This window comes from Paenibacillus sp. 2TAB19, from assembly GCF_052115185.1.
Lineage (GTDB): Bacteria > Bacillota > Bacilli > Paenibacillales > Paenibacillaceae > Pristimantibacillus.
In genome coordinates this window covers 1-57,671 of sequence record NZ_JBFRGE010000015.1, presented here as the reverse complement: position 1 = coordinate 57,671, position 57,671 = coordinate 1, and the positions used below count along the sequence as shown (strand labels likewise).

Below are 57,671 nucleotides of genomic sequence, written 5' to 3'. Positions count from 1 at the left end.
CATGCGAAGTGGGGGAAACAGGACTACTTGGGCTTAAGCCACATTCCGACGTTCGATGAGCATAGCGGTGATTTCAACGCTCTCTCCGGCTATAAGCCGGACTTGATCCTGCTCATGGATCGCTATGAACAACAGCAATATTCGGAGTGCCGCCGTATATCCACTACGTGCATCCTACGCGAGCAAAGCGACAATTGGCGGAAGGTGCTGCGTACCGTCGCCGACTATTTCGGACGGACGGACCTCGCTGACGATGCAATCGCGAATTATGATTCCAAAGCCCGGAGCGCGAGCCATACGCTTAGTCAGGCCATGAAAGGAGAAACGGTCGCTTTCTTGCGTATCTCGGCGGATCACATTATTCAATATACGGAACAAGGACACGGCTTTGTTTCTACTGTTCTCTACGGCGATGTTGGCTTGCGTTCGCATTCCGCTGTAGGCGTAGCTTCTAAAGCGAATGCGCCGGGCATGTTCAATCTCTCTAGAGAGGACCTAGGCGCGTTAAACGCTGACCATCTATTTATTACTTTCGATAAGTGGCACAGCCAGGCAGAAGGCGCGGAGAGAGAACTGTTGGAGCAACCAGAGTGGCGCGAGCTGCCCGCCGTACGCAACAACCGTGTTTACGAGGTTGATTTTCTGACCTGGATGAACAATGGCATTATTTCCAATGGCAAAAAGATTGATGATATATTACGAGCATTAGCGTAACTTCTCTTTCGCTTGCGACTGATAGCTCCGCTCCCCTCATTTTGTACAAAGCAACAGTCGATTTTGTCCATTGTTTTTGTAGTGCAGCCAAAGCTACAATTGTGTTGATAATGATTATCATAGCATGGACGTTTCTGGAGCCGGCTGGAGGAGGACATCAATTGACTGAGCAGCTTGAATTGTACGATGTGACGATTATCGGCGGTGGCCCTGCGGGGATGTATACTGCTTTTTATAGCGGCATGAGAGACTTGAAAACGAAGCTGATCGAGGCAAAGGAAGAGCTCGGGGGGCGTATGCTCATCTATCCCGAGAAAATGATTTGGGATGTCGGCGGCGTAACTCCGATTCTATGCGAGAAGCTAATCGATCAATTGGCGCAGCAGGCGAAGACATTTGACCCTACGCTCGTATTCGGACAGCATATTATTGGATTAGAGAAGCAAGACGATGGTACGTATATTTTGGAAGCAGCAACGGGTGAGAGGCACTGGACGCGTACGATCATTCTGGCTATCGGTCGGGGCATTCTGCGGATGGCGAAGCTGGAGCTGGAAGGGGCTGAACGCTATGAGGTGTCCAATCTTCACTATACGGTGCAGGAGCTGGAGCCTTTCAGAGGGAAACGCGTGCTTATTTCAGGCGGAGGAAATTCCGCGGTCGATTGGGCGAATGAACTGGAGCCGATCGCTGCTCAGGTGACGGTCGTGCATAGGCGCGATCACTTCGGCGGACATGAGAAAAACATCGTTCGGATGAAGGAGTCGTCTGTTGATGTGCTCACACCTTATGAAGTAACCCAGCTATATAGCGGTAACGGAAAGACGATTGAACGTGTGACGATCATTCATATCGAATCGGGGGAGTCGCGTCAGGTGGAGGTTGACGAGGTTATTGTCAACCACGGGCTGAAGTCTGATTTTAGCGGCATTAAGGATTGGGGGCTTCATATGGACGATTGGAACGTATTCGTCAGTCCGAGGCTCGAGACGAACCTGCCGGGCATCTTCGGAGCGGGCGACTTCGCCAATTACGAAAGCAAGCTCAATCTCATTGCAGGAGCGTTCACCGATGCGGCGTTAGCGCTTAACAGCGCCAAGCGGTATATGGATCCCGAAGCGCCAAGGATGGCATATGTATCGTCGCATAATGAGAGATTTAAAGAAAAGAACAAAGCATTAGGCGTATCCGATGAATAGCTGGGGTTGCTATCAATACGCTATCAATATCATGGAATTATAGCAGCCTAATTATGAAAGGCAGGGACAAGGGCGGACGACGAATCTATTCTACCTTCATATAGTGTATAAGAGATTACACAGGAGGTGGAAAGGTGTCCGTTACTAAATCGATTGCCAAGTTGAGGGGGTTGAAGAAGCGAAGCAAGAGATGTAAGCATAAGAAGAAACATCATTGCTCTACTAGATTGCCCTTCGAAGAAGTGAACAGACTCATAGACGTATTGAGATCAATTGAACGAATCCTCCCGAGTGCGCTAAGTGAGAGCAGTCTAGCTAGCAACCGTACATTGCGCGTGCAAATGATACGAATAGAAGACTGGTTGAAACGCAACCGTCTATGCAACACTTCACTGCTATTAAAGCTGGTTAGAGAGATTATCCGATTGCTGGATGAGATCGAAACGTCGATTTTGGATAAATCCATTCAAGTCCAAATCGTTATTAATCAGTTGTTCTTGACTGTTGAAAATATTACGATGACGACCGTGCAAATGAATACGATTATTAACGTAATCAACAATATCAACACGATTATTAATGAGAACGGGCCTCCAGGCCCTCCGGGACCTCAAGGGCCAGCAGGACCCCAAGGACCACAGGGCATACAAGGGATTCAAGGGATTCAAGGACCTGCGGGGACCTTCTCACCGGTCTATGCGAGTGTTTTCGATACGGGTGCCCAGCATTTGGTGCCAGGTGATCTTGTGAGATTCAATCAATTCGATCAGGCAGGCTCCATAGCCGTGGGAGGCATAACGGCGACAGCGACTTCGATTACGGTTCCTATTGCCGGGGATTACTCACTGAGTTGGCAAGTATCATTCCTGCCTATCCCGGGGCAGACCCACTGTGCTTTCGGCTTGTTCGTGAACAATAATTTAGTTCCTTCTACGACCTCCGGCCTTGCTGCTTTCCAAGATCAACAGATTACAAGCATAGGAGCTTCCGTCATCGTAAGATTGGCCGCGGGCGACGTTCTGCAAGTTCGGCCTTTGTTCCCAACGGGTACCATCCAGCCGGCAATTGAGCTTAGTCCAACTATTATTTATCCGAATTTGATTAACCAACTGATCACAAGCGCTTCCGCCAGCATCATTTGGCTTGGCAGCGTATAAGAAAGAGAAGCCGCTTCCCTCTGCATGAGGCGAAGCGGCTTTATTGTTGGTAGGAGGGGGAGAAGAAACGGCCTAGAATGTGTTAAACTATAATTTGTATAGCAAGCCTCATTCAAGTATGAGATATGGAGGTGCGACGATGAATCCAATCCATCCAGGGACGGTTCAAAGCGCAATCGATAAACTTAAGGATCAAGATTTGTATCTTCACTTGGAGATGACGTCCGGCGCTTATGCGAGTCACTTCGATAGCTCTAGGCATCCGGCGGCCAACTTCATCAGCAATGCGGTTATCCGATATTCCCACGGATCGATCGCCGGCAGCGGGCCTTATCGCGTAGGATTGAAGACAGAAGGCGGTTGGATCTATTCCGAAGGGCTTACTCATTATGAAGAAAGCGATACGGAGCGGCTTATTATGGCAGGGCATGACGGCCAAGGCAAGCTGGTTGTGGCGTTGCAGCTCAGCCGTACGCCGTTCTAAAGGGAGAGGTGAAGTGAACAATGAAGCATGATCGCATTCTCATTGTATTCCCGCATCCGGACGACGAGGCTTACTCGACGTCGGGCACGCTGGCTAAGTATATTCACGAAGGCGCGCAGGTTACGTATGCGTGCTTGACGCTCGGCGAGATGGGGAGGAATATGGGCGTACCTCCCTTTGCCAATCGGGTGACGCTTCCGGCCGTACGCAAGCTGGAGCTTGAAGAATCGTGCAGAGTCATCGGCATTCAAGATGTGCGCTTACTAGGGTTTCACGACAAGATGGTCGAGTTCGAGCCGCATGCAAAGCTGGACGCGCCGATTGCCGCCATTATCGAGGAGCTGCACCCGTCACTCGTGATTACCTTCTACCCTGGCTATAGCGTTCATCCTGATCATGATGCTTGCGGCGAAGCCGTCGTTCGTATCATAGGGGCAATGCCCAAGGAGAAGCGGCCGGTCGTGTACGGCATCGCTTTTTCCAAGAACCATCAAGAAGCGATTGGAAGTCCCGATGTCTTTGAAGACGTTAAACCTTTCTTGAAAGCCAAGCTGGCCTCGATCTCCGCGCATCGCTCGCAGTTTCCGCCGCCAGAAGGGACTGGCGACAAGAAGCTAAGCTATAAGGAGCTGGAGGAGCGGTTCGGCACGGAGCGCTTCTGGACCTATCGGTTCAACTAATTCGTTATAAAGGAAGGCCGACCCGCAGCATATGCGGATCGGCCTTCCTTGTTATCATTTATTCGGATTTTGCTTCTTTAGCCGCCTGCTCTTCATAGAACCAAAGCGGATCTTCGTTGTCAACTTCGCCATTGTAGTTGATCAGCAGTTCATCTCCGGCTTTAACTTCGGTAAAGGCGTAGAAATCTACGGTGAGATTATCGAAATTAAGGTCGTAGTGCGTGTTAGGCGTATAGGAGTGATTGAATAACATTCCATAGCCTAGAAGCAAGGCGGAGTGGTTCTCGCCGAACTCGAATGCATAATCGGCGAAAATCGTTTTCTCTAAGTGTACATGTTCCTCGTTCGGATAAGGAAGTGCGGGTGCTTGATGAAAAACGACTCCCTGGGGGATATCGACTGTTGCGAATACGCCTCTATTCAATTCTCCGTTACTGAGCTGTGATGTCTTTACTTCAATCATTGTAGTCACCTGCGCGTTCTATAGTATAAGGGCAGCCTTTGACTAGCCCCACTTGCATTATATCGGTATAATCCAAATATAACAAAGGAATCGTCCGAAATACAATGCGGACGGCATGCACCGGGGGAGGAACATCGTTGTTCGACGTTGTCATTATAGGCGCAGGGGTTAGCGGAATATTCGCCGCTCATGCGCTCGCTGCAGCAAACAAGCATGTATTAATGATCGATAAAGGAAAACGGCTCAACGAACGGAATTGTCCGCTCGATAAGGGTGAAGCTTGCAACTGCACCGCCTGCGCGAAGTACGTCGGCTTCGGAGGCTTAGGCAAGTCGGAAGGGAAGTACAACTACACGAACGACTTTGGAGGAGACCTCGAGGCGAAAGTAGGGTATGACCATGCTTTGCAGCTTATGAACGAGGTTGACGATATATTATGCAGTTGTGGAGCAGGACAAGCGGCCACGTATAGCACCGTAAATCCTTCGCTCGCAAGGAGAGCAAGCGAAGCGGGCTTCGATGTGCTTGCAACGAAGACGAGACATCTAGGGTCAGCGCTTTCCAATGAGGTGCTGCAGGCGATGTTCGAGGATTTGGAGCGTTGCATCTCCTTCCTTTTTGAGACGGAGGTCAGTCTGATTCGCCAGCATGCAGATGGCTTCGAGCTAACGATTGCTGGCCGAGATCCAATAATCACGAAGAAACTCATTATTTCGACGGGAAGAAGCGGAACGGAATGGTGGTCCGGTCAATGCAAAGCATTAGGCATCTCCCAGCAGCTTGCAAGGCTTGATATCGGCCTAAGATTCGAAATGTCCGGAGGACAGCTAGACGCGATTCTTCAAGATCAGTTCGAAACGAAGCTGCGATACGAGTGKGAGGGGCTATCCGCTACGACCTACTGCATGAATCCAAGCGGCAGAGTCATACGGAAATTCCAAGACGGCCTCGTCATGGCTGACGGCCAAAATTATCGGGAGCAGGGCGAGGGGACGGCGAATTTGAATTTTACTTTGTTCGTGCCGAGTTACTTCTCTACGCTTGAAGAAGCCGATAACCTCGCGCGTCAGATTATTGGCGTGATCAATCGCGGGGGAGACCGCATCGTCGCTCAGCGGTTGGGCGATTTGCAGCAAAGGCGGGGAACGTCGGAATCCAGCGGTGCCAGCAACCGCATCAAGCCGACGTTGAAGGCGGATTGGGGCAATCTCATTGAAGAGCTGCCGGATAGCTATATACGGATATCGCTTGCTTTCATTGAAGCACTGGAGCGGCTGCTCGGAACAACTGTCGATGAGGATACGATTGTGTATGGCGTCGATGCCAAGTTCTACGCGCCTATGCTGGACACGACGGAGGACTTTGAATCCCTTATCGCCAATCTGTATGTGACAGGCGATTGCTCGGGTATCACGCATTCATTATCGCAGGCCGCCGCGAGCGGCTTGCATACGGGCAAGCGACTAGCGCTTGCCTAACCGCAAAGCTAGAATGAGCGAGTATAAATATAACCGAAATGTGGAGGGTTTATGATGAGCGAGCTAAATAATCCGAACGACATCAGTGAGGTTACCGTTGAGTGCAGCATATGGGTTGATGCTTCTAAGGAGCGTGCGTGGGGAGCCGTGACGGAAGGGGAGCAATTGACGAATTGGTATTCTCCCGGCTCGCCGTGGGATGTGCCGGATCTGCAGGAAGGTGCAGCGGTTTACTTCCGCCATTCACCGAATGAGTATCATACGGGAGCCGATGTTGTCACGCTTAAGGCTGTTATCGTGGCCGCGGAGCCGCTGAAGAGGTTCGCGCTCCGGTGGGAGTTCGAATCGGAAGGACCCGCGATGATCACTTCCTTCCTGCTTGAAGAGGAGAATGGCGGAACAACCGTTACGATAACAGAGACGGGCTACGAGACAGAGGAGCAGGCAATGCCGACCCAGGAGGGCTACACGATGTCGCTTATGAATCTCAAGGCGCATCTTGAAGGAAACAGCTTGCCCTATTAAGCTTAAACGATTAGGTTAAGCTTCACCGCCCAATGAGCCGAGCGCAGCAGCTTCTGCTTCATACGGGGGCTCGCGTGCAGGATGTGGCCCGCGAGGTCGGCTATCAGGACGAGTTTTATTTTAACCGCAAATTCAAGCAATCGTTCGGCATATCGCCAGGCCGTTACTCCCAAAGCAGACGGAATGAGCATAAGCTGTTCGCTACGCAATATTTGGGCCATTTGTTAGCGCTCGGTATACGTCCGGTTGGCGCGACGAGCAACATTATGGTGCATTCTTTCCTGCAGCAGCTTGTAACGGGAATCGAGTCCGTTGAGCAGCCGACGACAGTCGAGCGTGTGCTGAGTCTGAGGCCGGACCTCATTATTGGCTGCGAGGACAGCGATAAAGAGACGCTCTCGGAGATTGCTCCAGTCATCGTCATGCCTTATGGGGAGAGAACGCCGATCGAACAGTTCCACCAGCTGGCTGACTTGCTGGATAAGCGCAAGGAAGCCGCCCAATGGGTCTCGCGTTACGAATCGAAAGCGCTACGGCTTAGAAAAACATTAGCCGGCGTCATTGGACCGAGCGAGACGGTATCGGTCATCGAGGTATGGGCCGAAGGCATCGTTGTGTATGGCAATCGCTGGGGCAGAGGCGGGTACAATCTGTATAACGCATTAGAGCTTAAAGCGCCTGAAGCTGTCATGCGCCATCTGATTGATCGGGATTCGTACCGCTTCATTCCGCTTGCGGAGCTGCCGTTATATGCAGGGGATCATATTTTCCTAACCGTGTACGAAGCGGGGGACGGGGTTCGAAAAGCCATGGAGATGAAGCAGAGCCGCATATGGGCGGAGCTTCCGGCTGTTATACAAGGCAACGTATATGAGGTTGACATTAAACGATTCGGGGCAGGCGGCCCTATTTCGTTAAGCAGCCAGCTAGATATCCAAGTTTAGCACTTGCTGTCGGGCGGAGGCGGGCCGGACGGTCGCGCGGGACGATATAGCAAAGACTTTTCCGAGGTCAGAGACCCGGGAAAAGTCCTTTTTTTTCTACGGCGAAGTAGATTTGTTCATTGTAACGGACACTGGGAACCTTAATAAGCTGAATATAAGAGAAAAGGGATGCTTACGGACTGAGGTGGCCCTATCCTTAGCTAGAGAGGCTTAAAGAGCCATTATTGGCGATATAAGCGTCACTTCTGTCCGTAACAAACGAAAACAGACAATTTGTATCCCGTTAAGGTCATCTGAGTCCGTTAGGGAGAAGTGGACCTCGGCAGCACGGTATTAGTAGTAAGGCCAGCCGCTGGAATCCCAGTACAGATCGCTGATGAGCAGCTTCGGAGCGCCATTCTCCGCTACGCTGTACGCGTGACGGGCGATGACGTTCGTGCCGTTGACGTCTTGGCCGCCTGGTCCGACCCAAGCGCTGTTGCCGCTGTCGATGACGCTTGCCCCGCCGTTTTTCATATCGACGCCGTTCTTATCATAATAAGGTCCAAGCACGCTCGTTGAGCGTCCGACGGCTACCTTGTAGGTGCTGCTCGTGCCGTTGCAGCATACGCCGATCGATACGAATAAGTAATAATAGCCGGTACTGCTGTTGTAGACGAGGCTTGCGCCTTCGATACCGCCGGATTTGGTTGCGATACGGTAAGCGTTGCCCGTTGGCTTCATCGTTGTTTTGCTGATGGCCGTAATGTAGATGCCGTTGCTCCAGGAGCCGAACACCATCCATAGGTTGCCGCTTGCGTCTTGCATGATGTTAGGGTCGATTGCGTTGTAGTTAGTGGAGTTGTTGGAGCTGATGACGACGCCTTGGTCTGTCCATACACCGCCGGAGATGGAGGTTGTTGTCGTTAGGCCGATCGCGGAAACTTTGGAGCCGAAAGTGGAGATGGAGTAGTACAGGTAGTACTTGCCGTTATAGTAGAAGATATCTGGCGCCCATACATCAAGCCCTGTATGGTTCGGAACGTAGGTGCTCCACCACGAAGGTCTTGATGTGTAGATCGGCAGGGAGCGGTTGTATGTCGTACCGTTCGTCGAATAGAGTACTTGAAGTCCGGAGCCGGTACTGAATACCCAATGCGTGCTGCCTTCCTTGATATAGGCGGGGTCGTGTACATTCGTATCCCCCGTCAAATTCCATGTCGCGGCATATACCGGAAATACGGATGAGAATACAAGCATGGCAGACAGCAGAAGCAACGTAACAATCCTCTTTCTTGATTTGAACATCTTCGATACGCTCCTTTAACCCATTTTTTTGGTCATAACGTCACTTCTCGGGCGCTTGCGATCACCTCCTATTTGTAGTTTGACAACGCTTACATTCAATTGAAAAGTGATGATGCTCAAAGAAGAAAGAGGCTGATTATGCGTGGAGTTAGAAATTGAATCCATAATGTTTATATACTCATTAACTAATTAATGTATTTGCTACAAATAGAAACTACAGCAATTATTAGCAATAGTCAATCTTAAATTTACGTCATAATTCGACGTTTGAGCGATAGGCTGAGCTGCCAGATGCTCCTGACTCTTTTGGTTAATTTAATCAAAAGAGCAGGGGCTTTTTAGTTCATTCACACAAACGCCGCTTTACAACATTGGGAAGGTAATGTTAGTTTTTATAACATAACGTGAAAGGTGTTGATCTTGATGTTACTATCCGATCTGCTCAAAACGCCCGTTTTAATTGCCGCCGACGTCATTGCCGGGCATGAAGGACTTACGATTCACGACGTGCAGTCCATCAATATTATGGACGCGCCCGACATTGTCACCTTTTTGAAAAAGGGCGATTTGCTTTTAACGAACGGTTACCTGCTCAAGGACAGACCCGACGCCCTCATCGATTTCATTACAAGCATGCACCGCAAGGGCTGCGCCGGTCTTGCAATCAAGACGAAACGGTTCTCCATGAGCATTCCGCAGGAGGTGCTGGACGAGGCGAATCGGCTTCACTTTCCGATTATTGAGCTATCGTTGATCGAATCGACGCTCGGCGAAATATTTCAGCAATCGATCAGCATCATACTTGAGAACAAAAACGAGGAGCTGCATTATGCTCTGACCATCCATAAGCAGTTCGCCGATATGATCATGCAGGGCGATGGACTGGGGCGCATTGTCGATGCGCTCGCCGATATATTGGCTTCGCCCGTGCTGCTGCTGAACGTCAAGCTTCAGCCGCTCGCGAGGTCATCCGGGCTCTATGAACCGGCCCTTCAGGAGCTGCCTGAGCTAGCCGCGGCGGCGATCGCTAGTTTTCCAGCCTCGGAGTCGGCGCTATCCGTATGTTTTCCGCATATTCGGGCTGAAGGCTTCCGGCACGCCGAGCTATTCCCCATTCACACTTACCGGCATGAGGGCTATCTGCTCTCCTTCCATAACGACCATACGATATCCGGCCTATCCGCGCTTGCGTTCGAGCAAGCGGCTCATGTCATCGGGCTGGAGCTGACGAAGAAGCACGCGGTTAAGGAGCGTTCTCGCCGTTACAAAAATGAATTTTTCTCGGATTTGATCGAAGGCCATCTCGGCACGGAGCAAGAGGTGCTGCATCGCGGCGGCAAATACGGATTGACGGCCGACGGCAAGGCATTTCTGATAGTAGCTAAGCTGGACGAACAGCCCGAGTGGTCGATAACAAGCGCAAGCAGGTCCTCGGAGGAGAGACTCAGCGTGGAACGCGATGCCCAGTACGAAGCCATTAAGCGTGAGTTGGCTAAGCTTGGCATACCATTCGTTATGTTCACGAAAAACGACCTGTTCGGTATCGTTGTCCAGCATTCCGTTCCTGACTGGAACGAGACGGCGTTTGCCAGAGGGCTGGAGGCGGCCGCGGAGCGCATGTGGGATGCGGACCAGCTTAGCTTCTCGTTTGGAATCGGTAATCCGTTCACAAACGTACTCGATTTGGGCTTGTCCTACAAGGAGGCAATTAAGGCTCTTAGCTCAGGCAGGCAAATGAACCGGAAAAGATTCGCGCAGTCGTATCATGCAATGGATATAGGGCGGCTGCTGCGGCTGCTGCCGTACGACGAACTGGAGCGGTTTTACGAGGAGGCGTTTAAGGACCTGATCCGCAAGGATGACAAAGAGAAGAACGAAATGCTGCGCACGCTGAAAATATTTTACGAGAATCAGTGCCAAATCAACGATACGGCCAAGGCGTTGTTCGTTCATCGCAACACGGTCATCTATCGCATTGAGAAGGCGGAAAGACTGATCGGCCGTTCGCTTAAGGATTGGCAGGTGAGCTTCCGGTTTCAGGTTGCTTTTGCGATCGAGCCGTTATTAAAGAACGAAAAATATAGTTAAAACAACTAAATTAACATTTGATTTCTGTTTGTTATAACTAATGACATTCGAGAGCCGAATCGATAAGATAGGTTTATGTTCGATATGTCAGATAACCTAACACAACATAAACGCGAATGCAGCATTGGAGAGGGGCTGAGATGATGGGAGTAACGGAGACGATTGACCGAAGTGAAGCGTTAAGGGCATATGGCAGGGGCGATGCGGGGCAGTCGGCGATTAGCGTGCAACAGGTAACCAAGTCGTTCATGAACGCGGAGGGAGATGCCATTCCTGTTCTTAGCGGCATTACGATGGATATTCGAAAACAAGAGTTCGTCAGTATCGTCGGACCGAGCGGTTGCGGGAAAAGCACGATATTCAATATTATAGCGGGTTTGATCGAGCCCAGCTCAGGCAAGATCGTAGTCGGCGGTGAGGAGATCGGACGCTCGACGGGCCATGTCGGATATATGATGCAGCGCGACCTGCTTCTTCCTTGGCGGACGATACTGGACAACGTGACGCTTGGATTGGAAGTCAAAGGGTTATCGAAGAAGGAACGTTACGACACGGCAATGGCTTATCTTGAACGTTATGGTCTTGATTCCTTCGCCAAAGCTTATCCGTCGACGCTGTCCGGCGGTATGAGGCAGCGGGTGGCGCTGATTCGTACGCTTGTAACGCAACCTGACATTATTTTGCTCGATGAGCCGTTCTCGGCGCTCGACTATCAAACTCGGCTTGTGCTCGAAGACGAGATTCTATCGATATTGAAAAACGAGGGCAAGACTGGCGTTCTCATCACGCATGATATCGAAGAAGCGATATCGGTATCCGATCGGGTCTTCGTTATGAGCAAGCGGCCGACTTTTGTGAAGAAAACGTACGAGGTCGGGCTTGCGGCAAGCCACGGATCGGCGATGAAAGCGCGGACGGACGCGGCATTCAAGCAATACTTTGAAGAGATATGGTCAGAGCTCGATATACAGATGGGGAGGATAAGCTGATGTCTAATGCATCTCAGAGAGTGAATCTGAATGCGGCGGGAGCTCTGCCGGCAGCCAAGCGCCGCCGATTAAAGCCCCATAAGGTCGCTTCATTGAAGCAATGGATCACGACGATGCTGTGGCGCTTCGCCATTATCGGCGCCGTATTAGCGGGATGGGAGACGCTCGTAAGGCTCGAAGCGGTAAATGCGTTTCTGCTGGGCTCGCCTAGCGCAATCGCCAAGTCGGCTGGTGCGATGCTGCAGTCCGGACAGTTATTGACGGATGCCTACGCTACGGTGAAAGCGACGGTTATCGGCTTCATCATCGGGAGCATCGCCGGCTCGCTCGCGGGCTTGCTGCTTTGGTTCTCTAAGACGGTATCGCGGGTCATCGATCCATTCGTCGTAGCCTTGAACGGCGTTCCGAAGATTGCGTTGGCGCCGATGATTATTATTTGGTTTGGCTCGGGTATATTTTCGAAAATCGTGCTTGCTTCGGTAGCGACCTTCATCGTAGCGCTGTTGTCGGCTTACCAAGCTACACATCAAATCGATGACTCGCAAGTTAATCTGATGAAGTCGTTCGGAGCGAGCAAACTGCAAATATTCCGGAAAATTATTATGCCCTCCTCGTTGCCTTGGATTATATCGGCATTTCGCATCAACATCGGACTGGCTCTCGTATCCGTCGTTGGCGGCGAGTTCATTTCTTCGGACAAAGGGCTTGGGCATATGATCTTCGTCGAGGGCAATCTGTTCAATCTGCCGGCCGTATGGGTTGGCGTGTTCACTCTGATGCTTGTCGCGACATTCCTCTATACCTGCGTGAGCGTTCTTGAGAAGCGGCTGTTGCCTTGGAACGATAATAAGCAGCAAACTCAGAAATCAGCATCGGTTTAACTGCTGAAAGCATCATCCCGTCTATGCTCACATCAGCCTATTCACAAAAGGAKACGATCAACGATGAAAAAAACGGCACTCAAACTTATGGGCATTACATTAATAAGCGCATTATTCCTGTCGGCTTGCGGCGGCGGCAAAGCAGATAACGTTAACGCTGGCACTGGGACGACGACGGCACCACCCGAAACGGCCAAAGACGTGATTATGGTGTCCGAGGTGTATCATAACTTGCTGTACCTGCCGCTCTACGTAGCGAAGGAAAAAGGTTTCCTAGCTGACAACGGCATCGAGTTGTCCTCCATTACGGCAGCGGGAAGCGGTCCGGCTGCATTGGCTTCGGTGCTGTCCGGAGAATCGGCATTCTCGTTCCACGGCCCAGAGCATGTTGCCTTCGCAAGAGCGAAGGGCGGAGATGCCCAGTCGCTAAGCATTGTATCGGGAAGCGCGCCGGTATGGGCAGTGGCCAAGGCGGGTTCAAGCATTAAGGAACCGAAGGACTTTATTGGCAAAACGATCGTCACAGGCATAGCGCCGACAAGCTCGAACAGCCTGCTTCGCAAGCTGTTCGCCGACAATGGGATCGACTTGAAGAACGATGTCACGATTACCGAGGTGCAGAACGGCTCCGAGCTTGGCACGCTGCTTGCCGGCAAAGCGGATATTGCGGTCGTCTACGAGCCGCAGCTTGATCAAGGGCTTACCCAAGGATTGGAGATCGTCTACGATTTTACGAAGGATTATCCGGACTTTGCGTTCGCTACGATTAATACGTCTAAGAAGGTCATTGAGGAAAATCCGGATTTGGTCAAACGAATGGTCAAATCGATTGAAACGGCATTGGATTTCATTCATGCAGATGCAGCGGGAACGAAAGAAATCGCCAAGAAGGAATTTCCGAACCTGGACGGCGCTGTCGTGGAGCAGGCTGTACAACGCATGATCGACAGCAAGGTATATCCGCAGGATGGATTGCTTACGGAGGCGGCATTCCAAAACGCTGTTGATATGCAGAAGTTTATCGGCAATTTGAAGGTCGATATCGCCTATGGCGACATGGTGGATACGAGCTTTATGCCATAACCGCACAAGCATAGAAAGGAGCCCTGATCGTCATGGGTGTACAGCAGGAAGCGGAATATAAAGCCTTTCTAGAATTGGAAAGGAGCAGGTATAGAAGCGGTCTCGTAACGGGCGAGGAGAAGGAAAGCTTTCTAGAAGAGCTAAAGCTTCTCCGCTCCTTCCGGATGGACGACCAGGTTGCGCCTTATACGACCTATAGGGGAGGTGCGGGCCGATGATATCGACACAGCTGTACGAGCTAACATTGGCGGAAGCCGCAGCTTCCATTAGAGCTAAGAATGTGTCGCCCGTTGAGTTAACCGAAGCGTATTTGTCCCGCATAGAAGCGGTAGACGGTAAAGTACAAGCTTGGGTTACGGTAGCGGCCGACCATGCGATGCAAGCGGCGAAGGAGGCGGAGCGCCAGCTCATGTTGGGTCGCTATCTTGGTCAGCTGCATGGCATTCCATACGGCGCGAAGGATATTATTCGCACGGCGAGCATAAGAACATCCGGCGGCTCGCAGGTGGACGGCGATTACGTGCCGGGTACGAATGCAGCCGTTATCGATCGGCTCGGCAACGCAGGCGCCGTCTTGCTCGGTAAGACGACGACAACCGAATATGCTTATCAAGGAGGGGAGCCGCCGACGCGGAACCCATGGAACTTGAAGCATACCCCGGGAGGCTCCAGCTCGGGCTCGGCTGCCGCCGTTTCGGCCGGCATGGCCGCCTTCACGCTCGGCACGCAGACGTTCGGATCATTGATCCGGCCCGCTGCGTACAACGGACTAACGTGCATGAAGCCGACTTTCGGCCGCATCAGCAGGTACGGCGTGTTCACGGCAAGCTGGAGCCTCGATCATATCGGCGCCTTTACAAGAACGGTCGAGGATACGGCAATTACGCTTGAAGTGCTGGCAGGTGGAGATGGACGCGATCCTTCCACGTTGCAGGGAGAATCTCCGCGCTTCACTGGAGCGATTGGGAGAGACGTAAGAGGACTGGTGGTCGGCTTGCCGGATACGTTCTTCGAGGCAGAGGAACCGGTTATCGGCGAAGCAGTCGCACAAGCTGTCGAGGTACTGAAGGGGAGGGGCATCCGGTTCAAGCAGGTTAAGCTGCCGGGATGCATGAAGGAGGCTATCGCCGCGCACCGAATGACGATGCGCGCCGAAGGGGCAGCCTATCATATGGAATCGTACAAAACAAGAGCCGATTATTACGGCCCGTCGATGCGAGAACAGTTGGAGCTGGGCTTCGAGCTAAGCGCAGTCGATTACTTGCATGCTCAGCGTGTCCGAAGCGTGTTCCGCAACGAAATGATGAGTCTATTCGGCGAGATCGACGCCTTGCTTACGCCATCGACGCCAACGCTGGCATTGCCCGGCTATAAGACGGGTAGTCCGATGTTCAACGGGCCGTTCACGAATGCGGGATTGCCTGCGATGACGGTGCCGATCGGCATCGACTCTTCTAGGCAACTGCCAATCGGCATGCAGCTGGCAGGTCCGCTAATGGGTGAAGAGACGCTGCTTGCGATCGGGCATCAATACCAACAAGCAACCTCATGGCATCTTCAGAGCGCCCCGATAGGACTGTAGACGGGGTTCATAACAAGGAGGAAATAAAATATGACGACGATCATTACATCGGACAAGGCGCCAAAATTCCCGCTGCCATTCTCGCATGCGGTGCGCGCAGGTGACCTTGTCTACGTGGCTGGACAGGTCGGTGTTAATCCGCAGACGCTAGAGCCGCTCGGGGACATACGGCAGCAGACAACGCAATGCATACGGAACATTGAAGCGATATTGCAGGAGGCGGGGTTAACGCTGGATCATATCGTCAAGGTGACGACGCATTTGGCAAGAACCGAAGACCAAGATGCTTATAATGCGGTATACGAGGATATGATAGCGGCGCCGCATCCCGCCCGAATCACGGTATTCAGCGGTCTTGGACCCTATTTAATAGAGATGGAAGTATTGGCATACGCGCCTTCGAAGCGCGGTGAATAACAAGCGCAAGGATAGGGATGGAACCTTGATCAAGGGTCTGCATCCCTATTGCTCATTTAGGTAAAAAGCCATCTGCCATAATCGGCAGCGGAATGATAGAGTAATCATTAATTGGGTTTATATTAATTAAGGTTTAATAAATAATCATAGAGTTAAGCAGCATATCGTACTAACATTAACTTGGCTTAATAAAGTCTTGACAACTTATTAACCAAGTATTAACATATGGTGCAAATAAGAGGGACATTATGTTGACGGCAATAACGATATTTAATGTTATTAAATATTATCTGAATAATCAGAATATTTAGAACAAGGCAACTCGTCGATAGGAGGATTCCATTGAGTGATACGTTGCTAGCCATTGAAAATCTCACTACCTCATTCCGCATTGCCGACGAATATTATGCAGCCGTTGACGACGTGTCGCTTACGATCGGCAAAAACGAGATCGTTGCTATAGTCGGAGAATCCGGCTCAGGCAAGAGTGCTCTCGCTTTCTCTATCATGGGACTGCATACGAGAGCGAGGATTGACGGCAGCATTAAGTATAAGGGGCAAGATATCGCCCAATTGCCCCCGGCCAAGCTGAATCGGCTTCGAGGCAAGGCGTTCGGGATGATCTTCCAGGATCCGCTGTCCGCACTCAATCCGCTTATGATCATAGGCGCTCAGATCGAAGAAGCGCTGTTGCTCCATCAACCGAAGCTCTCCCGGAACGAACGGCGAATAAAGGTAATGGAGCTGTTAAGGAGAGTCGGGATACCTAGACCCGAACATACCTACGGACAGTTTCCTCATGAGCTGTCGGGCGGAATGAGGCAGAGGGTGGTTATTGCCATAGCGGTCGCCAATGAACCCCAGTTGCTCATCGCCGACGAGCCCACGACTGCGCTTGACGTTACGATTCAATTGCAAATCCTCGAATTAATCAAGAAGCTGAAGAATGAAAGCGAAGCCGGCATTTTATTAATTACGCATGATCTTGGCGTCGTCGCCGAGATGGCCGATCGCGTGGCCGTTATGTATGCTGGCCAAATCGTCGAAATCGCAGATATCTACACACTCCTATCCGGGGCCAAGCACCCCTACACCAGGTCTTTACTCCAATCGATTCCTACTTCCAAAGAAGCGCAATCCAGACTGCATGTCATTCAAGGCATCGTGCCTTCCCTGCAAAATCTTCCGCGGCAAGGCTGCCGCTTCCGCTCACGCATTCCGTGGATCGATGCATCCGCGCATGAAGACGATCCAACCATGCACGAAATTGCTCCCGGGCATTACGTCAGATGCACCTGCCATAAGTCGTTTCACTTCCCTAATCAGAAGGAGGCGAACGATACGCATGTCCTTTCTTGAAGTGAAAGATCTTAAAGTACATTTTCCGAGCCGTGGCGGCATTCTTAACAAGCGGATTCCGCTTGTGCGGGCCGTCGATGGGATTAACCTAACGATCGAGCAAGGTCAAACCTACGGGCTCGTCGGTGAATCCGGCTCCGGCAAGACGACGACCGGCAGGGCGATCATCGGGCTTAATCCGATCACGTCGGGCAACGTGTTGTTCGAGGGTTATGATCTGGCGAAAGGCGGCCGGAGAAGCCATATCGATGTTCGCCGAGATATTCAAATGATTTTCCAAGATCCGTATTCGTCCTTGAATCCGAAGAAACGGGTGCTTGATATTATTGCCGAGCCGCTGCGAAACTTCGAGAGGCTGTCGCCGAAGGAAGAGAAGCTCCGCGTCGAGCAATTGCTGGAGCAGGTCGGCATGAGCCCGGAGATGATCTACAAATATCCGCATGAGTTCTCGGGCGGCCAGCGGCAGCGGATCGGCATTGCGAGAGCGGTTGCTCTGAAACCAAAGCTTGTTATTGCCGATGAGCCGGTGTCGGCGCTCGATGTGTCGGTGCAGGCTCAAGTGCTGAACTTCATGAAGGATATTCAGCAGGAAATGAAGCTCACTTATTTGCTCATTAGCCATGATCTCGGCATTATTCGTCATATGTGCAATCATATCGGCATTATGTACAAGGGCCGTTACGTCGAGCAGGGAACGACGGCCGATATTTTCGACAACCCGCAGCATATTTATACGAAACGTCTTATTACGGCTATTCCGAACATTGATCCTACGCAACGAGACAAGCAGCATATTTATCGCGAGGCGGTTAGGGAGGAATACGAGAAAGCGTACGACACCTATTTTGACCATGAGGGACTTGCCTTGCCCTTGCAGCCGATTACGCAAACACATCTAGCGGCGTTGCCTGAGAGAGGTTGAGAGCGATGTGGAGGACAGTTGCGCGAAGAATGATTATTATGGTTCCCCAAATCATCTTGCTGAGCATTCTCGTATTTTTAATGGCCAAGGCGATGCCGGGGGACGCTTTGACGGGGTTGATCGATCCGAGCATTGATCCGGCGGCGATGGAGGCGCAGAGAGAGAGGCTCGGGCTTAATAATCCTTGGCAGGTTCAATACTGGGATTGGATTACGAAAGCGTTCCAAGGCGATTTTGGCCAATCGTTCCGCTTCAAGATGCCCGTCTCCGATCTGATTGGGCAGCGGATGATGAATACGATTTGGCTATCGATTGTCACGCTGATTCTAACTTATTTGATCGCGATTCCGCTTGGCATTACGAGCGGCCGCTATAACGATACATGGGCGGATCGCTTCATAACGGGTTATACGTACTTGGGCTTCGCAGCGCCGCTATTCATATTCGCCTTGTTAATGCTATGGGTATTCGGGTTTCATTTCGGATGGTTTCCGACCGGCGGGAGCGTCGAGCCAGGCATGAAGCCGGGGACGCTGGAATACGTGCTGAGCAAGTTCTATCATTTGCTGCTGCCGGCCTTGTCTATGGCGCTTATTACGACGGTCACGACGGTACAGCTGCTGCGGAGCGAGATTATCGACACGAAGCAGAAGGACTTCATTGTAACGGCAAGAGCGAAGGGCGCGTCGGAGTCGCGCGTGTATAACCGGCATATATTGCGAAATTCATTATTGCCTATCGCCGCATTCTTCGGATACGAGATTACGGGACTGATCGGCGGCACCGTATTCATAGAGAGCATCTACAGCTATCCGGGCATGGGGGAGTTGTTCCTCAGCTCGATCTCGCTGCGCGACTTCAGCGTCGTTACCGCGCTTGTGCTGCTGTACGGGGCTGCGTCGATCATCGGTGCATTACTATCTGACATCACATTAAGTGTCGTTGATCCGCGCATTCGGATCAAATAACAGCCAACGTGCATAGGGGTGGGCCTTTTGAGGAAGACATACGCCAATATATCGCATGCAAGCTTGGAGAACAGAAGCCCCTCGAGCTGGAATATTGTGTGGCGCGAGCTCGTTCGGGACCGAATGGCGTTCGTATCGCTGCTCTTCCTAGTGCTGGTGATCACGCTTGTCTATGGGATTTCATTCGTGCTTGATCAAGAGCAGATCGTATCCATCGATCTGTTCGCGCTTAAGAAGCCGCCCTCGGCCGAGCATTGGCTAGGTACCGATTACGGCGGGCGCGATGTATTCGGCCAGCTCATTATCGGCACTCGCAATTCGTTGTCGATCGGCATTATCGTGACGCTGCTCACGGGGTTAATCGGTGTACTGATTGGTCTTATATCCGGTTACTTCGGCGGCACTGTCGATAACATTTTCATGCGCTTCGTCGATTTTTTCATGATTCTGCCCACGCTTATGATCGTTATTGCGTTCGTAACGGCAGTGCCCAAGTACAGCATTATTTCCTTCTCGCTTATTATGACCGCTTTTCTATGGATGGGTATTGCAAGGCTCATACGCTCCAAGGCGCTGCAGGAGAGAGAGCTGGATTACGTGCAAGCGTCCAAAACGCTTGGCTCCTCTCCTATGAAAATTATGATTACGCAAGTGCTGCCCAACTTAAGCTCGATCATCATCGTGACGATGACCCTTAACTTGGCAGCCAATATCGGACTCGAATCCGGCTTGTCATTCCTCGGTTTCGGATTTCCCGAGAGTACGCCGAGTCTCGGAACGCTCGTTAGCTATGCGCGAGATCCGCAGACGCTGGAGTCGAGATGGTGGATATGGTTACCCGCATCGTTCCTCATATTGGTTCTGATGTTGTGTATAAATAACGTCGGTCAAGCGCTTAAGCGGGCGACGGACGCAAGACAAAGAAAAGGATGACGAGGAGGAGAAATTGTTATGAAGAAGAGGTTACGATCTACAAGGTTGGCATTGCTTCCGATGCTGCTCGCGCTGTTGGTATTTGTTGCAGCCTGTTCATCCGGCAACGGGAACGAGAAGAACGAGCCGCTACCTTCGGATAGCAGCAACAAGCCGTCCCCTACGGAGGAAGTGAAGGAAGCAACGCCGGAGCCCGATGACGGTCTATACTCCATAGAGGATTTCAGCAACGTGAAGAAAAACGAAGGCACGGCGATCGAGAACGGCTCGCTGACATTCGGCCTTGTATCCGATACGCCGTTCGAAGGCACTCTTAATCCGGTCTTTTACTCGGGTGATCCCGATTCGCAAGTGCTTGCTTGGTTCGATGAGTCGATGCTGACTTGGGACGAAAGCTACGTCTTCACGAACGACGGCGCAGCCACGTACGAGGTGTCGGAGGATGGCCGTACATTCACGTTCACGATCCGCGACAACGTGAATTGGCATGACGGCAAGCCGGTAACGGCTGGGGATTGGGAGTTCGCGCATCTCGTCATCGGCGATCCGAAGTACGACGGACCCCGCTACGATTCCACGTTTACGAATATTGTCGGCATGAACGAGTATCACGAAGGCAAGGCTGATAAGATTTCCGGCATCGAAGTCATTAACGACAAGCAGCTCAAGATTACTTATATCGAATCAACACCGTCCTTGCTGACGGGCGGGATATGGACGTCTCCGCTGCCTAAGCATATTTTCCAAAGCATTCCTGTCGATAAGATGTCCGCTTCGCCTGAGGTGCGCGAGAAGCCGATCGGCTTCGGTCCGTACAAGGTGGAAAGCATCGTTCCAGGCGAATCGGTCGTGTATACGAAAAACGCGGACTACTGGCGCGGCGAACCTGGACTCGAGAAGGTTACGCTTAAAGTCATTAATCCAACGACAATCGTACAGCAACTCGAGAGCGGCGGCGTAGATCTCGTCGACTCGTTCCCTGTTGATCAATACCCTGACAATGCAGGCATGTCGAATGTAGAGTTCCTTGGCAATGTTGACCGCGCCTATACGTATATCGGCTTCAAGCTTGGCACATGGGACGCGGAGGGCGGCAAGGTTGTGCCTAACCCGAAAGCGAAGATGGCTGATATTAATCTCCGCAAGGCGATGTGGCATGCGGTCGACAACGATCAGGTCGGCAAGCAGTTCTACCACGGCTTGCGCTGGAACGCAACAACGCTTATTCCGCCGTCGCATCCGGAGTATCATGATTCGTCGAATGCGGGCTTAGCGTACGATGTGGATTTGGCTAACAAAATATTGGACGATGCCGGTTATAAGAAAAACGGCGATTTCCGCACGAATCCAGACGGAAGCGAATTGGTCATTAACTTCATCTCCATGACTGGCGGCGACATTGCTGAGCCGCTTGCGCAATATTATGTGCAATCGTGGAAGGCAATCGGGCTTAATGTGAACCTGGAGATGGTCGAGTTCAACACGTTCTATGACCGTGTCGGCGCTAACGGCGAGGACGATCCGAAGGTAGACGTCTACCAAGGCGCATGGGCGGTTGGCATCGACGTCGATCCTTCAGGCTTGTACGGACGCGAAGCGATCTACAACTTCCCTCGTTATGCGAGCGACAAGCAGGATGAACTGCTTAAGAAGGGCTTGTCGAAGGAAGCGTTCGACGTCAAAGTACGCCAAGACATTTATAAAGAGTGGCAGAAATTAATGGTAGAAGAAATTCCGGTATTCCCGACGCTGTACAGATCGGTGCTCGTGCCTGTCAACAAACGTGTACTCAACTATGCGATCGGCGACGGAACGGATTTGTATTTGTACCAGGTCGCAGTATCCCAGGATAAACCGTTTGTTGCCGAGTAATAAGCCGTTATAAAAGAACGCCGGCCTGCTCCGTTCGTGGAGAGGCCGGCGTTTTGTTCTCTTGCAAGAAATAACAGGAATATATACCGTTAATATGGCTCTTCCTGCTAGTATTCAAGAAATAGACGGATATTCTCCCGTTATTATCGCCGCTTATCCATGGAACAGGTGATATCGGCGTAATTAGCAGGAGGAATTCCAGTTATTTCATTCTACTTGGCTTTTTCAGAATGAATAACGGGAGGAATTCCCTCTATTTCATAACAACTTGGCAATCGGTTATAGAGGAATGCGATATTCAGAATACTCCTCGATGATATGCTCGCCCTGCTGGTAGATCCAGCGGAAGGTGAATTCGTTGCCCGTATAGCCAGTACGGCTTCTAATATCCGGCAGGATGATGCTCTCGAAGTTAGCGACAATCGTCTGTTCGATTTCCTTCAGCCGCTCCGTGTTGGCGATGCTTTGCTGCTCCGCTTCTTCATCGGATGAAGCGGTTTGGCTATAGTAAGCAACCGTGACTTCATGGTCGCTGAGTTCTTCGGGCAGCGGATGTCCTGATCCGCGGAAGATTTCTCTTACCGTGTCCAGCCAGTCTTGATGCAGGCGAATCGTTATGTTGTATTTCATCGTTAATCTCCTTTCGGCTATAAAGGTCAGGCACTTGTAATGTTTTATTATTTTAACATAATCATCAGGGTATCGCAGAGATTAGCGTGAAACAAATGAGGGAAATGCGCCGTCTGATAGTTTGAGGTGATWGGATTGAACAAGAAGCTAACGGCGGTCATTGTTGCTGTAGCCGTATTATTTTGCATAGGGGTAGTGAAGCCGGCAAAAGTATTCGCTTGCTCGTGCGCAATGGCGCAATCCGCAGAGGAGCAAGTAAAGGATGAATTGGAGCGGAGCAGCGCGGTTTTCGCAGGTAAAGTACTAACCGTGACGCAGCCGCCAGAAAAGGAAATAATGTCATCCGCCGATCCAGTAGAGGTGCAGTTCGAGGTATCCGAGGTATGGAAGGGCGACGTGCAGGAGCGAACGGTCGTGTATACGGCGCTTAGTTCGGCGAGCTGCGGCATTGAGAATTTCGTAGCAGGTGCGGAATACATCGTGTCCGCTTATGAAAGCGAGTCCGCGCTTCATACGACCATATGCAATATGACGAAACCGATATCCGCGGCAGGCGAGGAGCTCAAGGCACTTGGAGAAGGAAAGCAGCCACAGCCGATTGCGATGAACGTTAAGAAGGAAAAGAACGAAGCAACCGAGATACCGTTAAGTGCGGATGGCGCAGCACCGCCAGATACGGCGGCAGATGACGATGCAGCTTCTGCTCGTACGAGTTCAGGTTCAATCAACTATATGTTAATAGCTGCTTCGGTACTGCTCATTGCCGCGGTAATGATTATGTGGGTGAGAAGGAATCGCAAGCAATAAGGATAGGTTGGGGGATAGTCCGGGATACCGGGCTATTTTTTTTATATTATTACAGTCCTATGTTTAGTTGCCAAAATAGCAAGTTGTAAGCTATCATAGTCAAGTTGTGCTTAAAAAGATAGAGGTGCAATAACGAGTACTTATGTATCAGATAACAGAGAAAAGAGAGAAGCAAACGGATATGGATATGCAGATGAATCATACTGTCCAGCAGGGGACAAAACCTGCGGGATCAATCATGGCCGCAGTGTTATCGCTAACCCTCGGCACCTTCGCGTTCGGAATGACCGAGTTTGTTATTATGGGCTTGTTGACCAATGTTGCGCAGGACTTGAATATTTCGATCGCCAGCGCCGGTCAACTGATTACCGGTTATGCGCTGGGCGTGGCAATCGGCGGTCCGATTATGACCGTGTTTACACTTCGCATGCCGCGCAAGCAGCTGCTCTGCGCCTTGCTCGTTATTTTCATTGCCGGCAACGCGCTTGCGGCGCTCGCGCCTAGCTACTCGGTGCTTATGCTGGCAAGAGTGCTTACGTCGCTTGCTCATGGCACGTTCTTCGGCGTCAGCTCGGTAATCGCAGCTGGACTCGTAAGCCCGGAGAAGCGGGCCAGCGCTATCGCGTTGATGTACATGGGGCTTACGGTCGCCAATATTATTGGCGTTCCGCTCGGCACTTATATCGGTCAGCAATTCGGTTGGCATTCGACCTTCGGCATCGTATCCGTTCTTGGATTCCTAGTCGTGGCGGGAATTCTGCTGTTCGTGCCGAAAGTGCCGCATAACCGCAAAGTAAGCATCGGCAAGGAATTGAGGATATTCGGGAATAAGCAGGTGCTGCTTGCTTTCTTCGTAACGGTATTCGGGTTCGGCGGCGTATTCACGGCATTCACTTATATCGATCCGCTGCTGCAGGAAATTACCGGCTTCAGTGAACAATATGTCACGGGGATCCTTATTTTATTCGGGATCGGGATGACGGTCGGTAATTTGGTTGGCGGCAAGCTGGCCGATTGGCGGTTAATGCCGGCTTTGATGGCCTGTCTCGGGTTTCTAGCCGTCATGCTGTTTATCTTCTTCTTCGCGGTGGACAACAAGGCGATGTCGGTCATTACGATATTTATATGGGGCATAGCTTCGTTTCTGATCGTACCCGGCTTGCAAATGCGCATTATGGATATGGCGAAGGACGCTCCGACGATGGCATCTACGGCTAACCAATCGGCCTTCAACCTCGGCAATGCTGGAGGAGCCATTATAGGCGGTCTTGCCGTGAACGGGATTGGACTTCAACATGTGCCGTGGATCGCGGCGATCGTGACGATAGGCGGGCTTGCCCTAACGGCGATCAGCTACAGCTTGGAACGGAAGCAAAATAGCAAGACGGCTTAGCTTTAGCGGCTGAAAAAAGAGAACAGGACAAACAGCTCATATGCGCTGCTTCGTTCTGTTCTTTTGCTATGTCCTTACAAGGTACTACACATAGTTGGTACTATTCGCGCTGGGAGGGCACTGGTATATTCATAGCAAATAGAGCGCAGGAGGCAAGAGCCGGCGCACTTCATCCTATGAATGAGAAGAGGCGAGCGCCGTGGAACAATGCCAGGGTCCGAATAAAGATATTTATGTGCTGTTGACGAATACGGGTACGCTGTTCACAAGGCTCATTAAGGCTTTTACCGGCGCTCCCTATAATCATGCATCGTTAGCGTTCGACTCGGAGCTTAACGAAGTATACAGCTTCGGACGCAAGAAGCCGAACAGTCCGCTGCTGGCGGGTTTTGTTAAAGAGAACGTGTACGATGGCGTTTATCGCAGTCATCCAGGGACAAGCTGCACGCTGCTCCGCTTGCGCGTGACTGATAAGCAGTATTCACAGATAAAGCAATTTGTGTCTAGTATTGCTCAGAATAAGGATGATTACCATTATAATCTGCTTGGTGTTATCAGTATTTTGCTAAAGGTTGATTATAATCCCCAGTATGCGTATTTCTGCTCGCAATTCGTGGCTGAAGCGTTGAATAGAGGCGGTCTCGAGCTATGGGAGCGTCCATCCAGGACAGTGATGCCTGATGACTTCCGTCAGCACATCGATATGGAGGCTGTCTACGAGGGCCTATTGTACGACTATCCGTTGCTTGATGAGCATAAAGTCCGCTGGGCGGTTGCGAATCGGATCAAGACGGCTAAGGCTGCTACAGTTGCTATGGAATAATCTGCTCGATAAAAAGAGGGTTTTTATGCCATTTGTCGAAATTCATCGAATGAATTTCTATTTGGAGAAAGCAAACCCACTATCGTACTTAAGAGCAGGAGAGGGAAAACAGCATGATTAACTGGTTTCGCAGAAAGCTGATTGGCCGGATTTTGGTCGTAATGGCGGCAGTTATTGTACTCATCGTTGCAGGCAATAGCGCCATTCAACTGCACAACACAGGCACGGCTGTAGAAGGTGCGATTAGTACCTACAACATGAATATCGCACAAAATTACGTGACGCAGATTGATGTCGACAGCTACGCCGATTTTATCCAGGATCCACAGGAAAATGAACGGTATTGGAAGCTACGTGAAGAGCTTGATCGATTCCGTCTGTCCATTGGCGCACGTTACGTCTATTTCGTGAAGGTGGAGGCGGATAAGGATCCGCTGCTGCTTATAGACGGAAGACCGAAGGGTGATCCGCTTGCATCGCCAATTAATGAAGTGACCGATATGCCGGCATCGGCTATTAAGCTTGTGCTGGATGGACAAGCTGCCAGCTCTGATCTTATCGACAATCCTGAATACGGGACATACATATCTGCATTCGTACCCATGCTGGCTGCAGACGGTACGTTCATCGGAGCGCTTGGCATCGATACCGATGCTTCCGTTCTGCATCAGCTTACGAACGAAGTAACGAAGGACAGCATACCGTTATATGCGGCCATGCTGCTCCTTGCTCTAGCTGCGCTTGGCGTCATTATGTGGTTCATCGCGAGAACGCTTCGGCCGCTTCAGACGATTACGGCGAGCGCGAACAAGATGGCGACGGGCGATCTTGCGGAAGCGAATCGGATGCTGCTGGCGCATCCCGTGAAGTCAATCGATGAGATTGGCAGCGCGTACGAGGCGATGCTGCATATGTCGGGTCATCTGAACGATAAGATCGGCGACATCGTTTCCAAAATCGCACACACATCGGATGTTGTCGCCTATTCTTCCGAGACCTTCTCCAGCCATGCGGACCAAATCTTAACGATGGGCGAGAGTGTGAGCGGATCCATTCGCCATATTCACGAAGGCGCTTATGCCCAAACGCAGAGCGCGCAGGACAATGCCGTCGCCATGGAGGAAATGACACAAGGTATAATTCGTATATCGGAGTCGTCGGCAACCGTATCGGATGCCGCGGTACAAGCACTGCATACGGCGCAATCCGGTCAGACGACCATTAATGAAATGAACAGGCAAATGCTTAGCATATCCGAGACGGCGCAAGAGACTTTGACTATTGCGAAATCTCTACAGCATTACACGAGCGAGATCGAGGGCTCGTTAGGCGCAATTAGTGAATTCGCCAATCAGACGAAGCTGCTCGCGCTTAACGCATCGATCGAGGCAGCGAGAGCAGGCGAGCATGGGCGCGGCTTTACCGTTGTTGCGGCGGAAGTCAGGAAGCTTGCCGAGGCATCGGATGTAACGGTGCGGCAAGTGACGGCGCTGCTCGGCAATATCAGCAAGGAGACGGGGCGAATCAGTGAACAGATGGATCTAGCTGCCTCGGAGATTGGGGCGGGGGCGCGCTTGTCGCAGGAGGCGGAGCAGGCCTTCATTCATGCCGTCTCGGCATTCCAGCTCGTGACCGATCAAATTATGGAAGTTTCTTCGACGGTAGAGCAAATGTCGGCAGGCTCGGAAGAGGTGGCGGCTACCGTAAGCACTATGGCCAGTGTGGCTGGAGGCGTATCGGAGCAGACCAAGCAAATTCAAGAGCTGACGGAGCTGCAGCTGGAAATGATTAAGAAGGTATATGACGATTCCATCGAGCTGAAAAGCAATACTTCGCGCATGAGAGAGGCGATCTCACAAGTAAAAGTATAGTCGGGCTATTAGCGCGTGAGTCTTGCTGGAAGACTCTGTTCTTGCCTACTGAGGCAAGTCGCGCTATGCTGAGAGGGATACTAGATTGTAGATGCTTTTCTCACTACATACGTTAGGAATAGATAACCTATGACGATTGGTTTTTTTGATTCGGGTATTGGCGGGTTAACGGTCTTATCGGAGGCGCTGCGGCGCCTTCCCGCCAACGATTATTTGTATATGGCCGATACGCTTCACGTTCCTTACGGCACGAAGCCGATGGAAGAGGTAAGAACCTATATTGTTGATGCGATCGAGTCGATGGTAGCTGTAGGAATTGATGCTCTTGTCATTGCATGCAACACAGCGACAAGCATAGCGGTGGCGGAGCTTCGCGAGAAATATTCATTCCCCATCGTAGGAATGGAGCCGGCTGTTAAGCCTGCGGTTGAGATGAACCGGGCTACTGGCAAGCGGGTACTCGTATTCGCGACGCCGCTCACGCTGCAAATGCCTAAATATTATGCGCTCGTATCCCGTGTGGACGAAGAGGGCATTGTCGATTCTTTGCCGCTGCCTGAGCTCGTCGGCTATTGCGAAAGCTTGCAGTTCGATACGGAACTGATGCGTGAGTATTTCCGTGGCAAGCTGGCAGGTTACGATTTGAACCAATACGGCATTATCGTGCTGGGCTGCACGCATTATCCGTTCTACCGCTCTATCCTAAGACATGTGCTTCCGCCTCATATTCAGATCGTGGACGGCAATGTAGGGACGATTAAGCGGCTAACGGCGCTAATGAATCGGTTCGGCATAGCGGAGAGACATGGAAACGGCAGCGTAAGATTCATGTGTACTGGCGGAGAGGAAGCATACCTCGACAAAATGCATTCCGCTTTAAACTTCTATCAGGAGCAGTACATGACGACTGATCTGTAAAAGAAAATAGGCCGAGCGAAGCGGACTCAAGCGTCCTTGCTTCACTCGGCCTATTTTATTATTGAAATATAAGAATGTATAAAATTTGTTGCTTATACTGTGCTTATATTTCACCGCGAAACGGTAGCTGTTGCCACGAAGGACGGCACAGAACCGAGCTGCGCAATAACGCAGCTAACGGTTCGTGCGTAGCGCTAGCCGTTTACGCTTGATCCAGCCCATTCACCTGCAGCACAACCGGACAATGATCACTGCCCATAATGTGGCAATCAATCTGTGCATCCACAAGCTGTGGAGCAAGTCTTGTTGAAGCAAGGAAATAGTCGATGCGCCAGCCCACATTCCGCTCCCGTACTTTCGGCATATAGGACCACCAGCTGTAGACGTCGCCAAGGTCGGGGTAGAAATGTCTGAACGTATCAACGAAGCCGCTGCCTAGCAGCGTCGTCATCTTGCCGCGTTCCTCGGCTGTAAAGCCGGAGTTGCCCATATTCGGCTTCGGATGCTTCAGATCAATCTCTTGATGGGCAACGTTCAAGTCGCCGCATACGATGACGGGCTTCAACTCGTCAAGCTGCTTCAAGTAGGAGCGGAAGCGCTCCTCCCACTCTAACCTGTAATCAAGCCTAGACAAGTCCCGTCTTGCATTAGGCGTATATACATTAACTAAGTAGAAATGCTCGAACTCAAGCGTAATGACGCGACCTTCGAATTCCTCGTTCTCTTCCAGTCCGTAGCGGACGGAGATCGGCTTCAGCTTGGAAAATATCGCTGTTCCCGAGTAGCCCTTCTTCTCGGCATAGTTCCAAAACTGGTGATAGTGCTCGCCGATCTCCAGTTTAATTTGCCCCTCTTGCAGCTTCGTTTCTTGAATGCAGAACAGATCTGCATCCGTTTCGTTGAAGTAATCGATGAATCCTTTGCCTACGCAAGCCCGCAGGCCGTTAACATTCCAAGATATTAGTTTCATTATGAGTGCGCTCCTTACCGTGCGATTGTAGCTTTGTCTAGTGTAACATAAGTCACGCTGAAATCGCTTTAGTCTAGCAGACACTTGTAGTATGATGAAGCTAACAGAATAGGTTCGGAATAGGAGGATTGTCGTATGGAGCAGAGCAAGACCGCCTTGGAATTGGATACGGATCGAATCGTCCAGGAGCATCGCCGGTTTTTCCATAGTGGAACTACGAGGAGCGTTGCCTTTCGGCTGGAGCAGCTGGGGCGTCTGAAGGATGCGATCGTTCGAAATGAGAAGCTGCTATTCGATGCGTTGTATAAGGATCTTCRCAAAAGCGAGATGGAAGCCTACGCGACAGAGATTGGCTTAGTTCTCGATAGTATCCGCTATACGATGAACAATCTGAAGAGCTGGGCGAAGCCTCAGAAGGTGAAGACGCCTCTGTTTCTCATGCCGTCCACGAGCCGGATATTAAGTGAGCCCTACGGTACGGTTTTGATTATAAGCCCTTATAACTATCCGGTATACTTGTGCATCGAACCAATGATCGGAGCCATTGCCGCAGGCAACTGCGTCGTGCTTAAGCCGTCAGAGATGACACCGAACGTATCGGCGGCGCTTCGACATATCATTACCGAGACATTCGATGAATCGTATGTGCGCATCGTCGAGGGGGAGCGCGAGGTTACGAGCGCTTTGCTGGCGGCGTCCTTCGATTATATTTTTTTCACGGGCAGCGTGCCTGTCGGCAAAATCGTCATGGAAGCGGCCGCTAAGCAGTTGATTCCGGTAACGCTTGAGCTGGGCGGCAAAAGCCCGGTTATCGTTGATTCATCGGCTAATCTGAATGTTGCGGCCAAACGTATTGTTTGGGGCAAGCTGCTTAACGCGGGGCAGACCTGCATTGCGCCCGATTATGTGCTCGTCCATGAGAATGTTAAAGATACGCTTGTTATGAAAATGAAAGAAACGATCGCCGCATTCTATGGCGCGAATCCGGGATTAAGCCCTGACTTTGGGCGCATCGTGAACGAACGGCATTTTCACCGCTTGGCTGCAATAATCGATCAGGATCGTGCGAATATCCTTGCGGGCGGTGGTGTAGACAAGGCTGATCTTTATATCGAACCTACTCTGCTGGCGGCAAAGTCATGGGACGATGCGGCGATGTCGGAAGAAATCTTCGGACCGATCCTGCCTATATTGCCTTTCAGGCAGCTGGAAGAAGCGATCACGCAAATTATTGACCGTCCGAAGCCGCTTTCGCTTTATCTATTCACGGAGAGCAAAGCGGTGGAGCGCGAGGTGCTTGAGCGCGTATCGTTCGGCGGCGGCTGCGTGAACGACACGGTAATGCATGTATCGAGCGCCTATATGCCGTTCGGAGGCATCGGTCATTCGGGCATCGGCGGTTATCACGGCAAGTATAGCTTCGACTTGTTCTCGCATAAAAAAAGCATTTTGAAGAAAAGCACGAGGATCAGCATTGAACTGCCTTACCCGCCCTATAAAGATAAGATGAAATGGCTGCGTAAGCTGCTGAAATAGATTGAATTCGTTTAGAAGCCGGAATGATCTCGTTAAGAGCATTCCGGCTTTATTGCTGCTTGCGTTGAGCTTATATTATACTAATTGGTAATAATGGAAATGAGGAGAGAGTCGCAATTGGAGGAGAGGCTTGGATTCAGCAGCTTGAATGCTCGGCAATTGCAAGATCGAATCTATCGATATAACGGGGGATACTTGGGAGGCTGAGGACTTGAGGCAGGAGGTCCTGCTTAAGCTCTACAAGGCCGTGGAGAACCAGCCATCTCGCGAGATTACGAATGCATATATGTATCGAATCGCCCTTAACGCATGGCGGGATAAGAAGCGTAAGCAGGATAGAAGCGGAAGCGGGCCGGAGCGGACGAAGGCTGAGCAAGCCGAATACGGGCGACTGGACTTCGAGGCATTGGTTGATGCGTTTCGAAGAAGGGATGCGAAGGCGATATGCCGTTGTTATCGGGGTCTAGTACAGCAGCAAGCTTTCGTCAGCAATGTTCAGCTTGTTGGCGGMAAAATGTTGTTTCACTTTACTGATCCTGACGGAAACCGGTTTATGGTGACGGGATAATGGTTATAGAGATTTTTTTGGTGCTCTGTTTGGTTTTTGAATCGGCATACGTTTATTTCATGTAGGTCTAACCATAATAGGGATATAAGAGGAGCGATAGCGATGGCGGTTAAAGAGCTTGGAGGCGTGTTCGTACATGTAACGAATCTGGAGAGATCGATTCCGTTTTATGAGGCGCTTGGTCTGAGGCTGAGGGGCATTGAGGACTGGAATCCAGGTAGAGGCGCGACTTTCTTCATCAGCCCGGAGCATGACGGCTGGCCGCTTCTGACCTTGGTAGAGTCCGAGCAAGTACAGGTGCTGAAGCATCCGCCGTTCAATCTGAACTCGGTGAATGTGAAGGAGATGCATGGCGAGCTGATCGCTAAGGGAATCAAAGTATCCGAGCTTGAAGAGTGGACATCCCCGTGGAATCATCATAGTCTATTCGATGCGTTCGATCCGGACGGCCATATGATCTGTCTTATTGAAGTTACGCCGATCGAACAGAAGCAGCATGCGCTAATCGAATAAGCGGAGGGTTATTGATATGAATATGAATTATTATAATACGTTCATAACGGTGGCAGCGGATTGCCCTGTAGAGACGGGCATCATCCCGCCTGACAAGAAGGACGGCCGAACAAAGCCCAGCCTGGAGTACGAGCTGGCAGCAGGGCAGCCTTATCAATATACGCAAGAGGAGCTGCTCTTTGAAGTGTATGTGCGGCATAAGCAGATAGCGGGTGAGGAGCTGGAGGAACGACGTCAGGAGTTATGGGATAATTTTTTCGGCAAATCGCAGGCTTGTCTGCGTGCATCCATGCTGCCGAAGAAGTACGGCTGGGGCATTCATTTCGACGGTACCGGCAGGCTGGCGCTTATTCCGAAGGAGTCGGAGGCGTATCAGCAATACATCGAGAATGAGAACGGCGAACTGAAGGTCGTAGCGGCGATGCGGAGCAGCAAAGGGAAGTAAGCTGAGCGGGCAACCGATGAATAGTGGAACATATGGGGAAGCAACTGTGCCGTTAACGGCATAACGTCGAACTATTGGCGGTCGGTAGTCGGAAATAGAGCAAATAACGGCATAACGTCGAACTAAATCGCATAATGGGCTACTATAACCCCAAAACCACCTCATTAGCTTCAAGAAATCGAACTAATGAGGTGGTTTTATTGTTCTGAATATATATAACGGCCCAAATGCAATTGCAGCTATCATAAGCTGGGCGAGCAGGCCTTATGTTTTCTCCTTGCCATGCCGGATGAACAGCCATACGCCGAAGAGAATGAAGACGCCGGCAGCGAGCTGATACGCCGACAACGATTCTTTCAACAGCCACCAAGCGAGCAGCGAGGAGATGACCGGTTCGCCGAGTACAGCCATGGATACAGCTGCGGCGTTCATATATTTGAGCAGCCAGTTGAATAGATAGTGACCGAATAGGGTTGGTACAATGGCCAGCAGCAGGAACAAACCCCACTCGCGTCCGCTGTAACCGGTAAATGGGTTGCCTAACACGACATTGTACAAAGCAAGCGACGTCGCGGCAAGAAAGAAGACAGCGAAGTTATAGGCGAAGGCGCTTATTTCATTCCGCAGCTGCTTGCCGGCGAGCATATGGACAGCAACCGCAGCAGCGCCAAGCATGGATAATACATCGCCAAGCAAGGCGTTGCCCGAGAGGCTGAAGTCGCCTGCTCCAATCAGAATCGAGCCGATTAAAGCGATCCCGAGTCCCCAAAGCATCATTCGATTCGCCTTCGTACGGAAGAGCCAGTACGAGCCGAGCATCACGAGCAACGGCTCAAGGGTCAGCAAGACGGTGGAGCTTGCAACGGTTGTGAGGCGAAGCGAAGCCATCCATAACAGGAAATGAGCGCCAAGCATGACGCCAGATAAGGCGAGCAAGCGCCATTGCCGAGCGCTAAGCCGCATGAATTCATGCCTATACTTCCAAACGAATGGGAGCATGAGCAGATTGGTCAAGTACAGCCGGTACATCGCGATGACCGCGACGTCCGCCTCTGACCACCGAACGAATATGGATGAGAACGATATGGCAATAATACCAACGATATAAAGCAGATCATAGATGGCGTTGCGCGATTTTGATTGAGATAGTGTGATGTCAGTCATGATAGTCGATTCTCCGATGCTATTGCTAGTGCAGCACTTGTTCTATTAAAGCCCATTACACATTTTGGCTTGCCTTTGGTTGCTTCGCCTTCTCCACCTCAGCGGCAAAATACTGCTGAAGCTCCGCGACTTTCTTCTCATCTGTCAGCACGATCTTGTCCTTAAGAAAATGCTCCATGAGCACTTCCCATTCCGTAGGCGCCTTGCGCTGAATCATCGAGCGGATCGCGTTCTTTACAAGCCGGCGTTCCTTAGCGTTCGTGTGCATATCCTTGTATTGTTGCTTCAGATCCATATCCAAATGGGCAATAATTTTGCGAAGCACCTCGCCAGTCATTCTTGCGTCATCAAGCGCGCGGTGGGCAGAGCCTTCAGCCGTAATCTCCAGCTCTTGAAGCGCCGTCTCTACACTGACGTCGTTCGTTACATTTCGGAAGCGCAAGTAGCCTTTAAGCAGGTCGTAATAATAGAGGCTTGTCCAAAAACTGTCATCGAGCTTATGCATCCGATTATCAAGCACGATTCGCTTCATATCTTCTCCGCCCCAAGTGAACAGCAGCAAATCCTCGCTTTCCTTCAGCCAGTCGTTGAATCGGGTTATGACGGCTTTGAAGCCCTCGGCCGTGTCGATGTCCTCTTGCGGAATGCCGGTCTTCTTCTTAATGAAGCTATTTAATTTGGAGAAGTAGACAGGCTTAATAAGCGATGAGAATTCATCCTTGAACTGCAGGTTCTCATCTAGACGTACCGCGCCGATCTCGATCACTTCCATAGGAAGCTCGCTCGCGAATTTGCGGCCGTTAAATTCAATGTCCAATATAATGTAATCCAAAGTATGTGTCCCCCGTTCTATGCTCGTGATTCCCATTTTAACAGAAAAGGTCGMTGTACAGTAATATTGAAATTATGGGCAAGAAGATAGGCTCTAAGTAGTAGAAATTTCCCCCTGCAAAAGAGGATCGTACACCGAGTGGTTATGCGCTGCAGGTTTATAATGAAGGCGTAGGCAACTTATCCATTATCCATCAATGACGGGGTGAATTATCGATGAACATTTCGATCGGCGGCTATTCATTCAACAACACGTATTTGGAAGGCAAGATGGATGTATTCGGTTATTTGGAGACGGTCAAATATCGCTACGGCTTGGACGCGGCGGATTTGTGGAACGGCTTCTTCATCGATCGCAAGAGCAAACCGATTATGAAACTCGCGGACGAGAGCTATATTCGCAAAATAAAAGAGGCTTTGGACGAGCGTGAGCTGCGGCTCGTTAACTTCGCCGTAGACGGGGCCCATTTATGGGATCCTGATCCCCATATGCGCGAACTGCTGCATAACAATGCGCTAACGCATTTGCGTGCAGCCATCATTATGGGCGCGGAGACGGTACGTATTGATACAGGCGGCAGTTACACGGAATGGGAAACGATGAGCGAAGAACAATTCGACTATACGGTTTTGCGCTATAAGGAGTTTTCTCAAGTAGCAGCAGACAATGGTTTCAAGATTGGTCCGGAAAATCATATGGGCGCGTCGCTTCTCCCGCGCGAAATGAAACGGATCGCGGAAGCGGTCGACCATCCGGCGTTCGGATTTCTCGTTCATCTTGGCCGCTGGAAGGCCGATCAAGCGGAAGGCGACCGGTTGGTAGCGCCATGGGCTTACCACACTCATTTCGATGCGGCGACTGCCGTAAGAGAAGATGCTATTGAGACGATTCGAATGATGGAAGCATCGGGTTACGCCGGATATTGGGGAATTGAACAAAATGCGCCGGGTAATCAGTATGCGGAAATCGAGCGCTTGATCGGGCTCGTGAAGAAGCTTCTGGCAGAAGCGTAGAATACAGCTGTGGAGGGTGAATAAGGATGACAAACATACGTATCGGTATTATCGGCGTAGGCCAAATCGGCAAGCAACATATTGAGAAGTATAGCCATATACCGGGTGCGGAGCTCGTTGCGGTCTGTGACGTTAATCTGACAGAGGCAAACCGAGTAGCCGAGCATTACGGCATTCCGCATGCTTATTCAGATTTCCTTGAGCTGCTGCAACGTGACGACATAGATGCAGTAGATGTATGTCTGCATAACAACTTCCATGCCCCTGTCACGATAGCGGCGCTGGAAGCCGGCAAGCATGTGTATTGCGAGAAGCCGATCGCAGGAACATATGCGGACGGCAAGGCGATGGTCGATGCGGCTGAAGCAAGCGGCAAGCAGCTGCATATTCAACTATTCACGTTGTATCAGAAGGAGACGAAAGCTGCTAAGACACTGATTGACGGCGGCATGCTTGGCAAGCTGTACCATGCGCGGTCGACTGGTTTCCGCAGGAGAAACCGTCCCTATGTGGACGGTTACGGCACGCCTTATTTTACTCGCAAGGAGACGGCAGCAGGAGGCGCGTTGTTCGATATGGGCGTATATCATATCGCGCAAATTCTATATCTTCTCGGCAATCCTGCGGTAGAGAGGGTTACGGGCAAGCTTTATCAGGAAACCGATATGCTAGAGGAGCGGAGAGAGAAAAGCGGGTTCGACGTCGAAGAGCTCGGTACGGGTTTCGTACGGTTCGCTGACGGTTTGACGCTGGATATTATCGAGGCTTGGGCCGTGCATATGGGCGATTTCGAGGGCAGCAGCATCGCCGGCTCTAAGGGCGGCGTCCGCTTGCCAAGCGAACAAGCAGGCGGGGGGACAAGACCGTTTACCTTTCATAACACGGTGTGCGATATGGATATGGACAGTACGATTGACCTGGATATGATGGACGTGCGCTGGCATCGCATTCGCGACAATGAGGATGCTTACGATTCGTCGCAGGCGCATTGGATTGCCGCGCTGCAAGGCAGAGTTCCTTTGCTGCCGACTGCTGATATTGCGCTGCGCACGATGCTTATCAGCGAAGGCATCTATTTGTCGGATCAGCTAGGTCGGGAAGTAACGGCGGAGGAAGTGATCGCATCTTCCAGGTCAACCGCCGTTCCATTATAAAGAATGGGTACGAAGGTTAAGCAATCCTACAGCGTGATTAAAGGATTCAACTTTTTCATATACGGCGCTCTAACGATCTATAGTACTTACTTCGCGCTATATTTGAAGTCCATAGGCTTGTCAACGCTTGAGATCGGAGCTCTAATGGCGGGAGGCCCCATCGTATCGCTTGTTGCCAATCCGTTCTGGGGATATGTCAGCGACCGCTTCCGGAACTTGCGTCTAACGTTAATCTTGATGTTAGTAGGCAGCATGATTATCATGCAATTCGTATTTCTATCCGAATCGTATACGTTTATTTATACGTCGATGCTGTTTTTCTTCTTTTTCCAAATGCCGTTGTTTTCGCAAAGCAACACCTTGATATTGAACAGTATTGAGGGCACCAATCAAAGCTTCGGGGCTTTCCGATTATGGGGGTCACTCGGATGGGGCGTTATGGCGTTAGCGGCGGGGCCGGTCATCGGTCAGATTGGGATTGAACGTCTATGGATTATATACACCGTTATGATGCTGTTCTCGCTGGTCTTCGCCTTCGCCCTGCCGCGAGGCGAGGCGAAGAACTCGGCTGCCAGAGCGGGCAAAGTAAATTATCGCTCCTTATTCGCAAGCCGGGCCTTCTTCATCTTCCTAATCGTCGGATTAGTGCTCTCGATTCCGAACTCGGTGAATACGACATTCGTCGCCTTATATATTAAGGAATTGGGCGGAGGAGAAAGCCTAGTCGGTTGGTCGGCCTTTCTATCGTCAATCTTCGAGATTCCGATCTTCCTGCTGCTGKACAGGTATTTGAAGCGTAACGTACGCTCGATGCTGCTTTGTCTCGTTGTTATTAGCTGTCTGTTCGCATTAAGATGGTTCTTGATGGCGGGAGCGGCTAGTGCGATGCAGGTTATCTTCATTCAAATGCTGCACTGCGTCACGTTCGGCGGCTTCTATTATATCGGGACGCAATTGACGGTATTATTGGTACCTGCCGAACTGCGTTCGTCAGGCCAAGCGGTATACGCGCTCACTTGGGGAGGGTTGTCGGGTATGGCAGCCGGCTTCATCGGTGGCCTGATGTTCGAGCAATCGGGAGCGCAGGCGATGTATTTCATCTGCGGCGCATTATCTGTACTTGGTATTATCGGGTTCTCCTTGCTGTATGCTTTTGTGCGAAGACTGCAAGAGAATGCGAAGAGCGGATCGGCAACTGCCGAAGCATAGAGGAAATATGAATAATCCCGATTCTTATAGGCTGCTTAGCTGCCGTAGGAGCGGGATTTTTTTTTATTTCCTAAATAAATCCAAAAGTATTGTCGATGGATATATAAAGAGATTTTATAGCGAAAGCATTGGAAGGAGATCGACTATGGAAAGAATATCGGGTCAGTCGGTAGGAAGATCGTCATATCGGGCAGCAAGCGGAAATGATCACAAGAGTGTTGCGGATAAACGGATATCAGACTTGATGAAGCAATCGAAGCAATTAAGCGAGCAAATTGATTCCGTTAATCTAAACAAAAACCTGGATAGTAAAATACGAATGGAGCGGGTCAATGCGCTTCAGGAGCAAATGCAGCAGATTGAAGCGCAGATCAGCCAAATTCGAGCGGAGCAAATAAGCAAGCAACAGGAGAAAGACGAAGAAAAAGCGTCAAATCAAACAACCGCTAGCGATCAGAGCGATATGGATGTTGTCATCAAAATAAGTATCAACTTCGACCAAGTAAAGGCGATGGACAAAACCAAAGGTCAAATGGAACGGGATTCGGATACGCTCAAAAACAGCATTCGCTCCGACCGTCATTTACTGGAGATAAATACGACTGCCGATGCGGCAAGCAAGTCCGYGATGAAACAGAACCTAGAGGAAACCGTCGTTAAGGCCAAACAGGAAACGATCAATAAAATAGAAAACAATCTAGATAAATTAAACGGTAAAATCGATGACGCCTACGAGGATATCAGAAACACGGTAGAGCAAGCCCGAGAGGAAGACAATAAGGCAGAGGAAGCAGATGCTTCGGAAGAAGTGGAAAACGAAACGAAGATAGAAGAGGAAGAGGTCGCCAAAGATTTGACCTATGAAGAACTAGTTGCCGAGGAAGAGAAGAAGGAAGAGCGCAGATCGGGACGATCCATCGATATAAGAGTGTGAAAAGAAGCGGACGTCGTTTTGTTGACGGTGTCCGCTTTTATTTCGGTTAACGAGACTTTCTCATTCGTGTAATGGCTATTAGGATCGTGCCCAACAGAATGAAGAGTGATACGGGCAACATCCAAATGCCTAGTCCGGATGATAGTCCAGCCGCATTCTGAATGGTAGACCATTGGATGTAACCGAACAAGACTACTATTTCGAGCTTGATCCAACTTAGGAGCATTAGGGATAGACGGTACTGGGCTACAGCGTTCTGCTCCGTAATTTGCACAATGTAGTTGAAATGATGGGGAATGCGCCGTAGTAGCGTGAGTCCGGCATAGAGGATGAGAGCTATAGTTGGTAGAATGAAGAGCGTTGCGCGCCCTCCCCAGCCGTCAGCTACCCCACGCGCGTTGTAGTGAATGGGGATAGTAGCGGGTAAATCGCTCCATTTAAAGATGAGAAAGACATAGGATAAGAGAATCAATGCGAAGCATATCCAGTCATGCAGACGTTCTATAGTCATTTTGGAAATTGATAGAATAGGCTTCTTCTCCATAGAAATTCCTCCGTTTCTACAAGATAGCATTCTAAAGGAATTATATGCTAAATACGGATATGAAGGGAACAAGTAGGAAGTTAAAGTAATGTCAATGCCTATTAAATTATTCTCTTCGTCATAATACGACAACTTTCAACATGGACTCTTTGATATATTTATCAACAGGTGTTCTATTACTTAAAGACTAGCTAGTCGATAACAGATTAATAGRGAAGTAGAACTAGATAATATTTTATCCATTTGGAAGAGGAGACCCAAGGTATGAAACAAATTCGTTTTTGGTTAACCGCATTATTAGTAGTTGTTTTAGTTTTACCGGCATCAATGGCGTTTGCTGCTGCATCTAACGGTGGAGAGAAAGAATTGTCCTCCATTAATTCGAGTGTATCAAATGAACAGATCAATCTGCCGAACACAAAATTTATAGAAGGTATTCAGTCTAAGGCGTTAAATAACGATCAATCAGTACTTGATTTTGTTAATTCCAACGCTAGTGTACAAGGTCTGGCTGCTAACGAGAAGCAATTTAGTATAGAAAGTAAGGTTACTGATAATTTAGGCCAAGAGCATTATATGCTCCAGCAGTCTTATAACGGAATTCCTATTTACGGGCGTTATTTACAGGTAAACCTGAATAATGACCAAGAAGTTTACGCTATACAGGATAAGTCGGATAACGGGCTAAACCTCTCAGGTTTTAATACGGTTGCTAAGCTTTCCGAATCAGAAGCTATACAGTCGTTTAAGGAAAAGTTGGAGATTGAACTTAATGGAGATATTAAACTTGAGGAGAAGATAGGAAAATACCAATTCCCCTCACCAACGGCAGAAATATTAATTTATCCGTTTAACGGTAAAACCTATTTGGTTTACGAAGTAAATCTTGTTTTTATGTTTCCAAGCGCAGGTAACTGGGTAGGGTATGTGGATGCACATACGGGTCAATTGATAGACCAGTTTAATAAAATTCAAAATGCTACAGGAACTGGTGTCGGTAATGACGGGAAAACAAAAAATTTAAATACTACGTTATACGACAGCCAATATATTCTTTGGGATCAAACACATAAAGGTGGAATCAGCACATTCGAGTTTTCATATTTTAGTGGCAATAGATTTTATTACGATGACTTATATAGTTATAGCAATTATTTTGACGATGCTGATGCGGTTGATGCTCACTATAATGCTGATGTTGTATATGATTTTTACAAAGAGCACTACAATCGAGATAGTATAGATGGAAAAGGGATGGAAGTAATCTCATTCGTTCATATGCCCGAGTATGATGGCTCTTTCTATGGTCAACCACTAGATAATGCTTACTGGAATGGAAGCGCGATGTTCTACGGGGACGGTACCGGCAAGGCTAATGGAGGGTTCGATTGTCTATCCTGTGGACTTGACGTTGTTGCGCATGAGTTGACTCATGGAGTAACTGAGAAAACAGTTGGGCTTGTATACCGTAGTCAATCAGGTGCGTTGAACGAATCCATATCAGATATTATGGCGAGCGTTATCGATAATGATGATTGGCTAATGGGAGAAGATACAGGATACACGCTCAGAAGTTTAGCTAATCCCGCTCTATATGGAGATCCAGCGCATATGGATAATTATCGAGATTGGCCAGTAACAGAGGAGGGTGATTGGGGAGGTGTGCACACAAATAGTGGCATTCCGAACAAGGCGGCCTACAATATGGCGACTAAGTTTAGCACACTTGGCTATGATGGTAGAGCACTATTAGGCAAATTAACATATGCTGTACTTTCCAACAAGTATCTGATGAAGACTTCGGGATTTAGCGATGCAAGAAATGCTTATCTACTTGCAGTAGGTAGCGTAACTGGATATACAACTGAACAAAAGACTGCTATTAAACAAGCGGTTTCTCAAGGTTGGGCAGAGGTTGGTATTGGTGTTCCGATTTCTGATTTGGTTGTTACTTCTAAGAACGCTAATAGTGTGCAGTTTGCTTGGACAGGAGCGATAGCGGCTACTAATGTCCAGATTGAGCAATCGTTTAGTAAGACATCTGGTTATTCACCTTCAAATATTGTTGTTGATCCGGATGGAAATACTGCTACTATTAACGAACTTACAACAGGGAAAACTTACTATTTTAGAATCAATGTTACGGGTGGTGCTAACAAGGGACTATCAAACGTAGTAACTGTAGGTTTAGTACCGGGGAAAGTTAACTCCTTTGCATTGGATTCAAAAACATACGATACAGCGACTTTTAATTGGAATCTAACAGATCGTCCCGAAAGTATTCAGATTGAACAATCGGTTAACGGGACAACATGGACTCCGTCTATTATATCTGCCCCTATTACTATGGAGTCAACATCTAGCACGGTTCTAGATTTAGTGACAGGTACTACCTATAAGTTCCGATTGAAAGTAAGCGGATCAGCTTATAGCGGAACAACAGTATCAACTATTCTAAGTGTACCGATAACACCAGTTGCATTATCTGGTTTGTTGCAAGACGGGGCTGCAACGGGCAGCAGTGTGAAGTTGAAGTGGACAGCTGCTGTAGGCGCTACCGGAATTATTGTGCAGCAGTCGAACAATGCCGGCAAAACATGGACAACGGCAAAGACGGCAACGATTGGCGTTAACGATAGCTCCACGACAGTTAACGAGCTATTGTCGGGAACGGAATATAAATTCCGCCTGAATGTCACTAGCGGACGCAATGCAGGAACTTCTAACGAAATCACGGCAACGACTGCTTCTGAACCGCTTAAAGGGCTGGCTTCGGGAACAGTTACATCCAGTACGATTACACTTAACTGGCCACTTGCTGTTAGAGCAACAGGACTAGTCATTGAACAATCGGAAGCAGGGGAGAACAACTGGAAGCTTGCCAACACGGGAACTGTTAAAGTGACCGCAGTCAGTGTTGTAGTAAAGGGGTTGTTGCCAAATACATCGTACGACTTCCGCATGAAAGTTACTGGCGGTGCAAATGCCGGGGATTCCAATCTAGCGACTGGGAAGACTTCGGCAGTTAAGCTAACGAGCTTCTCAAACGATAAGACTGTTGCAACCACTGCGACTACTGCGAGGTTTAAATGGACGGCTGCAGCAGGGGCGACTGGTTATAGCGTTCAACAATCAACTGACGGTATCAACTGGTCGACATCGATAACCAGCGGATTAACGTCCAGTTCGACTGGGGTAACGGTTACTGGCCTTACGCCAAATAAATCATATCAATTCCTTCTGCGCACTGCAGGCGGGCAGAACGAAGGCGATTCGAATATTGTAACGGTGAAGACGCTGCCTAGCCCGATCCAAAATATTACGGCAAATCCGACTGGTGAATATGTGACGCTAAATTGGTCTGCTGCAAAAGAAGCAACGAAGGTTGTCGTACAACAGTCGTTGAATGGAACGTCATGGACAACTGCAGTCACTTTGTCTCCAGTTGCGGCGAACGCTAATCAAGCACAGGTGACGAAGCTGCTTCCTGGGACACAATATTATTTCCGAGTTGTCGTTACTGGGGGTCAAAATGAAGGCAACTCTGCCTCTGCACCTGCAACGACTAACATTGTTCCTGTATCGAGTCTTGCTGTAAGCAGCACAACGATTAATACGGTTAACTTGTCGTGGACTGCAGCTTACAAGGCAACAGGCCTTATCGTGATGCAATCGGTGGATGGCGGCGAGACATGGACGAACGCATTGACTTCCTCCAAAGTAGCAGCATCTGCCAAGTCTGCAACGGTGAAGGATTTGGTGCCGAATAAACAGTATCAATTCAAAATCGTAGTAACAGGCGGAGGCAATGTAGGCGATTCGAATTCAGCGACAGGTGTTACGAAATCTATTCCGATCAAGGCTTTTGCCAGCACGGGTAAAACAGGAATAACCGCGACAACAGCCGACTTCAAATGGCCACAGGCAATAGGTGCCGATGCATTGAGCATTCAAGTGTCGTTGGATGGTAAAGTGTGGACATCCATTGAGGCAACTCCGGTTGTGGATGAAAGTGCGGTAACTGCACAAGTGGCTAACCTGCGCCCGAATACGAAGTATTACTTCCAACTGAACGTGGTTGGCGGGCAAAATCAAGGTATTTCGAACGTCGTGAACGTAACGACACTACCGCAACCGATCTCTGATTTGGAGGTCATCGAGGATTCGGAAACGAGCAGTAAAGTATCGTTACAATGGACCGCAGCAGTCAAAGCTACAAAATTGCTTGTGCAACAATCCAATAACAACGGCAAGACGTGGACGACAGCCAACGTAGGCACGCTTGCATTGAACGCAAGCAGCGCAGTGGTTAACGGACTTGCAGCCGATACAGCGTATCAATTCCGTATCATTGTAACTGGCGGAGAAAATGTGGGTACTTCTGCTATTGCAGAAGGATCAACAATCAAAGCTCCGGTAGACTCCTTAGCCGTAAGCGCGACTACAACGAGCAGCGTATCGCTTGTATGGACGCCGGCAGCTAATGCAACAAGTGTCGTGCTTCAGTATAAAGAATCTGAGGGCGGCGGTGAATGGTTGAATGCCAGCGCTAAGCTGACGGCATCATCCAAATCGGCAACGGTAAGTGGATTAAAAGTAAATACGACATATGAATTCCAGCTTGTCGTAGTAGGCGGAGGCAATGAGGGAACATCCGACTTGCTCGTAACCAATACGAAGTCTATTCCTCTCACAAGCCTAGCTTATAAGAGCAAAACTACAAATAGCGTAACTCTTGGCTGGAAAGCTGCATTGAATGCTGATAGCGTATCGATATGGTACTCAATTGATGGAGTAGAGTGGAATCAGATCGAAGTAGACGCTGGGGACTCTTCTGTAACGGTAACAGATTTGGAAACGTATGTGAGCTATAAGTTTAAGCTCGTCGTTGTTGGCGGTACTAATGAAGGAACTTCCAACATCGTAACGGTGAAGACGAACCGCTAGATATGAAATCGTAGTACTAGCAAGGGCTGCTCTGAAGGTCTGTAATAGACCTTAGGAAGCAGCCCTTCTTTTTGATGCCTGACGGTCATCGGCCTATCGTTTCGTCTTGCGGCTATTCAACCATAGAGGGATACGGAATACTAGATTAATGAGCAGGACGACGAAGACGAGAACGGCGGCTGCTTTCTGCGCAATTTCTTGCGCGTCGGATACGATCGCTTCCGACTGTACGTACCACAGGTGGACGGCAAGCGTCTCGCCGGGAGAGAACAGGCTGAAGTCCCACATTTCGCCGGAAGTCGTTACGCCGGCGGTCAGGATGATGACGGCGCTCTCGCCGAAGGCACGGCCGGCGACGAGGCAGATGCCGGTGATGATGCCATTCAGCGCGGCCGGGATAAGAGCGCGTGTTATCGTCTGCAGATGCGTTGCGCCAAGCGCGAAGGAGGCGCTCTTCTGGTCAGCAGGAACGGCGCGGATCGATTCCTCTGTAACCCGCGTTAATACCGGGAGATTGAGGAAGGCAAGGCTGATTGCGCCGCCGAGTATCGTGAGTCCGATTTGGAACATTTCGACGAACAAGGCGATGCCGAACAAGCCAAATATGATCGAGGGTACCGATGCAAGGCCTTCCACGCATACGCGTACGAAAGCGATGAGCTTATTGTCCGGCGCGAATTCCGCCAGATAGATGCCTGCGGCCATGCCGAGCGGGATGGAGATAAGCAGCGACAGGAACAGAATGTAAAAGGAATTGAGCAGCGTAGGGCCAATACCGCCGCCTTCATCAATCTCGCTTGGGAGGCCGAATAGGAAATCCCACGTCAGCTTTGGAAGACCGTCCTGGAGGATCAAATACAGCAGTCCGAAGATAAATGCGATAATAAGGACGCCTGCGGTCCAGATCACACCGGAGAATAGACGGTCGTTGATCCGGTTAAGCCCTTTGTTGTTGCGGCGGAACGGATTAGCGGCAGCAGTCGCACCAGCACCGGCACTCATATGGTTTTTCATGAAATGCGAGCTCCTCTCCGTTGCAGCCAGCGAACGGCCACGATCATTAGAAGTGAAATCAGCAGCAGCAGGAAGCCCATCAGATACAAAGCATAGTTCCATGTGGAGTCAAAAGGAACGTTCGATATTTGCATAACGATATTGCTTGTTAAGACGGAGGTCGGCTTCAGCAGGCTGTCTGCAAGCTGAGGCGTATTGCCAATAACCATCACGACAGCCATCGTCTCGCCGACGGCACGAGCCATGCCGAGAATGACGGCATACATAATGCCGCTTTTCGCGGAAGGTAGCAAAACCTTCCAAACGGTCTGGAATCTTGTAGCGCCGAGAGCGTAGGAGGCGTCACTGAATTTGGCAGGTACGGCGCTAATAGCGTCGTCGCTAATACGGCTGACGGTCGGGAGCACCATGATCGTCAATACGAGTGCCGCGGCGAGCAGTCCGTCGCCCATGCCCGTGCCCGTAACGGTACGGATGAGCGGAATAAGCACGGTTAATCCGAGATAGCCGTATACGACCGATGGAATGCCGACCAGCAGGTCGAGTATCGGGCGAAGCGCGTTTTTCAGCCATGGCGGGACGAATACCGATAGGAAGATCGCGATCATCAGCGAAAGCGGAACGGCGATCAGCAGCGTAAGCGCCGTTAAGGCGAAGGTGCCGAAGATGAATACAAGTCCGCCATATTGCTCGTTCTCGGGCGTCCAATCGGTAGAGAAGAAGAAGTCGGCGAACGAGATATGGTTGAACGTAAGAACGCCGGTCCGAAGCATAAGAAATAGAATAAGGAATAGAATCAGACAAACGAATGCTGCAGCAGCGACACATAGGTAACGGAACATGCGGTTCATCGCGAACAAGCGCGAACGGCGGTCGAACTTCTTGCCGCTGCCTGCTAGCAGCGTACGGCCAAGCTCGGCATGAAGCGGCGCTTTGCCGGCGACAGGGGTTGAATCTAGCATAATAAAGGTCTCCTCTCTCTAAAAGAGCGGCGGGCGAGGCGCTTCCATGCGCCTGCCAGCCGCTCTCTTCGTGTCATTCCATTCCTTCAGGCAATGCTTATTTCATAGCCGAGATCGGGATGAACTTCAGCTTTTTAAGCGATCCGTTCTGGAACTTCGTGCTTTGAACGTATTTAATGAATTCTTTCGTAGCGCCAGTAGGCTCGCCTTTTGTCATGTAGTAGCCGTAGCCCCACACCTTGTATTTGCCGTTGATGACGTTAGCTTCCGTTGGCGCGATATCGTTGATTTTTACAGCGATCATTTTATCCGTAACATAAGCAAGGTCCATGTAACCAATAGCATTAGGCGTCGTCTCGATAGCCGTCTTCATATCGCCGCTTGTTTTCACTTCTTTATAATTGTCGCCTTTAGTCATGAAATCCGTGCCTTGCAGCGCTTTATCCTGGAAGTTAACGCGCGTGCCGGAGCCGAACGTACGGTTAACGACGATAATATCGGCGTCCTTGCCGCCAACTTCTTTCCAGTTTTTGATTTTGCCGGAGAAAATGCCTTGCAGCTGCTTCGTCGTCAAGTTCGTTGCCGTTACGTTTTTGTTCACGACGGCTGCGAAAGGAATGACAGCTACTTTATGTGCCACTTGGCCTTCGAATTTCTTGAAGCCTGGTACGTCCTTCGAAGCGTCCCAGTCTACCGCGCCGATCTGTGCGATTCCTTTGCGAACCGCTTGCGGCCCAGTAATGGAGCCGGCTGCCGACGCCGAGATTTTCACTTTCGGGTGAAGCTTTTTGAATTCGTTAGCCGCTTGAAGCGTGAGAGGCAGCAGGGCGGAAGAGCCGTTGATGACGATCTTGCCGCTGAGCTTGCTAGCCGCGTGCACGGCCGTTAGCGAACTGAAGCCGATAACGGTTGCGAGTACGGCGATTGTAAGTGATTTAAACCATTTCATTGAAATATCCCTCCATTAATTATTGAGTAATGTTCTTCCATTGGCCGTTAACCGATACGGCAAGCTGGCCGTCGATCAGTGCAGCGAGATGTCCGTGACGCGATACGATGATTTCGGAAACGCTGTCCGATATTGCTGCCAGCAGTTTGTTTCCGCCGATTAAAGCATCGACCTCGTAAACCGCATTCGACGAATCATCGTTCGATGTCAGTAAGTACAGTCTGTCAGCACCTTGTGCGAGCTGATAAACATCCTTTTGCGCGAATACGCTGGTCGAAGCGGCGTCTGTGCCGGCAGTGGAAACGGATGCTGCTTTGCCAATGCTTGCATCGTCAGCCGTTACGCTTACGTAGTACACCTTGGAGCCGTCAGCCGAAAGCTCGATGAACACTTTGTCGTCCGTATCCTTCGTCAGTTGCGCCGGCTTGTTGTCTGCCGCTGCCGCGTTGTAGAAGTAGACTTGCGCTTCCGTACCGGCAGCATCGATGGCCACATCATCCAGAGCGACATCGACATTGCTATCTGCGGTTACTTTCGGTTGCTTGTTAACGGTGAAAGCGAATTTCGTGCCGTCTGCGGACACGTCGAGGTTCGCTTTGTAATCGACCTTATCTTCAAGCACTTTGGACACAGTGCCGTCGGCCAAGTTTACTTTGGCAATGATCGAGTTTTTGTCGCCTTGTAGGAAGAAGAGAGCCGTTCCGTCTTGCGACCATTGCAGCTCGTTCTTGATCGAGCTGTCCGTGCTTACTTGCTTGGATTCCTTGCTGTTCAGATCGATGACATATACAGCGCCATTAGCATCTGTGTAAGCCGCGTTTTGACCATTCGGCGAAACAACGAGATCCGATGTGCCGGCGGAGGAGAGCAGCAACTCATACTTGCCGTTAGCCGCATTTACGAGGTAATCCTCACGGCCGTTGTCGGAGCTGTTCGATACGATTAGGCGTGTACCGCCGGCCCATACCGCGTGCTCAACGAATGTCAATTGCTCAACCGTTGCGATAGCAGGGGCATCGGCATCCGCTTCATATGTACCGCCAAGTGCTTCAACAAGTGCAGATGGGTCTGCGAATATCGTGTAGTTGACCGTCTTCACATCTGATGAAAGAGCAGGCGACGTGCTGCTAGCGGCAATGGTTCCTGCACCCGGATTAACATACACCGACTTGCCTTCCAGTGTGAGTGTTACATAACCGGCTGCCGGTTGCAGAGCTGCGCCAATGGCCTTTGCGAAATCGCGTACGGAGACGAGCGTCGTGCCTGAAGCGCCTTGAATCGTACGGAGAACGGCTGGATTGGCATTCACGAGGAATGTCGTTTGGCTGAATTGGACAGCTTCCTGCTTGACCGGAGTTTGGGCAAAAACAGGGTTGACGGCGGTTGCGCCGAGAGTTGCCGCCAGCATGGAGACAGCCAGCACTTTTTTCATTTGCATGGAATCGGTCACCTTTCTCATCGTTAAGTGGTATGGGACTAATCGACTATTGATTCGATTTCATATGGATCATAGCAATCAATTATTATCCCATTATTTTGAAATCGTTTAGTATTTGTAAAGGATTGGCAGAGAATGCGAGGTTTTTGTACTGCTTTTGTACGGGAGATAGATTTGTTACACTGTGTATACATGAGTAGGTGAAGAGAGGAAGAAGACAGCATGAACTACAATCCTTTAGAGGACGAAGTTATTCATTCCTTAGAGCAGTTGCAAGAGATTGTCGGCATGCCGCATGAGGCGGTCGTGAAAAAAACAGTATCGGTGATCGATGATCATATTCGAGGGTATTTGGCGAAGTGTCCGTTGTTTTTCCTTGGGACAGCCAGTGGAGAAGGATTGTGCGATGTGTCGCCGCGAGGCGACGAGCCTGGTTTCATTAAAGTGTTGGATGAGAAGACGCTGGTATTTCCGGAGCGGCTGGGGAATAGACGAATCGATTCCATGCACAATCTGTTCGCGAATCCAAGACTGGGCATGATTTGTATACTGCCGGGGATGGAGGAGGTGCTGCGGATTAACGGGAAGGCAACGATTATACGTAATCAAGCGTTGATGGAGAGCATGCAGATTAACGGCAGGCCGCCATTATATCTCGTTAAAGTGGAAGTTGAGGAGTGTTTTGTTCATTGTCCGCGCGCGTTGAAATTTTCGAAAGTATGGGATGCCGAAACGTGGTTGCCGCGTGAGGAAAGACCGAGCACGAAGGAAATGTTCGAGGCTCATATTCAATTGAACGGTTATGTCATCGGGAAAGATTAGCTTTCCCGAGCAAGGCCATAAATCCAAGCGGAGAAATATGGATTAAAAGTACAAAACTTATTTATACCATACTTGAATCATCCAAGGCAACAGAAATTTTCGGAAAAGTATTGTGGTTTTCGCGATACTGTAGTATCTTCATTATGTGGAAAAAATAAGGGAGGTGAAAGACGATGGAGAAAATGGCGATGCAAATGATGATGAACATGTGCATGGACGAAATGATGTGCAAGATGAAGTCCATGAAGATGATGATGGACATGATGATGGAAATGAACATGATGGACGGCATGGATATGAACATGATGATGACGAAGATGCAAGAGTGCGATGAAATGTCGACGATGATGATGAACATGATGCGCAATATGGAGCAAGTATCGATGTAATCTTATCGAACTATGAATCTGGCCATTCATAGCTCGAAGCAGTACCTATCCATAACGGCAGAGCGGATATCCGCATGCCATAAGTTACGAAAGTGCAACAACCGCGAATCGTTTGGCAGAGCAGACCGCTGCATGCCGACGCTTTTTTTATTTCTACGCATAATTAGATGCTAAAATGCGTTCAAGGTTTTCAGTTTGCTGGCGATCATGACGCGTTGAAGCTTGAACTCCCATACCTTCTCCCGAAGCTGACGCTGCTGCGCCTCGTCCTGATTTCTCCGAAGCTGCTCGTATATATCCAACATTTTGCGATTGATCGCATCGAACCGAAGCCATAGGTCTACACGTAAGCCATGCTCGATCTCAAGATTGATATGGTTATCTTTGGCGCGCAGCGCCTGAAGAATGTCATGCTGCCATTCGGCGTCGCCGATCTGGGTTGCAAAGTTATATAGATCTAGATAGTCGTCTACCCATTTCGTTGCTATTTCTTTCGCCGAATTCGCCATCGTTAACCGCTCCAATCATCGTTATGTATCTTTACCTAGTATTATACTCGGAATTATAGGAGTTGCAAGTCATTTAACAAAAAGTTTTCGTTGAATCGTTTTGCGCTCGGTGATAACATGAATAACAGTTTTTAAGGCAGGGGAATGAGGGGATTAATTCATGAATCATACCGAATCAATAGCAGTGCCTGCGCAGCGCGGCAGCCGATTGTGGATCGCCATTGTGCTAGGCTCGTTAGCGGCGATAGGTCCGTTGTCGCTGGATATGTATCTTCCGGCATTGCCGGCACTTGCGGAGGAACTGGGCTCGACGACTTCCGCGACGCAGCTGAGCTTAACCGCATGTATGCTGGGGCTTGCACTAGGGCAGTTAATCGCGGGGCCGATCAGCGATGTTAGGGGCCGCCGTTTTCCGCTAATTGTAGGCATAGCTGTATACGCAATTGTCTCGGCTCTTTGTTTTTTCGCACCGAATATATGGGTGTTCGTCGGCCTTCGGTTCATTCAGGGACTTGCAGGGGCGGCAGGCATCGTTATATCAAGGGCGAGTGTGCGTGATTTGTATTCAGGCGTGGAGCTAACGAAGTTTTTTGCGCTGTTGATGCTTATCAATGGTGCCGCACCGATATTAGCGCCGATTGTTGGGGCTGAGGTACTTGTATTTACGTCTTGGAGAGGCGTATTCGCTATACTAGGCGTGCTTGGCACGCTCATGCTATTAGCTGTTGTGTTCGGTCTCAAGGAAACGCTGCCGGTGAATCGGCGCTCAAGCGGCGGTATTCGGGGCACGCTGTCAACCTTTCGCCGACTCGCCGGCGACCGCGTGTTCATGGGTTATGCGCTAACGCAAGGGTTCGTCATGGCGGCTATGTTCGCTTATATCTCGGGTTCGCCTTTCGTGCTGCAGGAATTGTTCGGCGTGTCGCCGCGCACGTACAGTCTCATCTTCGGAATGAACGGGGCGGGCATTATTATCGCCAGCCAAGTAGCGGGGAGGCTCGCTGGCCGTGTGGCTGCGCGCAAGCTGCTGGCAAGCGGACTTACATTGACAGCGGCCGGTGCGGTATTGCTGCTGTTAGCCATATGGACGAATGCTGGTCTGAGTTTGATTATTCCAGGGTTCTTCCTGCTTGTTTCAAGCGTCGGGCTCGTATCGACGACAACGACCTCGCTCGCCTTGCAAAGCCAAGGGCAATCCGCGGGGAGCGCCTCGGCACTGCTTGGCATGCTTAGCTTCATTATCGGCGGCTTGGCAGCGCCRCTCRTAGGTATTGGCGGGAACGATACGGCATTGCCGCTCGTTATTGTCATTGCAAGCCTTGTCGTTGTTGCCTTCAGTTGCTTCCGCTTCCTGGCAGCAGAACCGGTTAAGCCTTCTGCGCGAAAAACACATTAAACTCATGATAACGATAAACGGCATCGACATTCGTGAAGCCTGCCGCAAGCAACCAGCTGATCTGATCGGATGCCTTGGCATTGATGTCTTGTTTTCGCCGCTCGATAGAGGCTTCGATCGCTTCGATCGGAAGATCGGAAGCGTGAATGGCTTGCTTCCATAGCTCCATGTAGCGTTGATCGATGGAGGGGGTCAAGCCTTCGGCTTGATCGGCGTTAACGAAGAGGCCTCCGTCCTTCAGCAAGTGGTAAATCGTTTGGAACAGTGATCTTTTGTCTGGATGGGTCAAGTGATGAATGGACAGGGAGGATACGACCGCATCGTAGCTTCCTGCCTGCTCATAAGGGTAGTTCAAATAATCCGCCGCTATATAGGTTATATTCTCATAGTCGGCGAGTCTGCGTCGTGCCTGTTCTAACATGTGCTCGCTGAAATCGATCAAGGTCACATGAGCCTGCGGGTACTTCGCGAGGATGAAGGCGGACAGCAGGCCGGTGCCTGCGCCGAGATCGATGATGCGCGGCTGCGGTGTATGAAGCTCTAGCCATTGAACCGCGGTTCCATAGAAGTCGTCGAAGCACGGAATTAGCTGGCGCCTCTGTTGGTCATATTGTTGCGCCACGGCGTCGAATTGCTGTTTCACGATTGGATTCATGTTCATCCTCCCTTGTAATGGTTAAGCCTTATACTACACAAGGAGCAATATTTGCGGAAATATATAAAAGTTATATTGTTTATAGGTTGTAGCTATAGTCAGCCTTTAATAACAAGTAAAGAGCCCTATAAAGGGCTCTTATTTCGTTGCTTCCGTGAAAAAAATGCCGATTTCCGTGCCGCTGCCCGGCGCTGACCGCACCTCGATACGTCCGTGATGGGCTTCTACAATCATCTTCGCAATGCTCATGCCAAGACCGGAGCCTGCGGACGATTGATCGGTATTCGTGCCTCGATAATAACGATCAAACAGCTTGCGGCTCGTTTCTTCGTCCATCCCTTGTCCATTGTCCGCTACTTTAATAAAGGGCTCGTCATTGATCATTCCCGTCGTGACGGTGATCGTTGTGCCGGGACGATTATGTTTCACCGCATTCGACAATAGGTTATCCAAGAGGCGGTTCAGCCAAGTGGCATTACCGATAAGCGGAATAGGCAGCTCGTCGTCTTCATAAATGAACTCGTATCCCGTCAATGTTGCGTCGTTGACATACTTAAGCACGGCTCTGCGGATCAGCTCGCCAAGCTCCAATTCATGCCGCTCCACGGCTTCCGAATGATGCTTTAACTGGTATACGTGAGAGAAATCGGCCACAARCTCCAGCATGTAGTCGCCTTTCTCGCGAATCATGCGTCCCATTTCGTGCAGCTCCTCTTGATTCCAATCAGAGGAGGGGCTCTCTAATATATAGCCGTAGCCATGGATGGTAGCAAGCGGCGTGCGCAAGTCATGGGATATGCCGCTCATCCATTCCTCACGCGTTTTCTCCAGCTCGGCACGGTCTTTCTCCGTCTGTGCCAGCTTCTCGGCCATTCGATAGAAGGATCGGATGACCTCTTTATACAGACGATAGCGCATTCGCAGCTTACCGTTCTTGCGGAATACGCGTCGCCGGTCACGATCCGTCAATACTTCCTCGTATTGTCCTTGCTCCATGCGCTCGAACCATCCGGTGAACATAATGAGCGGTTGGCCGTAACGGTAGCCGTGCCATGTCGTAATACCGATGGAGAGTAAAAGAAAAGCGATGCCGATCCCAATCAATATCCGAGTGATATCCTGCATAACGGGCTGACGCTTGATCGATCCCGGCTCTATCGGGGCATGGACAATCCACGTCGGCGATTGATCGTCATGTTGATAGACGGTAATCGCAGCGTCGTATTCGCCTGGCGCTTGGCGCATAGCGAGCACTTCGAGCGGCGCATAGCTTTGGACGTCGGAGTCGGTCCGAGACTCGCCGATCTTTTGAATGATTTTGCCCAAACGATCGATAATCGTTAAGGTACTGCCGGATTGCAGCAGCTCGGCATGCAAGTCAGGCAGATTCTCTTCGGCGACTAGTCCGTCCTTCTGATAACGGTCGAACCATTCCTTCAACAGCTCCAGCTGTTCGGTTTCGTAGCCAAGCAAGAACAGAATAGGAGACGAATAAGTAAGATCGAATTCGGTCTCTACCGCAAAATGCTCATATCTCCCCGTGTCCGATATCGTCAGCAGCTCAGCGGCTGAATAGGAGGTAGGCTGCCGAGCTTCTGTATTCCATGCATAAACCACTTTCCCGTTCTCATCAATGACTTGCAGCCAAACATGATGCTCTGCGAAGAAGTTCTTCCAATGAGCCGGTAGCGTAACGACGCCATTTTCATAATAGGTTTCGGAGACGATGGAATCTAGAGCACCTGTGGGAAAGTTGCGCTTGATCTCATTGTTAGAAAGCTGATTGTATAGAATCATGAAAATGACGAGCACGGCTATGAGCAGGAACACTGAATTAATGAGCAGCTGATAGGTAAAGTGAAAGGCCATCCGTCGTCTGACCTTCATATGGAGGCCTGCTCTTTTGATAATTTGTAGCCGAGTCCGCGAACGGTTAGCAGATGAGTAGGTATGCTCGGATCAAGCTCAATGCGCTCGCGAAGGCGGCGGATATGGACCATGACGGTGTTGTCGTCACCTAGTCCGTCCATTCCCCAAACCGTTTCATAAAGCTGGGCCTTYGAGAAAACGATGCCCGGATGCTTGCAGAAGTGCAGCAGCAGTTGAAATTCCTGCGCGGGACAGGGAACCGAGGTGCCGTCGATAAGCAGCTCGCCGGCAGCTTCGCTTAATTGGAACCGTCCATAGCGATACACAAGTGGAGCAGTGGAGTGCGGCATGTGCAGTGGCAGCTCTCTCGACAAAGGGGTGATGGAGTTCATTTCGTCGAGCCGCCGCAGTCTTGCTTTAATACGGGCTGCAATCTCCAGCGGGTTGAAAGGTTTCGTAATATAATCGTCGCCACCCATCGCGAAGCCTGTTAGTATATCAAGGTCGGATGCTTTGGCCGTCATGAACAAAATATGAGGGTTGCCGAATTCTCGGATTTTTGAGCAAAGCTCAAGGCCGCTGCCATCCGGCAGCATAATGTCGAGCAGCACAATATCCGCTCCGTGGCGGGCGATCGTACTGAGCGCCTCCGCACAGCTGCTGGCCGTATGAATATGCTGGAAGCCTTCTTTTTGAAGCACAAGCTGGACCATTTTGACAATGGAGAGCTCGTCATCGACGATTACAATTCGATGCTGGTACATAAGGAAATCCCGCCTTTTAATAAGCTGTATAGCATCATGCTAGCATATAAACCTTAACGGAAGTTGAACGATTTTGGAAAAATTAAGGTGATGTTTCGATGTTGTTTGTTTCATGTTCAAAAGGATGGATTACGATTGGTTCGAGGTGATGAGAGGATGAACGATAGGTTGGAAACGGGAAATCGCGTACGAATAATCGATACGATCCGCGGGTTTAGTTTACTTGGAATTTTGATTTCGAACATGCTTATTTTCCAGTACGGGATTTACGGCAAGGATGAAATGGAGCACTTCAATCCATCAGGGTTGGATATATGGATGCATAAGCTGTTGACGGTGTTTGTGGAAGGCAGCTTCATGCCGATCTTTATGTTTTTGTTCGGATACAGCTTGTTCAAGCTGAGAGAGGGCTTGGTTCAGAGAGGGCTGCGGCCGGGGGCTCCGCTTGTCAGACGGTTTCTGCTGTTGATTGGATTCGGCTTGCTGCATAGTTTGTTTTTGTGGGAAGGCGATATTCTGTTCGCGTATGGGGTTACAGGCTTCGTCTTGCTCCTGTTCGTAAATCGGAAGGTCAAGACGCTTGTCATCTGGGGAATTGTATTATGCTCGGTGATGCTGTTGACGGGTCTCGTGCCGGAGGAGGAGACGGCGGAAGGAATTGCCCGAATGAGCGAATACGTGGAACGGTCGATTTCCGTATATGGGGGAGGCAGCCATGCGGAAATTATGGATTTTCGGCTAAATGAAGATCCGCTTGGATTGCCGTTAGGCGTCATCTTGGTATCCGTTGTCATTACGCCGCTTATGCTGCTGCCGATGTTCTTATTCGGCATTGCTGCCGCTCGTAAGCAATGGTTCCATAACCCACTGCGTGAKCGCAATACGAATGCAAAGTGGGCCCTCTTGTTCGTCCCGATTGGATTAGCATTGAAGGCGGTCGCGGTATGGCAGATGTCAACGTCATGGAGTTACGCGTTGATCATGATAGGCGGGTTGCTCCTTGCTTTAGGATACATCTTTACGATGGCGGCTGTGCTCGGATCGTTGGCTAAGGGCAATATCGTCGTGTCAGCCTTCGAGGGCATAGGGCGAATGTCGATGACGAATTATATTATGCAGACCGTCATTTGTACGACGATATTTTATGGATATGGGTTAGGCTGGTTCGGCGATATCGGCGTGCTGGGCGGCTTGCTGCTCGCTTTGTTGATCTATAGTTTGCAGGCAGTCGCAACGAGCCTCATGCTGCGGCGGCTCAAGAATGGTCCGCTGGAGCGGATTCTGCGGATGTGGACGTATTTGACGCTCAGCGGCAAAGCGCGAACAGCAGGAAGACCGGCTGGCGGCGAGCAAGAGCAGAGCGTTCAATTATAGGAAAAGGATACGGTGCGAGCAGCCGTCTCCGGCTGCGAATTTGAGCAGTTTCTCGCCTTCTAGGGCGAGTGCGGACCGTTGCTCCTCCGAGCCGATCGGCTCGAATGGCTGGATGCTCAAGGTAGCTTCGCCTTTGCGCTGCTCCAGCTTCCATAGTCCACGAACGAAGCCGTCGATGAGGAAGGTGGAGCGGATAATGCCGTTGACCGTGAAGACGAGCGGTTTGTGCGAATCGTCCATAATGCGGCTGCGGTCGGCGTAGGATAGCAGCATGTTGTCGAATTCGGATAAGAAGCGCGGCGGAGCGGGCGTGTCTCCGTCAGGCAGCGGCGCATTCGGAGCGTCGAACAACTCCACGCCTTGCTCGTCGCGGAAGGTGCGCAAGGTGGGACGCATGCGCTCAATCGTTTCTTTGAGCTTGGTCATGCCCGACCATACTTGCATATCCTTGATGGAGGCAGGGCCATAAGCAGCTAGGTAGCGCCGGAGCATGTCGTCCGGCGCTGCTTCTGTTGCAAGCGGCTTGCCGAGCCATGCTTCGGCAGTCGTGTGGTATGCTTGGCCGCCGGCGCCCCAAATGCCGCGCGGCGTCACCTGCACGAGCGGAAGCAGATTGCGGGCGGCGTTAGCCAGATCCGCATTGGCGTAGCCGGGCAGCTTCTCGGCGAGGAGCTTGCCGAGCTCGTCGAGCGTTCGTGGCTTCTCTTCTGTGAGCGTACGCGCGCAGATGAGAAGCTCCCGGCGCTGCTCGCCGGAAAGGCTGTTGCGGATCGCGTTGTGAAGGCAATGCTCCAGCATAGACTGCAGAATGGTGCGGAAGGAGAGGCAATCCTCCGCGGTGACGAGATGGATCGTGGAGCGGTGAAGCGCGATACGCACGACTTGGCGGTCGAGCAGCAATTGCGAAAGGTGCTCCTGCTTGAAGCTCTCAATCCGCGTCCACAGCGCGTAATACGGCGGGTCTTGCGCCTGCGCTTGAATGGCGACAAGCCGCTTGATCGCTTCGAGCGGAGTGATGCTCTCCCGCTGCAGCAGCATCTGCCTCGCGAGGAGCGCGCGGTTCAGTTCTCGCTTAGTGAGTGTCCTCATTGCCTATCACCTCTATTTGAAGTTTCGGATATTACTAGTATTGTCTTGATTATAACGGCTGAACCCTGACAACTGTCTGTCAGCGTTTATTCGAAAATTTGCGTAAGTTGCGTGGCTGTATATTCAGTCTGTGCGAAGCTAGCTC

Annotated in this window: 54 protein-coding genes (1 of these 54 running past the window's edge); 38 read left to right on the top strand and 16 right to left on the bottom strand. The window is 50.4% G+C overall.

Translation table 11 applies throughout. The features are described 5' to 3' along the window. From AB4Z33_RS09265 to bshB2, 5 genes are all read left to right on the top strand, one after another. A protein-coding gene (locus tag AB4Z33_RS09265) for a helix-turn-helix domain-containing protein (protein WP_442049661.1) crosses the window boundary here: on the top strand, positions 1-714 show its 3' portion. It extends 879 nt beyond the left edge of the window; 714 of the gene's 1,593 nt are visible here — the last part of the coding sequence; its start codon lies beyond the left edge, outside the window; the stop codon is at positions 712-714. A gap of 161 nt (positions 715-875) precedes the next feature. After that, positions 876-1,913: an NAD(P)/FAD-dependent oxidoreductase gene (locus AB4Z33_RS09260; RefSeq protein ID WP_442049701.1), complete on the top strand. Its 1,038-nt coding sequence runs from the start codon at positions 876-878 to the stop codon at positions 1,911-1,913. A gap of 341 nt (positions 1,914-2,254) precedes the next feature. Beyond that, entirely contained in the window at positions 2,255-3,070 is an 816-nt protein-coding gene (locus tag AB4Z33_RS09255) for a hypothetical protein (protein WP_442049660.1), read from the top strand. 139 nt (positions 3,071-3,209) lie between these two features. After that, the gene (locus AB4Z33_RS09250) at positions 3,210-3,554 is read left to right on the top strand and encodes a YojF family protein (protein WP_337100318.1); all 345 of its coding nucleotides are present in this window, start codon (positions 3,210-3,212) and stop codon (positions 3,552-3,554) included. A gap of 20 nt (positions 3,555-3,574) precedes the next feature. Next, complete coding sequence (gene bshB2, locus AB4Z33_RS09245) at positions 3,575-4,234, top strand: bacillithiol biosynthesis deacetylase BshB2 (protein WP_442049659.1); 660 nt, start codon at positions 3,575-3,577, stop codon at positions 4,232-4,234. Positions 4,235-4,292: 58 nt separating this feature from the next. On the opposite strand, the gene AB4Z33_RS09240 is transcribed toward bshB2, so the two are convergent. Continuing rightward, the gene (locus AB4Z33_RS09240) at positions 4,293-4,697 is read right to left on the bottom strand and encodes an SET domain-containing protein (RefSeq protein WP_442049658.1); all 405 of its coding nucleotides are present in this window, start codon (positions 4,695-4,697) and stop codon (positions 4,293-4,295) included. 137 nt (positions 4,698-4,834) lie between these two features. On the opposite strand from AB4Z33_RS09240, the gene AB4Z33_RS09235 reads away from it, so the two are divergent. The 3 genes from AB4Z33_RS09235 to AB4Z33_RS09225 are packed head-to-tail and all read left to right on the top strand — an operon-like array spanning position 4,835 to position 7,644. Continuing rightward, on the top strand, positions 4,835-6,175 hold the full coding sequence (locus tag AB4Z33_RS09235; RefSeq protein ID WP_442049657.1) for an NAD(P)/FAD-dependent oxidoreductase: 1,341 nt from the start codon (positions 4,835-4,837) through the stop codon (positions 6,173-6,175). Between the two features lie 54 nt (positions 6,176-6,229). Next, positions 6,230-6,700 carry an SRPBCC family protein gene (locus AB4Z33_RS09230; protein WP_442049656.1) on the top strand — a complete coding sequence of 157 codons (471 nt, stop codon included), beginning with the start codon at positions 6,230-6,232 and terminating at the stop codon, positions 6,698-6,700. Between the two features lie 32 nt (positions 6,701-6,732). Next, the gene (locus AB4Z33_RS09225; protein WP_442049655.1) at positions 6,733-7,644 is read left to right on the top strand and encodes an ABC transporter substrate-binding protein; all 912 of its coding nucleotides are present in this window, start codon (positions 6,733-6,735) and stop codon (positions 7,642-7,644) included. A gap of 333 nt (positions 7,645-7,977) precedes the next feature. Here the strand turns inward: AB4Z33_RS09225 and AB4Z33_RS09220 are convergent, their stop codons facing one another. Beyond that, complete coding sequence (locus tag AB4Z33_RS09220) at positions 7,978-8,931, bottom strand: family 43 glycosylhydrolase (RefSeq protein WP_442049654.1); 954 nt, start codon at positions 8,929-8,931, stop codon at positions 7,978-7,980. A 423-nt stretch (positions 8,932-9,354) separates the two neighbouring features. On the opposite strand from AB4Z33_RS09220, the gene AB4Z33_RS09215 reads away from it, so the two are divergent. From AB4Z33_RS09215 to AB4Z33_RS09160, 12 genes are all read left to right on the top strand, one after another. Next, a complete protein-coding gene (locus tag AB4Z33_RS09215; RefSeq protein ID WP_442049653.1) occupies positions 9,355-11,019 on the top strand; it encodes a PucR family transcriptional regulator in 1,665 nt (554 codons plus the stop codon). 140 nt (positions 11,020-11,159) lie between these two features. Next, positions 11,160-12,008 carry an ABC transporter ATP-binding protein gene (locus tag AB4Z33_RS09210; protein ID WP_442049652.1) on the top strand — a complete coding sequence of 283 codons (849 nt, stop codon included), beginning with the start codon at positions 11,160-11,162 and terminating at the stop codon, positions 12,006-12,008. Next, complete coding sequence (locus AB4Z33_RS09205) at positions 12,008-12,889, top strand: ABC transporter permease (protein WP_442049651.1); 882 nt, start codon at positions 12,008-12,010, stop codon at positions 12,887-12,889. The genes AB4Z33_RS09210 and AB4Z33_RS09205 overlap by 1 nt, the downstream gene beginning before the upstream one ends. A gap of 63 nt (positions 12,890-12,952) precedes the next feature. Beyond that, positions 12,953-13,972, top strand: a complete 1,020-nt coding sequence (locus AB4Z33_RS09200; protein WP_442049650.1) for an ABC transporter substrate-binding protein — start codon at positions 12,953-12,955, stop codon at positions 13,970-13,972. Between the two features lie 32 nt (positions 13,973-14,004). Then, positions 14,005-14,190 (top strand): hypothetical protein, encoded by a 186-nt coding sequence (locus tag AB4Z33_RS09195; RefSeq protein ID WP_442049649.1) that lies wholly within the window; start codon positions 14,005-14,007, stop codon positions 14,188-14,190. After that, positions 14,187-15,554 carry an amidase gene (locus AB4Z33_RS09190; protein ID WP_442049648.1) on the top strand — a complete coding sequence of 456 codons (1,368 nt, stop codon included), beginning with the start codon at positions 14,187-14,189 and terminating at the stop codon, positions 15,552-15,554. The genes AB4Z33_RS09195 and AB4Z33_RS09190 overlap by 4 nt, the downstream gene beginning before the upstream one ends. A 30-nt stretch (positions 15,555-15,584) precedes the next feature. After that, on the top strand, positions 15,585-15,971 hold the full coding sequence (locus AB4Z33_RS09185; protein WP_442049647.1) for a RidA family protein: 387 nt from the start codon (positions 15,585-15,587) through the stop codon (positions 15,969-15,971). 342 nt (positions 15,972-16,313) lie between these two features. Beyond that, positions 16,314-17,330, top strand: a complete 1,017-nt coding sequence (locus AB4Z33_RS09180) for an ABC transporter ATP-binding protein (RefSeq protein WP_442049646.1) — start codon at positions 16,314-16,316, stop codon at positions 17,328-17,330. Then, positions 17,317-18,252 (top strand): ABC transporter ATP-binding protein, encoded by a 936-nt coding sequence (locus AB4Z33_RS09175; protein WP_442049645.1) that lies wholly within the window; start codon positions 17,317-17,319, stop codon positions 18,250-18,252. The genes AB4Z33_RS09180 and AB4Z33_RS09175 overlap by 14 nt, the downstream gene beginning before the upstream one ends. Positions 18,253-18,257: 5 nt before the next feature. Continuing rightward, entirely contained in the window at positions 18,258-19,220 is a 963-nt protein-coding gene (gene opp4B / locus AB4Z33_RS09170; RefSeq protein ID WP_337100300.1) for an oligopeptide ABC transporter permease, read from the top strand. Between the two features lie 48 nt (positions 19,221-19,268). Next, a complete protein-coding gene (locus tag AB4Z33_RS09165; protein WP_442049700.1) occupies positions 19,269-20,153 on the top strand; it encodes an ABC transporter permease in 885 nt (294 codons plus the stop codon). 18 nt (positions 20,154-20,171) lie between these two features. Continuing rightward, entirely contained in the window at positions 20,172-22,025 is a 1,854-nt protein-coding gene (locus AB4Z33_RS09160) for an oligopeptide ABC transporter substrate-binding protein (RefSeq protein ID WP_442049644.1), read from the top strand. A gap of 279 nt (positions 22,026-22,304) precedes the next feature. On the opposite strand, the gene AB4Z33_RS09155 is transcribed toward AB4Z33_RS09160, so the two are convergent. Next, positions 22,305-22,655 carry a hypothetical protein gene (locus AB4Z33_RS09155; protein WP_442049643.1) on the bottom strand — a complete coding sequence of 117 codons (351 nt, stop codon included), beginning with the start codon at positions 22,653-22,655 and terminating at the stop codon, positions 22,305-22,307. Between the two features lie 135 nt (positions 22,656-22,790). On the opposite strand from AB4Z33_RS09155, the gene AB4Z33_RS09150 reads away from it, so the two are divergent. The 5 genes from AB4Z33_RS09150 to murI all read left to right on the top strand — a co-directional run bounded on the left by AB4Z33_RS09150 (position 22,791) and on the right by murI (position 28,467). Then, entirely contained in the window at positions 22,791-23,462 is a 672-nt protein-coding gene (locus tag AB4Z33_RS09150; protein ID WP_442049642.1) for a hypothetical protein, read from the top strand. A 193-nt stretch (positions 23,463-23,655) separates the two neighbouring features. Next, a complete protein-coding gene (locus AB4Z33_RS09145; RefSeq protein WP_442049641.1) occupies positions 23,656-24,855 on the top strand; it encodes an MFS transporter in 1,200 nt (399 codons plus the stop codon). A gap of 199 nt (positions 24,856-25,054) precedes the next feature. Further along, complete coding sequence (locus AB4Z33_RS09140; protein WP_442049640.1) at positions 25,055-25,678, top strand: hypothetical protein; 624 nt, start codon at positions 25,055-25,057, stop codon at positions 25,676-25,678. 113 nt (positions 25,679-25,791) lie between these two features. Beyond that, positions 25,792-27,549, top strand: coding sequence for a methyl-accepting chemotaxis protein (locus AB4Z33_RS09135; protein ID WP_442049639.1), 1,758 nt, complete (start codon positions 25,792-25,794; stop codon positions 27,547-27,549). Positions 27,550-27,678: 129 nt separating this feature from the next. Then, positions 27,679-28,467 (top strand): glutamate racemase, encoded by a 789-nt coding sequence (murI, locus tag AB4Z33_RS09130; protein ID WP_442049638.1) that lies wholly within the window; start codon positions 27,679-27,681, stop codon positions 28,465-28,467. Positions 28,468-28,669: 202 nt separating this feature from the next. Here murI and AB4Z33_RS09125 read toward each other — a convergent pair whose 3' ends face one another. Further along, positions 28,670-29,437, bottom strand: coding sequence for an exodeoxyribonuclease III (locus tag AB4Z33_RS09125; protein WP_442049637.1), 768 nt, complete (start codon positions 29,435-29,437; stop codon positions 28,670-28,672). 135 nt (positions 29,438-29,572) lie between these two features. Between AB4Z33_RS09125 and AB4Z33_RS09120 the strand changes: the two genes are divergently transcribed. The 4 genes from AB4Z33_RS09120 (at position 29,573) to AB4Z33_RS09105 (ending at position 32,499) form a co-directional block, all read left to right on the top strand. Continuing rightward, positions 29,573-30,973 carry an aldehyde dehydrogenase gene (locus AB4Z33_RS09120; protein WP_442049636.1) on the top strand — a complete coding sequence of 467 codons (1,401 nt, stop codon included), beginning with the start codon at positions 29,573-29,575 and terminating at the stop codon, positions 30,971-30,973. Between the two features lie 148 nt (positions 30,974-31,121). Beyond that, the gene (locus AB4Z33_RS09115) at positions 31,122-31,541 is read left to right on the top strand and encodes a sigma factor (protein WP_442049635.1); all 420 of its coding nucleotides are present in this window, start codon (positions 31,122-31,124) and stop codon (positions 31,539-31,541) included. 102 nt (positions 31,542-31,643) lie between these two features. Further along, complete coding sequence (locus AB4Z33_RS09110) at positions 31,644-32,054, top strand: VOC family protein (protein WP_442049634.1); 411 nt, start codon at positions 31,644-31,646, stop codon at positions 32,052-32,054. Between the two features lie 16 nt (positions 32,055-32,070). Next, the gene (locus AB4Z33_RS09105; RefSeq protein ID WP_442049633.1) at positions 32,071-32,499 is read left to right on the top strand and encodes a DUF6157 family protein; all 429 of its coding nucleotides are present in this window, start codon (positions 32,071-32,073) and stop codon (positions 32,497-32,499) included. A 264-nt stretch (positions 32,500-32,763) separates the two neighbouring features. Here AB4Z33_RS09105 and AB4Z33_RS09100 read toward each other — a convergent pair whose 3' ends face one another. Both AB4Z33_RS09100 and AB4Z33_RS09095 read right to left on the bottom strand, forming a co-directional pair. After that, positions 32,764-33,663, bottom strand: coding sequence for a DMT family transporter (locus tag AB4Z33_RS09100; protein WP_442049632.1), 900 nt, complete (start codon positions 33,661-33,663; stop codon positions 32,764-32,766). A 55-nt stretch (positions 33,664-33,718) separates the two neighbouring features. Continuing rightward, entirely contained in the window at positions 33,719-34,495 is a 777-nt protein-coding gene (locus AB4Z33_RS09095) for an exonuclease domain-containing protein (protein ID WP_442049631.1), read from the bottom strand. Positions 34,496-34,710: 215 nt separating this feature from the next. On the opposite strand from AB4Z33_RS09095, the gene AB4Z33_RS09090 reads away from it, so the two are divergent. The 4 genes from AB4Z33_RS09090 (at position 34,711) to AB4Z33_RS09075 (ending at position 38,805) form a co-directional block, all read left to right on the top strand. Beyond that, positions 34,711-35,508, top strand: coding sequence for a sugar phosphate isomerase/epimerase family protein (locus AB4Z33_RS09090; protein ID WP_442049630.1), 798 nt, complete (start codon positions 34,711-34,713; stop codon positions 35,506-35,508). A gap of 26 nt (positions 35,509-35,534) precedes the next feature. Further along, entirely contained in the window at positions 35,535-36,662 is a 1,128-nt protein-coding gene (locus tag AB4Z33_RS09085; protein ID WP_442049629.1) for a Gfo/Idh/MocA family protein, read from the top strand. 3 nt (positions 36,663-36,665) lie between these two features. After that, positions 36,666-37,871, top strand: coding sequence for an MFS transporter (locus AB4Z33_RS09080; protein WP_442049628.1), 1,206 nt, complete (start codon positions 36,666-36,668; stop codon positions 37,869-37,871). Between the two features lie 145 nt (positions 37,872-38,016). Beyond that, the gene (locus tag AB4Z33_RS09075) at positions 38,017-38,805 is read left to right on the top strand and encodes a FlxA-like family protein (protein ID WP_442049627.1); all 789 of its coding nucleotides are present in this window, start codon (positions 38,017-38,019) and stop codon (positions 38,803-38,805) included. Between the two features lie 46 nt (positions 38,806-38,851). Here AB4Z33_RS09075 and AB4Z33_RS09070 read toward each other — a convergent pair whose 3' ends face one another. Beyond that, positions 38,852-39,316, bottom strand: a complete 465-nt coding sequence (locus AB4Z33_RS09070) for a DUF1648 domain-containing protein (protein ID WP_442049626.1) — start codon at positions 39,314-39,316, stop codon at positions 38,852-38,854. Between the two features lie 297 nt (positions 39,317-39,613). On the opposite strand from AB4Z33_RS09070, the gene AB4Z33_RS09065 reads away from it, so the two are divergent. Further along, positions 39,614-44,296, top strand: a complete 4,683-nt coding sequence (locus AB4Z33_RS09065) for a fibronectin type III domain-containing protein (protein WP_442049625.1) — start codon at positions 39,614-39,616, stop codon at positions 44,294-44,296. Between the two features lie 93 nt (positions 44,297-44,389). Here AB4Z33_RS09065 and pstA read toward each other — a convergent pair whose 3' ends face one another. The 4 genes from pstA to AB4Z33_RS09045 form a co-directional block, all read right to left on the bottom strand. Continuing rightward, positions 44,390-45,310: a phosphate ABC transporter permease PstA gene (pstA, locus tag AB4Z33_RS09060; protein WP_442049624.1), complete on the bottom strand. Its 921-nt coding sequence runs from the start codon at positions 45,308-45,310 to the stop codon at positions 44,390-44,392. Continuing rightward, on the bottom strand, positions 45,307-46,272 hold the full coding sequence (gene pstC, locus AB4Z33_RS09055; RefSeq protein ID WP_442049623.1) for a phosphate ABC transporter permease subunit PstC: 966 nt from the start codon (positions 46,270-46,272) through the stop codon (positions 45,307-45,309). The genes pstA and pstC overlap by 4 nt, the downstream gene beginning before the upstream one ends. 97 nt (positions 46,273-46,369) lie before the next feature. Beyond that, on the bottom strand, positions 46,370-47,221 hold the full coding sequence (locus AB4Z33_RS09050) for a phosphate ABC transporter substrate-binding protein (protein WP_442049622.1): 852 nt from the start codon (positions 47,219-47,221) through the stop codon (positions 46,370-46,372). A gap of 19 nt (positions 47,222-47,240) precedes the next feature. Further along, on the bottom strand, positions 47,241-48,680 hold the full coding sequence (locus AB4Z33_RS09045; RefSeq protein ID WP_442049621.1) for a stalk domain-containing protein: 1,440 nt from the start codon (positions 48,678-48,680) through the stop codon (positions 47,241-47,243). Between the two features lie 201 nt (positions 48,681-48,881). Between AB4Z33_RS09045 and AB4Z33_RS09040 the strand changes: the two genes are divergently transcribed. Beyond that, positions 48,882-49,481 carry an MSMEG_1061 family FMN-dependent PPOX-type flavoprotein gene (locus AB4Z33_RS09040; RefSeq protein WP_442049620.1) on the top strand — a complete coding sequence of 200 codons (600 nt, stop codon included), beginning with the start codon at positions 48,882-48,884 and terminating at the stop codon, positions 49,479-49,481. Between the two features lie 173 nt (positions 49,482-49,654). After that, positions 49,655-49,870, top strand: coding sequence for a hypothetical protein (locus tag AB4Z33_RS09035; protein WP_442049619.1), 216 nt, complete (start codon positions 49,655-49,657; stop codon positions 49,868-49,870). A gap of 170 nt (positions 49,871-50,040) precedes the next feature. Here AB4Z33_RS09035 and AB4Z33_RS09030 read toward each other — a convergent pair whose 3' ends face one another. Continuing rightward, the gene (locus tag AB4Z33_RS09030) at positions 50,041-50,379 is read right to left on the bottom strand and encodes a hypothetical protein (RefSeq protein ID WP_442049618.1); all 339 of its coding nucleotides are present in this window, start codon (positions 50,377-50,379) and stop codon (positions 50,041-50,043) included. Between the two features lie 160 nt (positions 50,380-50,539). On the opposite strand from AB4Z33_RS09030, the gene AB4Z33_RS09025 reads away from it, so the two are divergent. After that, positions 50,540-51,775: a multidrug effflux MFS transporter gene (locus AB4Z33_RS09025; RefSeq protein WP_442049617.1), complete on the top strand. Its 1,236-nt coding sequence runs from the start codon at positions 50,540-50,542 to the stop codon at positions 51,773-51,775. Here AB4Z33_RS09025 and AB4Z33_RS09020 read toward each other — a convergent pair. The 3 genes from AB4Z33_RS09020 to AB4Z33_RS09010 all read right to left on the bottom strand — a co-directional run bounded on the left by AB4Z33_RS09020 (position 51,747) and on the right by AB4Z33_RS09010 (position 55,063). Further along, entirely contained in the window at positions 51,747-52,430 is a 684-nt protein-coding gene (locus AB4Z33_RS09020) for a class I SAM-dependent methyltransferase (protein ID WP_442049616.1), read from the bottom strand. The two genes, AB4Z33_RS09025 and AB4Z33_RS09020, sit on opposite strands and share 29 nt — an antisense overlap. Positions 52,431-52,568: 138 nt before the next feature. Further along, entirely contained in the window at positions 52,569-54,317 is a 1,749-nt protein-coding gene (locus AB4Z33_RS09015; protein ID WP_442049615.1) for a sensor histidine kinase, read from the bottom strand. After that, entirely contained in the window at positions 54,314-55,063 is a 750-nt protein-coding gene (locus AB4Z33_RS09010; RefSeq protein ID WP_442049614.1) for a response regulator transcription factor, read from the bottom strand. Before AB4Z33_RS09010 ends, AB4Z33_RS09015 begins: the two co-directional genes overlap by 4 nt. Positions 55,064-55,294: 231 nt before the next feature. Here AB4Z33_RS09010 and AB4Z33_RS09005 point away from each other — a divergent pair, with 231 nt between their 5' ends. Further along, positions 55,295-56,437 (top strand): DUF418 domain-containing protein, encoded by a 1,143-nt coding sequence (locus tag AB4Z33_RS09005; protein WP_442049613.1) that lies wholly within the window; start codon positions 55,295-55,297, stop codon positions 56,435-56,437. Here the strand turns inward: AB4Z33_RS09005 and AB4Z33_RS09000 are convergent. Further along, positions 56,432-57,526, bottom strand: a complete 1,095-nt coding sequence (locus tag AB4Z33_RS09000) for a winged helix DNA-binding domain-containing protein (protein WP_442049612.1) — start codon at positions 57,524-57,526, stop codon at positions 56,432-56,434. The two genes, AB4Z33_RS09005 and AB4Z33_RS09000, sit on opposite strands and share 6 nt — an antisense overlap. Positions 57,527-57,671 lie beyond the last annotated feature (145 nt).

Coding starts and splice junctions, on each gene's coding strand:
- AB4Z33_RS09255 (WP_442049660.1), top strand. CDS start 2,255: ATGATACGAATAGAAGACTGGTTGAAACGCAACCGTCTATGCAACACT.
- AB4Z33_RS09250 (WP_337100318.1), top strand. CDS start 3,210: ATGAATCCAATCCATCCAGGGACGGTTCAAAGCGCAATCGATAAACTT.
- bshB2 (WP_442049659.1), top strand. CDS start 3,575: ATGAAGCATGATCGCATTCTCATTGTATTCCCGCATCCGGACGACGAG.
- AB4Z33_RS09240 (WP_442049658.1), bottom strand. CDS start 4,697: ATGATTGAAGTAAAGACATCACAGCTCAGTAACGGAGAATTGAATAGA.
- AB4Z33_RS09230 (WP_442049656.1), top strand. CDS start 6,230: ATGAGCGAGCTAAATAATCCGAACGACATCAGTGAGGTTACCGTTGAG.
- AB4Z33_RS09225 (WP_442049655.1), top strand. CDS start 6,733: ATGAGCCGAGCGCAGCAGCTTCTGCTTCATACGGGGGCTCGCGTGCAG.
- AB4Z33_RS09220 (WP_442049654.1), bottom strand. CDS start 8,931: ATGTTCAAATCAAGAAAGAGGATTGTTACGTTGCTTCTGCTGTCTGCC.
- AB4Z33_RS09215 (WP_442049653.1), top strand. CDS start 9,355: ATGTTACTATCCGATCTGCTCAAAACGCCCGTTTTAATTGCCGCCGAC.
- AB4Z33_RS09210 (WP_442049652.1), top strand. CDS start 11,160: ATGATGGGAGTAACGGAGACGATTGACCGAAGTGAAGCGTTAAGGGCA.
- AB4Z33_RS09205 (WP_442049651.1), top strand. CDS start 12,008: ATGTCTAATGCATCTCAGAGAGTGAATCTGAATGCGGCGGGAGCTCTG.
- AB4Z33_RS09200 (WP_442049650.1), top strand. CDS start 12,953: ATGAAAAAAACGGCACTCAAACTTATGGGCATTACATTAATAAGCGCA.
- AB4Z33_RS09195 (WP_442049649.1), top strand. CDS start 14,005: ATGGGTGTACAGCAGGAAGCGGAATATAAAGCCTTTCTAGAATTGGAA.
- AB4Z33_RS09190 (WP_442049648.1), top strand. CDS start 14,187: ATGATATCGACACAGCTGTACGAGCTAACATTGGCGGAAGCCGCAGCT.
- AB4Z33_RS09185 (WP_442049647.1), top strand. CDS start 15,585: ATGACGACGATCATTACATCGGACAAGGCGCCAAAATTCCCGCTGCCA.
- AB4Z33_RS09175 (WP_442049645.1), top strand. CDS start 17,317: ATGTCCTTTCTTGAAGTGAAAGATCTTAAAGTACATTTTCCGAGCCGT.
- opp4B (WP_337100300.1), top strand. CDS start 18,258: ATGTGGAGGACAGTTGCGCGAAGAATGATTATTATGGTTCCCCAAATC.
- AB4Z33_RS09160 (WP_442049644.1), top strand. CDS start 20,172: ATGAAGAAGAGGTTACGATCTACAAGGTTGGCATTGCTTCCGATGCTG.
- AB4Z33_RS09155 (WP_442049643.1), bottom strand. CDS start 22,655: ATGAAATACAACATAACGATTCGCCTGCATCAAGACTGGCTGGACACG.
- AB4Z33_RS09145 (WP_442049641.1), top strand. CDS start 23,656: ATGAATCATACTGTCCAGCAGGGGACAAAACCTGCGGGATCAATCATG.
- AB4Z33_RS09135 (WP_442049639.1), top strand. CDS start 25,792: ATGATTAACTGGTTTCGCAGAAAGCTGATTGGCCGGATTTTGGTCGTA.
- murI (WP_442049638.1), top strand. CDS start 27,679: ATGACGATTGGTTTTTTTGATTCGGGTATTGGCGGGTTAACGGTCTTA.
- AB4Z33_RS09125 (WP_442049637.1), bottom strand. CDS start 29,437: ATGAAACTAATATCTTGGAATGTTAACGGCCTGCGGGCTTGCGTAGGC.
- AB4Z33_RS09110 (WP_442049634.1), top strand. CDS start 31,644: ATGGCGGTTAAAGAGCTTGGAGGCGTGTTCGTACATGTAACGAATCTG.
- AB4Z33_RS09105 (WP_442049633.1), top strand. CDS start 32,071: ATGAATATGAATTATTATAATACGTTCATAACGGTGGCAGCGGATTGC.
- AB4Z33_RS09100 (WP_442049632.1), bottom strand. CDS start 33,663: ATGACTGACATCACACTATCTCAATCAAAATCGCGCAACGCCATCTAT.
- AB4Z33_RS09090 (WP_442049630.1), top strand. CDS start 34,711: ATGAACATTTCGATCGGCGGCTATTCATTCAACAACACGTATTTGGAA.
- AB4Z33_RS09085 (WP_442049629.1), top strand. CDS start 35,535: ATGACAAACATACGTATCGGTATTATCGGCGTAGGCCAAATCGGCAAG.
- AB4Z33_RS09070 (WP_442049626.1), bottom strand. CDS start 39,316: ATGACTATAGAACGTCTGCATGACTGGATATGCTTCGCATTGATTCTC.
- AB4Z33_RS09065 (WP_442049625.1), top strand. CDS start 39,614: ATGAAACAAATTCGTTTTTGGTTAACCGCATTATTAGTAGTTGTTTTA.
- pstA (WP_442049624.1), bottom strand. CDS start 45,310: ATGAAAAACCATATGAGTGCCGGTGCTGGTGCGACTGCTGCCGCTAAT.
- pstC (WP_442049623.1), bottom strand. CDS start 46,272: ATGCTAGATTCAACCCCTGTCGCCGGCAAAGCGCCGCTTCATGCCGAG.
- AB4Z33_RS09050 (WP_442049622.1), bottom strand. CDS start 47,221: ATGAAATGGTTTAAATCACTTACAATCGCCGTACTCGCAACCGTTATC.
- AB4Z33_RS09045 (WP_442049621.1), bottom strand. CDS start 48,680: ATGAGAAAGGTGACCGATTCCATGCAAATGAAAAAAGTGCTGGCTGTC.
- AB4Z33_RS09040 (WP_442049620.1), top strand. CDS start 48,882: ATGAACTACAATCCTTTAGAGGACGAAGTTATTCATTCCTTAGAGCAG.
- AB4Z33_RS09035 (WP_442049619.1), top strand. CDS start 49,655: ATGGAGAAAATGGCGATGCAAATGATGATGAACATGTGCATGGACGAA.
- AB4Z33_RS09030 (WP_442049618.1), bottom strand. CDS start 50,379: ATGGCGAATTCGGCGAAAGAAATAGCAACGAAATGGGTAGACGACTAT.
- AB4Z33_RS09020 (WP_442049616.1), bottom strand. CDS start 52,430: ATGAATCCAATCGTGAAACAGCAATTCGACGCCGTGGCGCAACAATAT.
- AB4Z33_RS09000 (WP_442049612.1), bottom strand. CDS start 57,526: ATGAGGACACTCACTAAGCGAGAACTGAACCGCGCGCTCCTCGCGAGG.